Source organism: Candidatus Poribacteria bacterium, assembly GCA_026702755.1.
Taxonomy (GTDB): Bacteria; Poribacteria; WGA-4E; order WGA-4E; family WGA-3G; genus WGA-3G.
On the sequence record JAPPBX010000023.1, the window covers coordinates 1 to 57,671 of the forward strand.

At 47.0% G+C, this 57,671-nt stretch carries 58 protein-coding genes and 1 pseudogene (1 of these 59 running past the window's edge); 37 read left to right on the forward strand and 22 right to left on the reverse strand.

Annotated elements, in window-relative coordinates:
* From OXH39_04265 to OXH39_04275, 3 genes are all read left to right on the forward strand, one after another.
* Window positions 1-205: hypothetical protein (locus tag OXH39_04265; GenBank protein ID MCY3549652.1), on the forward strand; the 205-nt coding region annotated here is incomplete at its 5' end.
* Window positions 206-542: 337 nt separating this feature from the next.
* Window positions 543-962, forward strand: a complete 420-nt coding sequence (locus OXH39_04270; GenBank protein MCY3549653.1) for an integrase core domain-containing protein — start codon at window positions 543-545, stop codon at window positions 960-962.
* Window positions 963-1,023: 61 nt separating this feature from the next.
* The gene (locus OXH39_04275; protein ID MCY3549654.1) at window positions 1,024-3,525 is read left to right on the forward strand and encodes a hypothetical protein; all 2,502 of its coding nucleotides are present in this window, start codon (window positions 1,024-1,026) and stop codon (window positions 3,523-3,525) included.
* A 259-nt stretch (window positions 3,526-3,784) separates the two neighbouring features.
* On the opposite strand, the gene OXH39_04280 is transcribed toward OXH39_04275, so the two are convergent.
* Complete coding sequence (locus OXH39_04280; protein ID MCY3549655.1) at window positions 3,785-4,393, reverse strand: DUF1080 domain-containing protein; 609 nt, start codon at window positions 4,391-4,393, stop codon at window positions 3,785-3,787.
* A 33-nt stretch (window positions 4,394-4,426) separates the two neighbouring features.
* On the opposite strand from OXH39_04280, the gene OXH39_04285 reads away from it, so the two are divergent.
* Window positions 4,427-4,561, forward strand: coding sequence for a hypothetical protein (locus tag OXH39_04285; protein ID MCY3549656.1), 135 nt, complete (start codon window positions 4,427-4,429; stop codon window positions 4,559-4,561).
* An 81-nt stretch (window positions 4,562-4,642) separates the two neighbouring features.
* Here OXH39_04285 and OXH39_04290 read toward each other — a convergent pair whose 3' ends face one another.
* A complete protein-coding gene (locus OXH39_04290) occupies window positions 4,643-5,749 on the reverse strand; it encodes an alkaline phosphatase family protein (GenBank protein ID MCY3549657.1) in 1,107 nt (368 codons plus the stop codon).
* 198 nt (window positions 5,750-5,947) lie between these two features.
* Here OXH39_04290 and OXH39_04295 point away from each other — a divergent pair, with 198 nt between their 5' ends.
* The 4 genes from OXH39_04295 (at window position 5,948) to OXH39_04310 (ending at window position 10,263) form a co-directional block, all read left to right on the forward strand.
* Window positions 5,948-6,601: a tetratricopeptide repeat protein gene (locus OXH39_04295; protein ID MCY3549658.1), complete on the forward strand. Its 654-nt coding sequence runs from the start codon at window positions 5,948-5,950 to the stop codon at window positions 6,599-6,601.
* 20 nt (window positions 6,602-6,621) lie between these two features.
* The gene (locus tag OXH39_04300; GenBank protein ID MCY3549659.1) at window positions 6,622-7,395 is read left to right on the forward strand and encodes a hypothetical protein; all 774 of its coding nucleotides are present in this window, start codon (window positions 6,622-6,624) and stop codon (window positions 7,393-7,395) included.
* 10 nt (window positions 7,396-7,405) lie between these two features.
* Window positions 7,406-8,806: a phosphoglucosamine mutase gene (gene glmM / locus OXH39_04305; GenBank protein ID MCY3549660.1), complete on the forward strand. Its 1,401-nt coding sequence runs from the start codon at window positions 7,406-7,408 to the stop codon at window positions 8,804-8,806.
* Between the two features lie 212 nt (window positions 8,807-9,018).
* Window positions 9,019-10,263, forward strand: a complete 1,245-nt coding sequence (locus OXH39_04310) for a YvcK family protein (protein MCY3549661.1) — start codon at window positions 9,019-9,021, stop codon at window positions 10,261-10,263.
* Between the two features lie 21 nt (window positions 10,264-10,284).
* Here OXH39_04310 and OXH39_04315 read toward each other — a convergent pair whose 3' ends face one another.
* Window positions 10,285-10,479 (reverse strand): hypothetical protein, encoded by a 195-nt coding sequence (locus tag OXH39_04315; protein ID MCY3549662.1) that lies wholly within the window; start codon window positions 10,477-10,479, stop codon window positions 10,285-10,287.
* A 635-nt stretch (window positions 10,480-11,114) separates the two neighbouring features.
* On the opposite strand from OXH39_04315, the gene OXH39_04320 reads away from it, so the two are divergent.
* The 9 genes from OXH39_04320 to OXH39_04360 all read left to right on the forward strand — a co-directional run bounded on the left by OXH39_04320 (window position 11,115) and on the right by OXH39_04360 (window position 18,886).
* A complete protein-coding gene (locus OXH39_04320) occupies window positions 11,115-12,830 on the forward strand; it encodes a glutamine--tRNA ligase/YqeY domain fusion protein (GenBank protein ID MCY3549663.1) in 1,716 nt (571 codons plus the stop codon).
* Window positions 12,827-14,308 carry a glutamate--tRNA ligase gene (gltX, locus tag OXH39_04325; protein ID MCY3549664.1) on the forward strand — a complete coding sequence of 494 codons (1,482 nt, stop codon included), beginning with the start codon at window positions 12,827-12,829 and terminating at the stop codon, window positions 14,306-14,308. Before OXH39_04320 ends, gltX begins: the two co-directional genes overlap by 4 nt.
* Before the next feature lie 18 nt (window positions 14,309-14,326).
* Complete coding sequence (locus OXH39_04330) at window positions 14,327-14,614, forward strand: type II toxin-antitoxin system HigB family toxin (protein MCY3549665.1); 288 nt, start codon at window positions 14,327-14,329, stop codon at window positions 14,612-14,614.
* Window positions 14,615-14,617: 3 nt separating this feature from the next.
* Window positions 14,618-14,932, forward strand: a complete 315-nt coding sequence (locus tag OXH39_04335; GenBank protein ID MCY3549666.1) for a hypothetical protein — start codon at window positions 14,618-14,620, stop codon at window positions 14,930-14,932.
* 69 nt (window positions 14,933-15,001) lie between these two features.
* On the forward strand, window positions 15,002-16,291 hold the full coding sequence (locus OXH39_04340; protein ID MCY3549667.1) for a DegT/DnrJ/EryC1/StrS family aminotransferase: 1,290 nt from the start codon (window positions 15,002-15,004) through the stop codon (window positions 16,289-16,291).
* 64 nt (window positions 16,292-16,355) lie between these two features.
* Window positions 16,356-16,598 carry a hypothetical protein gene (locus tag OXH39_04345; GenBank protein MCY3549668.1) on the forward strand — a complete coding sequence of 81 codons (243 nt, stop codon included), beginning with the start codon at window positions 16,356-16,358 and terminating at the stop codon, window positions 16,596-16,598.
* 125 nt (window positions 16,599-16,723) lie between these two features.
* The gene (locus tag OXH39_04350; GenBank protein ID MCY3549669.1) at window positions 16,724-17,425 is read left to right on the forward strand and encodes a hypothetical protein; all 702 of its coding nucleotides are present in this window, start codon (window positions 16,724-16,726) and stop codon (window positions 17,423-17,425) included.
* A complete protein-coding gene (locus OXH39_04355) occupies window positions 17,413-17,670 on the forward strand; it encodes a type II toxin-antitoxin system RelE/ParE family toxin (protein MCY3549670.1) in 258 nt (85 codons plus the stop codon). Before OXH39_04350 ends, OXH39_04355 begins: the two co-directional genes overlap by 13 nt.
* Before the next feature lie 34 nt (window positions 17,671-17,704).
* Window positions 17,705-18,886, forward strand: a complete 1,182-nt coding sequence (locus OXH39_04360; protein ID MCY3549671.1) for an ABC transporter substrate-binding protein — start codon at window positions 17,705-17,707, stop codon at window positions 18,884-18,886.
* Window positions 18,887-19,006: 120 nt separating this feature from the next.
* Here OXH39_04360 and OXH39_04365 read toward each other — a convergent pair whose 3' ends face one another.
* The 4 genes from OXH39_04365 to OXH39_04380 all read right to left on the reverse strand — a co-directional run bounded on the left by OXH39_04365 (window position 19,007) and on the right by OXH39_04380 (window position 23,056).
* A complete protein-coding gene (locus tag OXH39_04365; protein MCY3549672.1) occupies window positions 19,007-20,452 on the reverse strand; it encodes a sulfatase in 1,446 nt (481 codons plus the stop codon).
* Between the two features lie 93 nt (window positions 20,453-20,545).
* Window positions 20,546-21,022 carry a hypothetical protein gene (locus tag OXH39_04370; protein ID MCY3549673.1) on the reverse strand — a complete coding sequence of 159 codons (477 nt, stop codon included), beginning with the start codon at window positions 21,020-21,022 and terminating at the stop codon, window positions 20,546-20,548.
* A gap of 6 nt (window positions 21,023-21,028) precedes the next feature.
* On the reverse strand, window positions 21,029-21,952 hold the full coding sequence (locus tag OXH39_04375; protein MCY3549674.1) for a UbiA family prenyltransferase: 924 nt from the start codon (window positions 21,950-21,952) through the stop codon (window positions 21,029-21,031).
* A gap of 15 nt (window positions 21,953-21,967) precedes the next feature.
* Window positions 21,968-23,056 (reverse strand): right-handed parallel beta-helix repeat-containing protein, encoded by a 1,089-nt coding sequence (locus OXH39_04380; GenBank protein ID MCY3549675.1) that lies wholly within the window; start codon window positions 23,054-23,056, stop codon window positions 21,968-21,970.
* A 261-nt stretch (window positions 23,057-23,317) separates the two neighbouring features.
* Between OXH39_04380 and ffh the strand changes: the two genes are divergently transcribed.
* From ffh to OXH39_04415, 7 genes and pseudogenes are all read left to right on the forward strand, one after another.
* Window positions 23,318-24,709 (forward strand): signal recognition particle protein, encoded by a 1,392-nt coding sequence (ffh, locus tag OXH39_04385; protein MCY3549676.1) that lies wholly within the window; start codon window positions 23,318-23,320, stop codon window positions 24,707-24,709.
* A gap of 75 nt (window positions 24,710-24,784) precedes the next feature.
* A pseudogene (rpsP, locus tag OXH39_04390) lies at window positions 24,785-25,033 on the forward strand (30S ribosomal protein S16).
* Between the two features lie 243 nt (window positions 25,034-25,276).
* Entirely contained in the window at window positions 25,277-25,531 is a 255-nt protein-coding gene (locus OXH39_04395; GenBank protein MCY3549677.1) for a KH domain-containing protein, read from the forward strand.
* A 59-nt stretch (window positions 25,532-25,590) separates the two neighbouring features.
* Window positions 25,591-26,319 carry a tRNA (guanosine(37)-N1)-methyltransferase TrmD gene (trmD, locus tag OXH39_04400; protein MCY3549678.1) on the forward strand — a complete coding sequence of 243 codons (729 nt, stop codon included), beginning with the start codon at window positions 25,591-25,593 and terminating at the stop codon, window positions 26,317-26,319.
* Window positions 26,320-26,607: 288 nt separating this feature from the next.
* Window positions 26,608-26,952 carry a 50S ribosomal protein L19 gene (rplS, locus tag OXH39_04405; protein ID MCY3549679.1) on the forward strand — a complete coding sequence of 115 codons (345 nt, stop codon included), beginning with the start codon at window positions 26,608-26,610 and terminating at the stop codon, window positions 26,950-26,952.
* A gap of 4 nt (window positions 26,953-26,956) precedes the next feature.
* A complete protein-coding gene (locus OXH39_04410) occupies window positions 26,957-27,556 on the forward strand; it encodes a ribonuclease HII (protein MCY3549680.1) in 600 nt (199 codons plus the stop codon).
* A gap of 35 nt (window positions 27,557-27,591) precedes the next feature.
* Window positions 27,592-27,978 carry a YraN family protein gene (locus tag OXH39_04415; GenBank protein ID MCY3549681.1) on the forward strand — a complete coding sequence of 129 codons (387 nt, stop codon included), beginning with the start codon at window positions 27,592-27,594 and terminating at the stop codon, window positions 27,976-27,978.
* A 14-nt stretch (window positions 27,979-27,992) separates the two neighbouring features.
* Here OXH39_04415 and OXH39_04420 read toward each other — a convergent pair whose 3' ends face one another.
* From OXH39_04420 to OXH39_04430, 3 genes are all read right to left on the reverse strand, one after another.
* Window positions 27,993-28,886 (reverse strand): amidohydrolase family protein, encoded by an 894-nt coding sequence (locus tag OXH39_04420; GenBank protein ID MCY3549682.1) that lies wholly within the window; start codon window positions 28,884-28,886, stop codon window positions 27,993-27,995.
* A 19-nt stretch (window positions 28,887-28,905) separates the two neighbouring features.
* Complete coding sequence (locus tag OXH39_04425; GenBank protein MCY3549683.1) at window positions 28,906-29,622, reverse strand: phytanoyl-CoA dioxygenase family protein; 717 nt, start codon at window positions 29,620-29,622, stop codon at window positions 28,906-28,908.
* Window positions 29,623-29,737: 115 nt separating this feature from the next.
* Window positions 29,738-30,781: an alanine racemase gene (locus OXH39_04430; GenBank protein ID MCY3549684.1), complete on the reverse strand. Its 1,044-nt coding sequence runs from the start codon at window positions 30,779-30,781 to the stop codon at window positions 29,738-29,740.
* A 225-nt stretch (window positions 30,782-31,006) separates the two neighbouring features.
* Here OXH39_04430 and OXH39_04435 point away from each other — a divergent pair, with 225 nt between their 5' ends.
* Window positions 31,007-33,862: a leucine-rich repeat domain-containing protein gene (locus OXH39_04435; protein ID MCY3549685.1), complete on the forward strand. Its 2,856-nt coding sequence runs from the start codon at window positions 31,007-31,009 to the stop codon at window positions 33,860-33,862.
* 7 nt (window positions 33,863-33,869) lie between these two features.
* Here OXH39_04435 and OXH39_04440 read toward each other — a convergent pair whose 3' ends face one another.
* Complete coding sequence (locus OXH39_04440; protein ID MCY3549686.1) at window positions 33,870-34,052, reverse strand: hypothetical protein; 183 nt, start codon at window positions 34,050-34,052, stop codon at window positions 33,870-33,872.
* A 110-nt stretch (window positions 34,053-34,162) separates the two neighbouring features.
* Here OXH39_04440 and OXH39_04445 point away from each other — a divergent pair, with 110 nt between their 5' ends.
* Complete coding sequence (locus tag OXH39_04445) at window positions 34,163-34,753, forward strand: UbiX family flavin prenyltransferase (GenBank protein ID MCY3549687.1); 591 nt, start codon at window positions 34,163-34,165, stop codon at window positions 34,751-34,753.
* A gap of 148 nt (window positions 34,754-34,901) precedes the next feature.
* Here OXH39_04445 and OXH39_04450 read toward each other — a convergent pair whose 3' ends face one another.
* Window positions 34,902-36,212, reverse strand: coding sequence for an MFS transporter (locus tag OXH39_04450; GenBank protein ID MCY3549688.1), 1,311 nt, complete (start codon window positions 36,210-36,212; stop codon window positions 34,902-34,904).
* Window positions 36,213-37,400 carry a Gfo/Idh/MocA family oxidoreductase gene (locus OXH39_04455; protein MCY3549689.1) on the reverse strand — a complete coding sequence of 396 codons (1,188 nt, stop codon included), beginning with the start codon at window positions 37,398-37,400 and terminating at the stop codon, window positions 36,213-36,215.
* A 254-nt stretch (window positions 37,401-37,654) separates the two neighbouring features.
* Between OXH39_04455 and corA the strand changes: the two genes are divergently transcribed.
* From corA to OXH39_04495, 8 genes are all read left to right on the forward strand, one after another.
* A complete protein-coding gene (corA, locus tag OXH39_04460; GenBank protein ID MCY3549690.1) occupies window positions 37,655-38,731 on the forward strand; it encodes a magnesium/cobalt transporter CorA in 1,077 nt (358 codons plus the stop codon).
* A 71-nt stretch (window positions 38,732-38,802) separates the two neighbouring features.
* A complete protein-coding gene (locus OXH39_04465) occupies window positions 38,803-39,516 on the forward strand; it encodes a hypothetical protein (GenBank protein MCY3549691.1) in 714 nt (237 codons plus the stop codon).
* Between the two features lie 72 nt (window positions 39,517-39,588).
* Window positions 39,589-40,098 (forward strand): hypothetical protein, encoded by a 510-nt coding sequence (locus OXH39_04470; GenBank protein MCY3549692.1) that lies wholly within the window; start codon window positions 39,589-39,591, stop codon window positions 40,096-40,098.
* 93 nt (window positions 40,099-40,191) lie between these two features.
* Window positions 40,192-40,944, forward strand: coding sequence for a hypothetical protein (locus tag OXH39_04475; GenBank protein MCY3549693.1), 753 nt, complete (start codon window positions 40,192-40,194; stop codon window positions 40,942-40,944).
* Between the two features lie 180 nt (window positions 40,945-41,124).
* Entirely contained in the window at window positions 41,125-43,398 is a 2,274-nt protein-coding gene (locus OXH39_04480) for an amino acid permease (protein MCY3549694.1), read from the forward strand.
* A 48-nt stretch (window positions 43,399-43,446) separates the two neighbouring features.
* On the forward strand, window positions 43,447-44,343 hold the full coding sequence (locus OXH39_04485) for a mechanosensitive ion channel family protein (protein ID MCY3549695.1): 897 nt from the start codon (window positions 43,447-43,449) through the stop codon (window positions 44,341-44,343).
* Window positions 44,344-44,345: 2 nt separating this feature from the next.
* Window positions 44,346-45,227, forward strand: coding sequence for a mechanosensitive ion channel family protein (locus OXH39_04490; protein MCY3549696.1), 882 nt, complete (start codon window positions 44,346-44,348; stop codon window positions 45,225-45,227).
* Window positions 45,228-45,245: 18 nt separating this feature from the next.
* Window positions 45,246-46,466, forward strand: a complete 1,221-nt coding sequence (locus OXH39_04495; GenBank protein MCY3549697.1) for a mechanosensitive ion channel — start codon at window positions 45,246-45,248, stop codon at window positions 46,464-46,466.
* 23 nt (window positions 46,467-46,489) lie between these two features.
* Here OXH39_04495 and phoU read toward each other — a convergent pair whose 3' ends face one another.
* From phoU to OXH39_04540, 9 genes are all read right to left on the reverse strand, one after another.
* The gene (phoU, locus tag OXH39_04500) at window positions 46,490-47,131 is read right to left on the reverse strand and encodes a phosphate signaling complex protein PhoU (protein ID MCY3549698.1); all 642 of its coding nucleotides are present in this window, start codon (window positions 47,129-47,131) and stop codon (window positions 46,490-46,492) included.
* 95 nt (window positions 47,132-47,226) lie between these two features.
* Window positions 47,227-47,997: a phosphate ABC transporter ATP-binding protein gene (locus tag OXH39_04505; protein MCY3549699.1), complete on the reverse strand. Its 771-nt coding sequence runs from the start codon at window positions 47,995-47,997 to the stop codon at window positions 47,227-47,229.
* 147 nt (window positions 47,998-48,144) lie between these two features.
* The gene (locus OXH39_04510) at window positions 48,145-48,969 is read right to left on the reverse strand and encodes an ABC transporter permease subunit (protein MCY3549700.1); all 825 of its coding nucleotides are present in this window, start codon (window positions 48,967-48,969) and stop codon (window positions 48,145-48,147) included.
* A gap of 150 nt (window positions 48,970-49,119) precedes the next feature.
* Window positions 49,120-49,884, reverse strand: coding sequence for a phosphate ABC transporter ATP-binding protein (locus OXH39_04515; protein MCY3549701.1), 765 nt, complete (start codon window positions 49,882-49,884; stop codon window positions 49,120-49,122).
* Window positions 49,885-50,017: 133 nt separating this feature from the next.
* Entirely contained in the window at window positions 50,018-50,815 is a 798-nt protein-coding gene (locus OXH39_04520; protein ID MCY3549702.1) for a phosphate ABC transporter ATP-binding protein, read from the reverse strand.
* Complete coding sequence (locus tag OXH39_04525) at window positions 50,790-51,542, reverse strand: ion transporter (GenBank protein ID MCY3549703.1); 753 nt, start codon at window positions 51,540-51,542, stop codon at window positions 50,790-50,792. Before OXH39_04525 ends, OXH39_04520 begins: the two co-directional genes overlap by 26 nt.
* 108 nt (window positions 51,543-51,650) lie before the next feature.
* The gene (gene pstA, locus OXH39_04530; GenBank protein ID MCY3549704.1) at window positions 51,651-52,568 is read right to left on the reverse strand and encodes a phosphate ABC transporter permease PstA; all 918 of its coding nucleotides are present in this window, start codon (window positions 52,566-52,568) and stop codon (window positions 51,651-51,653) included.
* A 26-nt stretch (window positions 52,569-52,594) separates the two neighbouring features.
* Window positions 52,595-53,503 carry a phosphate ABC transporter permease subunit PstC gene (gene pstC / locus OXH39_04535; protein ID MCY3549705.1) on the reverse strand — a complete coding sequence of 303 codons (909 nt, stop codon included), beginning with the start codon at window positions 53,501-53,503 and terminating at the stop codon, window positions 52,595-52,597.
* 8 nt (window positions 53,504-53,511) lie between these two features.
* Window positions 53,512-54,432 (reverse strand): phosphate ABC transporter substrate-binding protein, encoded by a 921-nt coding sequence (locus OXH39_04540; protein MCY3549706.1) that lies wholly within the window; start codon window positions 54,430-54,432, stop codon window positions 53,512-53,514.
* A 214-nt stretch (window positions 54,433-54,646) separates the two neighbouring features.
* Between OXH39_04540 and OXH39_04545 the strand changes: the two genes are divergently transcribed.
* The 3 genes in view from OXH39_04545 to OXH39_04555 are tightly spaced (at most 3 nt apart) and all read left to right on the forward strand, a layout consistent with a single transcriptional unit that may run on beyond the window.
* Window positions 54,647-56,152, forward strand: a complete 1,506-nt coding sequence (locus tag OXH39_04545; GenBank protein MCY3549707.1) for a carboxypeptidase M32 — start codon at window positions 54,647-54,649, stop codon at window positions 56,150-56,152.
* Window positions 56,142-56,795, forward strand: a complete 654-nt coding sequence (locus OXH39_04550) for a hypothetical protein (GenBank protein MCY3549708.1) — start codon at window positions 56,142-56,144, stop codon at window positions 56,793-56,795. Before OXH39_04545 ends, OXH39_04550 begins: the two co-directional genes overlap by 11 nt.
* 3 nt (window positions 56,796-56,798) lie before the next feature.
* Window positions 56,799-57,671: the 5' portion of a right-handed parallel beta-helix repeat-containing protein gene (locus tag OXH39_04555; GenBank protein ID MCY3549709.1), read on the forward strand. The gene runs 456 nt beyond the window's last position; only the first 873 of its 1,329 coding nucleotides appear in the window; it begins with the start codon at window positions 56,799-56,801; its stop codon lies beyond the right edge, outside the window.

The following is a 57,671-nucleotide window of genomic DNA, read 5'->3' on the forward strand; positions in this document are numbered from 1 at the left end:
CACGCTCTTAGGCAACGCCTTTAGTAATGTGACAATAACTTTGATAAATGTCAGTTTAGAATTAATTAGGCACTCTGCATCGGCGAGGTTAGGAGACCGCGAAAAAACACCCCAGCAAAAACCCCCAGCAAAAACCCTACCGTGGGAGGGAAGTGTCGCCCAAATTTGGTTTCCCATACGCTGGAGCCAATTTGACCGTTCTTAGCATATTCCAAAAGGTTTTTGGCGCGCTTACGTAGACTATGAGAAAAGTGGTAAATAACAACGCTTTTCTACGTTCCATTTTAATTTGCCGTAAGGCAACTTAACATGTTATAATTAGAAATTACTAAGGTTTCGACAATTTATAGTAAAATCCGAAACATATAGACAGGTTTTCAGGAAAGCAACGCTCACCACCGCTGGCGAGGATTTTATCCTCGCCTTTCCATATTAGATTTTAGCGTTTGCAGGAAACCCCATCTCTATAGATATGTTGTCTCGTTGCGGGTAAAGTTTCCCCGTAGGGCAGTAAGGTAAACAAAACTGATATTAAGGTCGCAGTGCTCATAGATATCTTCACCCGAATGATAAGAGGGTGGAAACTCAGTCAATATTTGAACACATCTCTGACCTTGAAACCTTTGGAAGAAGCCCTACACCGAAGCGTCCCAGAGATCCATCATTCTGATCAAGGCGTGCAGTATCTTTCAAATGCCTACATCTCAACGCTCAGATATCATGACATTGAGATTTCTGTAGCACGGAGAGAATGTCCTTGGGAAAACGGATACGCCGAAAGATTGATCCGAACGCTCAAAGAGGAAGAAGTTCATCTCAACGACTACAAGGATGTCATAGAGGCGAGAGGTCACATCGGTCATTTTATCACACAGGTATATCACCAAAAACGCTCTCACTTGGCGTTAGGGTATTTGACACCTATTGAATTTAAAGGACGATACTTGTCTTCACTTTGCTAATTTTTGGTCTGAATAAACGTTGGCACTTCACAGTATATATGAGAGGTGAGAGGTAAATTGAATGAACAACATTCGCTTTGATATCCGTCTTAGGCCGATTCGATTTGGATTTTTAGTTCGGCCCGACGATTCAGAAAAGGTACTTGAGATTTTTCGTATCAATACATGTCTATGGGGAGGTATGTTCAATCCGATTATTCCGTTTTTTGAAGATGTACCATCTTGGTTAAAGGATGAAGGTTTTCGTTTTGAAGATGCTAAGCAAATGATCAACGACTATTTGGATTTTTTTGAACCCGATTTCCTTGTTGAGGCAGAAGAGGGATTAGCGGAGGGATTCGGTTATGATCCAAAGAGAGTGCTACAACTTGAACGTATTTTGGAACTGCCGGGAGGCAGAAGTGCACATAGATATGGATTAAGTGTCCATGGACTCTACTTGGATTTGTATGAAAAAGCATTTCAGTTTGAACAACGTCATAAATATAATGTTGTTCATGTAAAGCCAACTGATGCTACTTTCACAAATTTTGCTGCAGCTAATTTTGGGAGTTTCCCTACCCAAGAACAATTTAGGTATTTCGAGCAAAACTACGAAACTATATTTAATCCGAAACATGTAATAGAATTAGATAGTGCTGTAATCAGGGAATTATACATGCATAGGCACAATTTTGATTCTGCTTTAACAATAGGTCGCGCGAAGATTCGCATACAATATAATGCGCCTCTGCTGTCTACACTATTCATTTTAGATGTGCATGAATCAAAGGATCTGATTGATTTTTGGAATTTACGAGCAATACATGAACACGTTGTAGCGGTCCCTATTCAATGGATTGAGGAACTTTCACCTTTCTGTAAACAATTTATTCGGGATAATTATCGCCGTCAACCTGACGATCCAAGCCCGAACATGGTTGGTCCTGTCCTAATGTTTTCACGATCACTGTCTGAGGGTAAAAAAGAGGAAATTGAAAAGAAGTTCTCTTTCGTTGATGAAGAAAATATTTACACGACCCAAAAGTGGACTCCGACAATTTGTTATAAATTGTCCGTTTTTGATGTGGCTAGTCCTACACGTCCAACCTTGGAATCGGACAGAAAAATCATGAACATACAAATTGATGGGACTAATCCTGAAATTCAATTTGATCCGCTCTTGCCAGATTTTGCCAATCAATATTATAATCTATATCGCGTGGCAAATGTTGTCGGATTACAAGATTGGAGTAGTGCTCCCCAACATGTTAGGTTGCGATATAGAAGTGATAATGATCAAATTGCCACAGTCTTTCCGTGTAACTATAAAAATCCTTCTGTCCCTAAATTCCAACGTGAAGTGGATCGTGAATCGGAATTTATTTTGCCTACTACCGAAGGGTTGGTTATTTTTCCTTATGATGAGCAAATGTTTGAAAGATGGAATTTGGTTGATGGAACTACCACAGTTAATCAGTGGTTTAACGACAACCAAGTAACAGCCACTCGTTCTGACGCGGGGAAAACAACTGAACAGATAATTCAGACATTGGGAGGGTTGAAAAAGGGTGTTCTCTGTCTAGCACATAAGGAAATTGTTGAATTACTTAATGGAATGTCAAGACGTCCTGTTACTAAAACAGCCCATTATAAAGAATTTTGGAACAAGATTAAAAACGCTATTCATTATGAGAAATTAAGAACGCAGACTTTTGAGACCTTAATTGAGCGTAATGCTGTTGAGATTGGATTAGAACTTAGATGTTGCAAGTGCAGTGCTTGGAGTTGGTATACATTAAAGCAACTTGATTACTTATTAACTTGTGATCTCTGCCGTAAACAGTTTGATTTTCCTGTTACTAATCCCGGATCAAGTAAATATTCCAGATGGGCATATCGCGTCCTAGGACCATTTGCCCTGCCTGATTACGCCAAAGGTGGTTATGCTGCTTCACTTGCTATGCGTTTCTTTGCTGATGTGATAGGTGGATTTGATCGCGCAGAGTTAACTTGGTCTTCTGCTCAAAAAATAGAATTATCCACAGATAAAGAAGTAGAAGCCGATTTTATATTATGGTATCGGCGCAAAGAGATTTTTGGAATGGGGCGGCAGTTTCTACGATCAGTTCGTCCCATTTTTGGAACTGCTCATCCTACCCAAACAGTGTTTGGTGAAGCTAAGAGTTTCGGCAAGGATGTTTTTAAACAAGATGATGTGAATAACATGAAACGGTTGGCGGAAGCCTTTCCGGGGTCTATATTGGTGTTTGCCACGATGAAAGAAGAACTATCTCAAGAAGAAATTGACCGTATCAAAAGTTTGGCTTATTGGGGAAGAGGATATGATAAAGAAAGAAAACAGACGCGTGCACCAGTGATCATTCTTACAGGAACGGAATTGTTTACAACCGGTTCTTTGCAGAGGACATGGGAAAAGAAAGACGGAGTTCATAAGGATTTAGCTAAAAAAACATCATGGGAAACGGAACCTAATATAAGAGTTTTAGCTGATCTTACACAGTATTTGTATTTAGGAATGCAACCGTACGGGTTGCATATGATAGGGAGCCTTCTTCGCTAACTAAAAATTGTTGGATTTTTGAAGAACTAAAGCATCTTATTCAGACGTATCTATAGATTCCAACCGATCAATAGCAGCCTGTTCGTCTTGCTCAATAGCGATTTCTACTGCGCGCTTCGCATGTTCCAAAAGGTCTTTGGAGCGATTGTGTGAGGATGGTTTGGATGATGTCGGGTTGTGTCATGGGCTCTTTTCTTTGTATTGCGTCCAATTGAGGAACCTTGGTCCCATGCATGGACGCAATAAGTATAAGCTTTATCTATAACGGTTTGACCTTAATGTTTCGGCACCAGATTTTGCCGCCGTGGTCTTGGATGCCGATATGTCCACTCCGCGGGAAGTCTTTGAGCGGAATGCCGAATTTGTTTCGACTTCCGTCCGGGTTCTGATGTGCCGTATCCCATTCGTCGAGATCCGCGCGGACAATTTCTTCACCGTTGAGCGACACAGCAACGATACTGCCATCACAGGTGATGGTCATCTGATTCCACTCACCTGCGGGTTTACAGGTGTTCCGAGTCGGTGCCAGTGCATCATAGAGTGCGCCGCAGTCGTGGCTATCCGTAGGTTCCTTGCCGTGTGTATCTAATATCTGAATTTCGAGCCCGCTCTGAACGGCATCGTCAAGGTCTGCCCATCGGATGAAAATTCCGCTGTTGACTTTCGGCTCGGTTTTGTAATCGAGTGCCAATATGAAATTATCGTAATGTCCTTCAGTGTAGAGGTATTTTCCGCCCTGAACGGTGCAGAGAATACTTCCATCGTCGATAACCCATCCTTCAGCGTTTCCGGTGGCTCCCCAACCGGTGAGTGTCTCACCGTCAAATAGGGATATCCATCCCTCATTTTTTTCTTTTTCTGTTAACATGTTTTCTCCTTTATATTTCGTCTATGGTAAAGTATGGTAAAGTTCAGAATTATTTCGACATTACGGGAAGGCGAGGATACAATCCTCGCCAGCGGCGGTGAGTGTTCCTTATTACGGGAAGGCGATGATACAATCCTCGCCAGCGATGGTGAGTGTTTCCTTTACTGAAGAACAGCCCTGTCCAAAGGCTTCAGAAATGATGGAGCATCTTGCAAACACTCTTAACTGATAACTGACAACAGACAACTACTATAAACTCTCTAAAAATAGTCTTCCAACATCAACGTTATACTCAAAATCTGTTGCTGACCAAGGGCTGTTATAGCCGATGATCGGCACATAACTTTCGTGGCGCGATCCGTGTGAACGCACTGCGGTCGGTTCTACTGCTACTTCCAATTCACCAAAAACAGTCGTTTTATCTGCTAACACAAAGATGTCGCCGATCCGCTCGCGATGGAGTCGGAACGTCTGTGCTGCCTCTTCCGCAGCATAAGCCTCTTCAATGCCGGGTGTGTTCAAAAGAATTTGGATCGCTTCGGTTATATCCGCTTGATTTTTAAGGAATACATAAGCAGCACCCCCTAAGTTGCCGTGGTGTGCAATGTACCGATCCTTGATAATTGGGATTGAACTGGCGGGGATGTCCTGTTCTGTGAGTACGCGGCCCGGGTCAAGTGCCGTAGTCTTCTCTAACATCCCGTGATCGGCTGTGATGTAAATCTCGCGTTCCGGTTCCTCATCAATAATTTTCCCGATAATCCTGTCTAACTCTACAAGATGCTGTTGGGATAGATCCTCGTCGGGCGCGTATTTGTGTTGAACCCAATCTGTTGTTGAGCAGTAGACGAGTTCAGGGTCGTCTTTACGCAGCGTTTCTCGGACAGCGCGGAGTAACCACCAGTTGATTTCAACGGAATAAATTGGCTCAACCGGTCCCGCTGTGTGGATGTATTCGGGCGGTGGGTCTTCAGCGGCGACAGCGATATCCGTCCCCGCTTCCAGCATCCGTAGCAGCTTTTTCTTCGTCACAAATAACGCTGTTTTGTCTGCGAATTTGCAGGCTTTTGCGGTCTCAAACAGCGTCGGAGCGAGAAGGAAACGGTTGTCCTCAATAAATTCGCCTTTGCCGGTTGCTCTGTCTACATGGTAATTCGTCGTGATGCCGTGCGTTTCGGGGAATGTTCCGGTGGCGATGCTCACGTTGTTCACATTCGTAACGGAGGGGATAACGGCGTTGGCGTGTACATAGAATCCGGTTTTTGCCAACTGGCGGATGGTCGGGAGATCGCTCGCTGCGAGGTAATCATGGCTACCCGCATCGATACAGAGGATGAGAACTTTTCGTTTTTTCACGCTTTGTGTGTTGCTCCGCTATCTGGTATTCTGTTGTATTACCCTTCTTGTCTGGAGAAAAAATTGTAGCAGCTATCTGTCTAAATTGCAAGTTTTTTCCGCACGCTGGAATTTTAGATTGTTATTCCGTTGTGAATCTGTTATACTTAATTTATACACCAGTTTACTATAAATTCGGTATGACAGCGAGGTTCCGCTATGTATAACACCAACGGATCTTCCGAATTAACGAAGCTGATATTCAAGAATTCGGCGAACGAGGAGAAACTCAAACAACTTCTGATTTCTAACTATTCGGAAGCCGATCTTACTGCTTATCTGCGTAGCAAAGATCCGTTGCTTGGGCGCGCTGCCGGATTTGCCCTTCGGTTAATTGGGAGTTCAGAAGTGATCCCTGCATTGATAGATGCACTCAGAGAGACTGACCGTGGGACGCGCTTCAATGCTGAATACGCGTTGTGGGAAATATGGTCGCACTCTGGTGATGACGATGTTGACGCGATGCTTGAGGATGGAAAAAACTTACTCAAAAATGAGGCGTATCAGCAAGCCGTTGAATGCTTTACCACCGTAATTGAGACAGATCCAGATTTTGCCGAAGGCTATAATCAACGCGCAATCGCTTATTTCATGCTTGAGGAATGGAGTCAATCCATCCGTGATTGCAAACGGACGGTCGCCCTTAACCCGAATCACTTCGGTGCGTTCGCCGGAATGGGGCATGTTTATGTCAGACTCGGTAAGCTTGACGAGGCACTTGAGGCATACAAGCAAGCGTTGGTTATTAACCCAAACCTTATCTCTATTGCTGAAGCGGTTTTGCGGCTCCGCGGTCAGATACAAGACAAGTAACGTTGGTTTATGATACGGCTATGAGTAACCGAGACGACTTTCTAAAGACACTTGCGATTTGGCTTATCCTCCCAAGTTTTTTACTCTTACCGGTCTATCAATTATTGACGCGGGTGAACCTCGGTTTGCCGATAGAGTGTCTTTTCATGGCGCAGGTGTTCGTTGTGCTCCTCGTAGCACCTTATCTCGCTGCCCGCGCGATTCGTTCTGACGTTATCAACACAGGTGTGACTTCTTCTATATCGTTGTTCGCTCTCAGTCCTATATCTTCTTCAGGCAGGTGGTTGTTAAGATTACTCGTGCTTAGCCAGGTACCGCTGTTATGCTGGGTGTTTTTATCAACAGGTGTCGCTTTGTTCGTTATGGATGTCCCATTCGTAAAAGCGTTACAGATGTTCGTTATATTGGGAATCTATAGTTTGTCGGCGGGTGCCGTTGGAATGTGCTGCGCGCAGGTCTTCCGAGACACATTCTTTGGCGCAGAGGTTGCCACCCTTTTGTGGTGTATTTTGATTGGTGGTGCGTTTCTGCTCACTCCTTTAGGACGTTATGTGAATAATCTCCAACCCTTTATTCCACCCGTTTTGCACCTGAACCCGCTTATTGCTGTGTGCTGTATCTTTGGGTCCGACATCTTTAGAAATCCGCTGCTCTACGAACTCACACTTGTTCCGTCGTATGATTATAGGTATCCAAACCCGTGGTATCTTGTAGGGGTATGGCAGATAGTGATTGGTGTGTGCTGTTTTTTGGGGACGTGGCAGATCGGTAGATCTCGTAAGTACGCCATATAAAGAGGATGATATGAGCAAAGCAGAAAAACCGATTATTAGTGTTTCAGGTGTTCGTGGGCAGGTTGGCGTTTCGCTTGATGTTCGTGTCATTACGCAATTCGCGATGGCTTTCGGCACCTTTGTTGGCGGTCGAACAGTAGTTGTTGGTAGAGATTCTCGCACCTCAAGTCCGACGCTCCGACACGCAGTCCTTTCCGGACTTTTCGCCACAGGGTGTCACGTTATTGATGTCGGACTCTGCCCAACCCCGACGGTACTGCTAATGGCAAAGGCACTGAACGCGCAAGGGAGTGTTACCATCACAGCCAGTCATAATCCTGTTGAATGGAACGGGGTCGAATTTGCGTCCGCTTCAGGGAACCTCCTGACACAGGCAGAACGCGATGAATTGATGCGGATTTATGAAACAGAGGATTTTGCACTTACCCCTTGGAATGAACAGGGGACACTTGAAACGCACGAAGAGGCAACGGCATATCACTTGGAACAGATTTTGTGTTCCTCTTGGCTCGCACCGGAATTGATTCAAAAGGCTGGGTTGAAGGTCGTCATTGACTGCGGAAACGGTGCTGGCAGCGTCATAAGTCCGTCGCTCTTACGGAAACTCGGTTGTCGGGTTGTTGAACTTAATTGTGTCGCGGATGGACACTTCCGCCGTCCTGCTGAACCAACACCTGAGGCGTTGGATGAACTGTGTGAAACAGTTCACGCCACTAAAGCAGATATTGGTTTTGCTCACGATGGCGATGCCGACCGGCTTGTCGTTGTTACCGAACGTGGTGTTCCGTTGAGTGGTGAATGGACCCTCGCCCTTGTTGTTGATTTTATCCTCACGCAAACGAAAGGGGACATCGTTGCGACGGTATCAACGAGTCGAATGTTGGACGATATTGCTGCAAAGCACGGTGTCGCGCTCCATCGCACGAAGGTGGGTGTCGGTTGGGTGGTTGAGAAAATGCGCGCCGTCAACGCTGTTATTGGTGGTGAAGGCACCGGTGGCGTTATCTACCCTAATGTCCATTACACAACCGATGGCATCGCCTCTATTGCTGCCATTGCACAATACCTTGTCGAATCTGGTAGCACGGTAACCCAGCTTGTAGACAGCATGCCGCACTACGAAATGTGTCGAAAGAAATTGGAAATTCCATCACAAGAACTCGCGACGCGCCTCGTAGATCTCGCGTTGAAGGGTTATGAAGCGGAAAGTGCTACGGGAACGGAACCTTTTCTTGAGTTAACAGATGGTGTTAAACGGGTGTGGGAGGACCGATGGGTGAACATCCGTCCGTCCGGTACGGAGCCGGTCATCCGGGTTTTTAGCGAGGCACCAACTTCCGCAGAGGCGGAGCAATTGTGTGATGAAACCCTTGAAACGCTGAGGATGTTAATGAAACAAATTTCGTTTTAGCTGCGTTATCTATTATGGTGCCTTGTGGGGGCGCAATGTTTATAATCCGCGGAAATCTTGAGATCCCACTTGTCCGCGATTTATAGTAAAACCAGAAAATAAGAGGACACTTTGGAAAACACAAAACACCTCACCACCGCTGGCAAGGATTGTATCCTCGCCCTTCTACAATGTCTAATTAATCGTAGGTTTTACTATAGTTTGGAGAAATTATGGCTTTGAAACTTGCCTGCATCGGAGGCGGCAGTGGTTTATCTGCTTTGCTGAGCGGAATTAAGCACCATGCCGATCTGGAGATAGGTAAAGATAATATTATTGACTTGGATAGTCTGGCGGCAATCGTTACCGTTTCTGATGATGGCGGGAGCTCGGGACGGCTCATTGAAGAATTTGACATGCTGCCGCCGGGTGATATTCGTAGGCTGCTGTTTACGCTATCCGATGCTGATGAACTCGCAGGGCTTTTTGAACACCGCTTTTCAAGCAATGGTGAACTCGGTGGGCATACGGTCGGTAATCTTCTATTAACAGCGTTGACAGAAAAATTTGAGGGGAACTTTCCGAAAGCGATTCAAGCGGCATCGCGGCTGCTCGCTGTTCGCGGACAGATCATTCCCGTTACATTGGATTATACTGTCTTATGCGCGGAACTCGCGGATGGTGAGATTGTTCGAGGAGAATCCACTATACCGGTGAGAGAGAATCGGGAACCGATCAAGCGCGTCTTCTTTGAACAGCGCGAGAATGGAAAGACGCATCATTTGTCTGATGAGACCTATGAGTGCCAAGCGCATGAAGGTGCTATAGCGGCACTGATGAACGCAGACGTAATTATTATCGGTCCCGGTAGCCTTTACACCAGCATTATGCCAAATTTGGTTATCAAAGGGATCGTCGAAACGATTCAGCGTTCAGATGCGATTAAAATCTACGTCTGTAACGTTATGACGCAACCCGGTGAAACCGACGGTTACGCTGTTACGGATCATGTCAACGCTATCTTGGATCACGCAAAGATCCCTTTACACTACGTCATTGTTAACAACCAGCCTGCCCCCACGGAGATCATGCAAGAATATGTTCGTAAGGAATTGGTTTCGCAGCTAACTCGAATTCGTTCGCTTTCCGAGGAAGGGCTTTCGATGCTCTATGAGGATACCGAACATCTTATGGACGTGCTGAACCTTGCGAAAGACATCTCTTCATTGTCCGTTGAGACAATGCAGGTCGCAGATGCATCAAAAGTGCAGGTCTCTTATAATCGGGAACAGGAGAATCTGGAAGCCAAAGGAATCTCTGTTGTTGAAGCGGACCTCATTCGGGACATGGTCGTCACTGAATTTGGGACGTGGTTGGGCGGTGTTCAAATGAACGTTATCCGCCACGACCCCGAAAAGTTAGTCCGCTCTCTCGTTAAGATCTTTAGGGACCACCCGAAACTTCAAGAATCGGTCTAAGGAAAGTTACTAACCTTCGATTTAGCGTTTTGGACCCTTAGAAGGGGTGGTACCTTTGGCAGCGATCTGGTCGGCGAATGTATCACAAATCTGAGACAAATTATCAATGAAAAGTTCCCAACGAAATTCATCTCGGCGCGCTTTCGCTATTGCGAGACATAAAGCCGTTTCATATAAGGATGGATGATTCTTCTTGCGTACATCAGTGGATTTCATAGCTTTTACCCCTTTCTGAGTTTATAATAAATAATAACGTGTATATATTTCCCAACATACGCTTAAACGGAGGCTGTAGGAAAAAGGTTACACTTGTTTTTCAAAAAATACAATTTTAACTTCGTAGCCCAATAAACACGGCATCTTAGGGACCTTTTTACAAGGTTCTTTTTTCTTTAAATCTTTAAAAAATGTGTTGCAAGAACCGTGCCACCTCTACAAATACCCGAATGGTAAGCATTATGGCGAAAAAATCTTGAATAATACGCGTCTATGCCTATTTTTTACGCGGTGTCGCGACTGAATAAAACAAACACTGGAAAAGTTGAAAACTAAAGAGCCTTGTTATCCTATAGATACAACTTAGTGGTAAAAAGGTTGCATTTTTTTCAAATAATCGTCTGAATCAGGATTTTCAGGATTATAGTGGTCAGCAAGAGTCGGGAATCGGAATTCCCTCCTACAGAGGAGCGAGATGGTTTTGGAATAGCGGAGTGGAAATCTTGACTTTATCACATTTTGAAGGTATAATTATTAACAAGATGTTCCAACCTCTATAGATGACCGCTGCCTATGAGCGGAGGTCTCTGTAACACGCCCGAAATAGGACATATATGGTTAATACGGTATAAAATATGAAGCATTCAGATCCCCCTGTAAAAGAAGATACGAATAACCCCACTGACACAAACTTTATCCGTCAAGAAATTGATAAGGATCTCGAAGTCAACAGATATGACGGTCGCGTGCATACGCGATTCCCGCCAGAACCGAGTGGATACCTTCATATAGGACACGCCAAGGCTATCTGCATTAGTTTCGGCATTTCCGAGGATTATGGTGGACTTTACAATTTGCGGTTTGACGACAGCAACCCGATCACAGAAGAGAGTGAATACGTAGAAGCGATTAAGCGGGATGTCCACTGGCTCGGATTTGATTGGAAAGAGCGGGAATATCACGCTTCGGATTATTTTGAGACGCTCTACGAGTATGCCGTCAAGCTCGTAGAGAAAGGGAAGGCGTACGTCTGTGATCTAACACCGGAGGAAACACGAACGTATCGTGGCACCTTGGTCGAACCCGGGAAAAATAGTCCTTATCGAGAGCGGTCGGTTGAAGAGAATCTGACGTTATTCCAAGGAATGCGCGACGGTGAATTTCCGGACGGTTCGCGCACACTTCGCGCAAAAATTGATATGTCAAGCCCAAATTTAAACATGCGGGATCCCGTGATGTATCGCATCTTGCGTTCACACCACCATCGTCATGGCGACAAATGGTGCATCTATCCGACCTACGATTTCACGCATGGGCAATCCGATTCAATTGAAGGGATAACGCATTCGTTATGTGATGTCCAGTTTGAGGACCACCGTCCCCTCTACGACTGGTTTTTAGAAGAACTGGAAATCTATCAACCTCGTCAAATTGAGTTTGCCCGTTTGAATCTTACTTATACCGTCCTCGGTAAGCGAAAACTTCGGATGCTGGTGCAAGGTGGACATGTCAGCGGTTGGGATGATCCGAGAATGCCGACACTCTCTGGAATGCGTCGCCGTGGGTATACACCTGAATCTATTCGAGATTTTTGTAACCGCATCGGTGTGTCAAAGGCTGATAACCTCATCGAAATGGGGCAGCTTGAGTATTCTATCCGCAACGACCTAAATAGCCGCGCACCACGTGTCATGGCAGTTCTCAATCCAGTGAAGGTTATTATCGACAACTACCGGGAGGGGCAGGTCGAAATGCTTGACGCTGAAAATAACCCGGAAGATGAAAACGCAGGGATGCGGCAAGTCCCGTTTTCACGCGAAATCTATATTGAACGTGAAGATTTCATGGAGGATCCGCCACGGAAGTTCTTCAGATTGGCACCCGGGCGAGAGGTGCGGCTTAAGCACGCCTATTATGTCCAATGCGAGCGGGTCGTCAAAGACGAAAACACCGGTGAGATCGTTGAGATTCACTGCACTTATGATCCAGAAACGCGTGGCGGTTGGTCAGAAGATGGACGTAAGGTCCGAGGCACCTTACATTGGGTATCTGCTGGACACGCTGTTGATGCTGAAGTACGTCTCTATGAGTCTCTCTTTACAGAACGTGAACCGGAAAGCGCAGCGGAAGGGGCAGATTGGATACAATTCCTCAATCCGGACTCTTTAGAGGTGCTCAATAACTGCAAGGTTGAGCCGAGTCTCGCTGACGCGCCGCCTGAAAGCCGGTATCAGTTCCTGCGAATGGGATATTTTTGTGTGGATCCAGATACAACATCAGAGAAGTTGGTATTCAATCGCACAGTGCCGCTGAGGGATAGCTGGGCGAAGATTCAGAGAGGACAGAAATGAACGACACACCAAGCAGGACATCGGTTTCCGCTGTGAAAGATCAAATCCGGGTTCGGATGGCACCCTCACCGACCGGTTACTTACACATCGGAGGCGCGCGAACGGCACTCTTCAATTGGCTGTTTGCCAAACACCACAACGGCAAATTCATCCTCCGTATTGACGATACGGACACGGCACGTTCCACTGATGAATCCATGCACGAGATTTACGATGCGCTGAAATGGTTGGGCATCAATTGGGATGAACAGTATGTCCAGTCAGAGCGGAAAAGCATCTACGAGGGGTACGTCGAGCAATTGCTTGAAAGTGGCAATGCATATCACTGTTATTGCACACCTGAAGAACTTGAAGAGATCCGCGCGCAGGCTCGTGCCGATAAGCTGACCCGTTCCTACGATGGAAGGCACCGGCACCTGACATCGGAAGACGTAGAACGCTTTGTCGCCGAGGGCAGAAAGCCGGCCGTTCGCATAAAGATGCCAGACACACCGATCCTTGTTGAGGACATCGTGCTCGGTTCACGCAGTATTGATCCCGATACCTTAGAGGACGAAGTTATTGTCCGCTCAAACGGGATGCCGAACTACAATCTTACCTCAATTATCGACGATGCGGAGATACAGATAACACACGTCATTCGGGGAACAGAGCATCTCAATAACACACCGAAGCAGATTGCAATTGCGAATGCGCTCGGTTTAGAGGTCCCACAATTTGCACATATCCCACTGGTGTTGGATAGTGGTGGCAGGAAGATGAGCAAACGTCATCACGGTGACCTCGTCGCTGTGAACCGCTACCGTGAGCAGGGATATTTACCCGAAGCCGTGCTGAACTTCGTTGTCCGACTCGGTTGGTCCTACGACGACAAGCAGGAAATCTTTTCCGTCGATGAACTCATCGAAAAATTTGATCTTGAGCGGGTTGGAAAGAGTGGTAGTGTCTTTGATATTAAGAAACTGGAGTGGCTCAACTCCCACTATATCAATCAACTTGATATAGCAGCGCGGACGGATGCGGTAATCCCGTTCTGGCAGGAAGAGGGTTTATTATTGGATTCAACCGAGAATCGCGACTGGCTGGAGAGTATCGTAGAGGCAGTCGGAGAACGCCTCACAACGCTACAGGACATCATCCCCCAGACTCGCTATTTCTTTACGGATGAATTCGAGTATGACTCGAAAGCGGTCAAGAAATGGTGGGGAAATTCAGAAGAAAAGAGAGATAATACGCGAAAGATTCTGACGAATGTTTCACAGATTTTGGAAGAGATTCCTACGTTTGACATAGAAACGATTGAAGCGGCTATTTGGAAGTATACAGATGAGAACAACATCAAACGCGTCGCGGCGATGCAGGCGTTGCGGATCGCGCTGACGGGGACATCGTTCGGACCGAGTCTCTTTGATATTGTTGTGCTGCTCGGCAGAAACGAAGTTTTAAAGCGGATCCCAAAGGCGATAGCGCATCTATAAGGTACTGCAGGATCCTCGATGGAAATTGTTAGACGAGATCGCCTTATTGAATTTGCCCAGAAACATCCAAATACGCGTCCATCACTTAACCGTTGGTATAGTCTGATGCAGGAAAGGAGTTTTGGCTCGTTTGCAGAGTTGCGTTCCCTATTTCCTCACGTCTCACGCGTAGGAAAACTGACAATTTTCAATATTGCTGGTAACAATGTCCGCCTCATCGTTTCTATGAGATATGATGAAGAGAGAGTCTACATTCGACATGTGCTAACGCATGCCGAGTATGATAAAGGAAAGTGGAAGGAGTAAATTATGGTTCCCAAAACAGAAGATACGCTGGATGTATCTACACTTGAAGCACCTATCGCCTTTCATCCGCGCAGCAAAAGCAAATTGCAACCCTCTATCAAAACGTTATGCGATTTAATTGATATTGTAAGCCAAAGCGAAACGCATATACCTATTCTATTGACAAAAACCGAGTATGAGGAGCTCGCAGCACGGTTAGACGATTTGCTTGATATAGTAGGGGAGGGAGATCATCCTTTGGCTCCCTTGCTGCATTTCGTTGGTACGCTTATTAAAAATTATGAGGACGAATGTGTTCCAAGACTCATAGAACACTAAACGTTTTTGACGATAAATTCTTAATCTTCATCACGCTCCCAGCGGAAGTCCACCGCAAGGAGGTCCCTCATGACAGCAAAACTCGCTATATCTGGTGGAAAAAAGACTGTCCCTGATGGGTTAATTCAACCGTGGCCAGAGGTTACCCAAAATGACAGGGACGCGATTGCCGAGGTTATCGCCTCCGAAAGAATTACCGAACAGCAACGGATTCAATCCGAAGGGCTCGCGAAGGAATGGGCGGAATACATGGATGTTGAGTATTGTATTCCTGTCAACAGCGGGACTGCTGCGTTGCATCTGTGTGTCGCAGGTGTCGGTATTGAACCGGGCGATGAGGTCATTGTTCCCGCCTTCACTTTCTGGGCGACGGCAGCAGCCGTCCTCCATCACAACGCTATTCCTGTCTTTGTTGATATTGACCCCGTAACCTACTGTATTGATCCGAATGAAATTGAGGCGAAAATCACCGAGCGCACTCGCGCGATTCTGCCGGTTCATATTCACGGTATGCCCGCCGATATGGATCCGATTTTAGCGATTGCGAAAAAGCATAACCTGAAAGTCATTGAGGATGTCGCGCAGGCGCACGGGGCGTACTATAAAGGCAAGCTTTGTGGTGCCTTTGGCGATGCCGCGGGGTATAGCACGCAGGCATCGAAAACGTTAAGTAGCGGTTGTCAAGGCGGTTTGTTCACGACGAATGATGCGCAAATTTACGAACGTGCAGCGTTGTTGCAGTATTTCGGGGAAATCGTCGTGCCGGGTAGGGAACGCGAGGAACAGGAATACAACGCGTATGGACTCGGATGGATGTATCGTGGCGATATGTTCAGTCAGGCATTCATCCGTAGTCAACTCAGGCGGCTTGATGTGAACAACGCGATGCGGATCCGAAACTGCCACTATCTCACGGGACATTTGGATGAAATTGATGGCATCGAAACGCCTGTTACCCCAAAAGAATGCGAACCGGTTTATTACAATTACGTCATCGGTTTTGATCCAGAGGCTTTGGGATTGGATATTTCCGCACGAACCTTGCGTGAGAAGGTGCAAGCGGCACTACGCGCTGAGGGTGTCCCGACTGGACAGTGGCAACGGCTCCCCGTTCCATCTCAAGAGATTTTCCAGAACCAGATCGGCTACGGCACAGGCTGTCCGTGGCGATGCAATAATTCGACGGTTGAATACAAGACTGAGGACTACCCTAAATCCGTTGAATTCATTGATTCTCACTGCTATATCTTTGATGTCAATCCACCCAACGACCTTGAGTTGATGTCGTATTATGTCGAAGCATTTGATAAGGTGATGGGTCAGCTTGATGCCGTGCTTGAGGTGCCAGAGACTACCTAATCGGAAAGCAGGTTTTGCACCGACAACTATCGGCATACCCTCAGAATTAATAGGGGAATTTCAGATGAAAGAGGAAGATTTTGAAAATTATACAGATCCCATCCTTGAAGAATGCTACCGAATGAAAGAGGAATTCAACGCCCAATTCAACTCTGTTGAAGAGCTCTCCGCGCATTTACGACAGGTTCAAGAAGAATGTCGAAGGAAAGGCATGAAAGTTGTTTCGTATTATGTGCTACCTGAGAAACGCGAAGAAGAAAAAGAAGTTGATGGTGATGAAACATCAAACAATACACCGTCGCAATAAACCATCAACCCAAAGTCCCCTACCATTTGAAACGGGAGGTAGCATTAGATTTCTTACCAACTATGAACCCAGCATTGGAGATCGAACGACTTTCTCTTTGCATATCCACGCTTAAGGTGAACCTAATGACACCCAATATTACAAAAATAACCTCTCAACAGTTCCAAGACTGGGTCGCGTCTATTGTCAATGGCGGTATATTCGCATCGCGTGAACGACTCACCGCACTCCTTGCAAAGGATGCTCCTCACGACGAACTTGAAGAAGAGTTCCGTGAATTCTTTAACGGTTACTACGGGCTTGCTTTGGACTTGGAGGCGTACGAGGACTTTGTACTTAAGGATATAAGTGGAAACCACGCATTTTCACACTTGAAACACCGTATATCAACAGTTGAAACCCAGCGTAAAAGCTCACCACTTGGACGTGAGGCGCGGCGGATGGGATTATCCGTACAGGGCGATCCTGTACCACAGATTAAGGTAACAGAATTATCCGCTGATGAATTTCAAAGGTTGATGCATAGCCTCGGAAATTGGCAAATTTTTGTATCGCGAGAACGCCTTGTTAAGTTGATGGAAACAAAAAAGTCTATTGAAATAGCGGAACGTCTACGTGCTGAATTCTATGAGTTTTTCGTCTGTTATTTAGAGTTGGAATTGTTCCTTGAGAATTATGATTACGACCCAGACGAAGGACTGGAAGTACGTCCGGAATTCATTGAAGAACTCAAACGTGAAGACGAGTATATCAAGTCTGGGGGCAAAATGTTTACGCTTGAGGAGGTTGCCAATGAGTTAGGGATTAAGTTGAAATGTATGAGTTGATTTTGACTCGAAACGCTGAACGGGATTTACAACGTTTGGATGCCAGAATTCAAAGGCAAGTTCTCAGTAAACTTGAGCGGCTATGTGAAAATTGTGATAAATACTCCCACCAAGCACTGAAGGGGCCATACAAAGGGAAATTCAAATTACCTTGCGGAAACTATCGAGTTATCTATACTTACGATAAACGGACGCGGACAGTTGAAGTCTCCCGAATTCGGCATCGCTCATCCGTCTATGAATAAATCTAATGTCTTTCTAACGCTAAAAGGAAAAAAAATGCATCTACCCTCAACGAATACGAAGATAGTATTTACATTTGTGTTAGCTTTTGTTGTGCTAATTGCGAGTTTTATCGGCTGCGAACGGGTCCAGCAGGTTGTCCAACCGACTGTCTCTCAGATAGAAGGCGATAGGGAGGAGATTTTAATTGGTGCTGTCTACCCTATCACAGGGCCATCCAGTTTGGCAGGGCCTTCGGTGGAATACGGTATTGACCTCGCTGTTACGGAAATTAACACCTCACAACACAGCAGTGTGAAGATCAGACTCATTACGGAGGACGGTCGGAGTACCATAGAGGGCGCGGTTGAAGCTTTCAACAAACTGATTCATCAAGACAAGGTTCCTATCATCCTCGGTCCGGGATCCTCAACTCAGGCACAGGAGGCTTTTCCGATCGCGCACCAGAATCAAGTTGTGGCGATGAGTCCCTCCTCATCTGCCTCTGGCTTGAGTGCAATTAGTGATTTTGTTTTCCGCACCAATCTCACCACAGACGTGCTTATTCCGAACGGCATCAGGGTGACCAAAGAGAAACTCGGATACCAAAAAGTGGCTACGCTGTTTGATAATATTGATCTTTTTTCTCAGACGAGTGACAAAGAATTGAGGAAAGTGCTCACGAATAGTGGTGTTGAGATTCTCACAGCTGAAAGTTTCCAAACCGGGGAGACTGACTTGTCTGCCCAATTTACTCACATCAAAGCATCAAATCCGGATGTTATCTTTATCTCATCTACAGTAGGGGATATTTCCAATATTCTGATTCAAGGACGTGCCCTCGGTGTTCCTTCTGATATTCCGTTCATTGTCAATCTCACGCTGTCCAGAGATTTAGTAGATGCTGCGGGAGACGCTGCCGACGGAACAATCACTTTCACGAGTTGGGATAGCACAGCAGATACACCGGGAAATCAAGCCTTTGTTCAGAACTACAGCACTAAGTACGGAATTGAACCGAATGTTTGGGCGGCACAATTTTACGCCGCTGTTCATATTCTCGCTAAGGGGATAGCAGATGCCCAATCAACGGATTCAGTGGCGATTGCTGCTGCGCTCGCGGAGATTCAAGATTTTGACACGATCCTCGGTAAATTCTCTTTTAATGATGTTGGGGATGCAGTCTATGATCCAATTGTTTTGATTGTCAAGGATGGCGAATTTGAGGTTTTCGAGTAGCGTGCGCTTCAGTTAAGTTAATCCTGACTATATGCAAAGAGGCTTTAGGTTGCCTTTACCTAAAGCCTCTTTTTTGTTTTATAGTGGAAGTCGAGCGGTGTTCACTGACTAACTACTTTCCTATTCATCTTCCTCAGGATAATCAATCGACCATTTACCGCGTCCGGCACCGGAGGGTTCTTCCTTCCAGAGATCAAGGAAATTCTCAGGCGCGTTATGCTCCGTGAGATGCACCATAAACATTTCATGCAATTCCTTGACGAGTTCCATGTTATCTGCAGCAATGTTGTTCTCAGCGATGGGGTCTGCGGGTAGGTCAAAGAGTTCTGGTCTGCCGTATTCACCGACAGGCGCGTATCCCCAACGTTCCGTGACGAGGAAGGGTGTTGTCGCCCGACGTGGAACGGTCCCATCCGGTGCCCCGATATGGCAACCGGTTACGGCATATTCCCTGTGCTGTGCATCGCCATTGTGGACAGCCTGTGCGAAGGAACGTCCCTCGAAAGGTTTCGGTGGATCTAAGGTAACGCCAGCCAATTCACAGAGGGTTGGCATAATATCCATCGGTTGCGCGATGAGATTGAGGCGTTGCCCGCACGGGACATCCCCACCAGCGATCAGGAACATCTCGTGGTTGATTTCCGGATAGGTGGGCCAATAGCGTTCATCTTTTGGATCAATGTTGGATTTACCCGTCCTGCTATGTTCACCGATAGACATTCCGTGGTCGGACATCACAACGACAAGGGTATCGTCCCATAACTCTAAATCTTCCACCTTCTGCAGCACGTTTCCGATGTGTCGGTCAATGAGTTCAGATTCACCTGCGTAGTGTGCCCAGAGGTTGTGCAGTTCCGCATCCGTAAAGAGGGACGACAGACCGTAGTTCGGATGTAGCATCGGCGGACCCGTGTAATCCGGATCGTAGCGTTTGACGAGATATTCAGGTGGATCCCACGGTTCATGTGGATCAAAGAAGTCAACCCAGAGGAAGAAAGGACCTGCGCGATGGTTCTCCTCCAACCATCGAATTGTGGTTTCAGAGGTCCTACTGGAGAACGTTTCTGTCTCATATTGGTAGTAACGGTTCGTCCAGCGGTGCGTGTTCGGCAGGGTGTGTCCTCTATAGGACGGATGTGGTCGTGTCTTCTCATTCGGCATAACGATTTTCATCTCGTCGTTGTGATGAAGAAGCGGTTTGTCGCCCTCTTGCCCGCGATGTTGGAAAGCCGCATCGAAAGCGTCTTGGAACCGTGTGTTAAACAGGTGTGGGGTGTCACAGATAAGCTGCGTTGCGTATCCTTGCTCGCTCAGGAGTCTCGCGGTGATGTTCCGTCCACTCTGATTGATTGGTTGCCACGGGTAGTGGGGCCACCCGACTGTCGCTGTCATAATATCTGTGCGGTGCGGCACCGTCGGGAAGCTGCTCATATAGAATTTGTCGATAGCAGTCGCCCGCTCTGTCTCGAATTTGTCGAGTCTTGGTGTGCGAATCGGGCGTCTCGCCCGTTCGCCTAAATTGTCATACCGGAAGGTATCGGTAATCAGTAAAACGATATTTTTCATGTTTTTAACTATTAACCTCCCTATGATCGTCCTGTTGGGGCGACCATCGGTTTTCTGTTCACGCATCAGCTTCGCTGGGATGAAGGGTTTTGACTATTCAAGAATTTCCGTCCGAACCGTCCAAGAATTGGGTGCCATGTTTGGATCAATAGCTTTTATACGTACTTTAAAAAGGTAGGACTTTAGGTAGGGCTGTGAATCGTCGGATCCTCCCTCTGGGTGAAAAAATTTATCCGGACGAAAAGATTCATTTCCTACCGAAAACCGGTAATATACCCAAAACGATATGAAACGACTACCTACGAGACCATCACCTCTAAGCTGAGCTGAGGAATCCTCTAATAATTGCGTTCTTAAACGCTCGACAATCCCAACCTTAGCCCTGATATTTACGACCCTACCTACATAGGTGTTTATTGATTTCTCCGGGTCTGCCTCTATGTCCTTAGCAATCTTAGCAAAGGTCTGAACCTCTCTACTATGAGTGGCGCACGATGTTAGCATGGATACCATGAAAACTGCGATTATCACTAAAGCATTGGGCAGGTTAATGTGTTCCAATATAATCATTTCCTCTTACACCTCCTGGCGCGTCGTTCTCAACAGAAACAGTGTAATCAATAGCAACGGCACAATGACTGCAGCGGAAATAGCGATGGACACCTGCGCACCGATGAGGCACGGAAAAAAGAGAATAGACCCCACCATTGAACCCTTTAGTGCGAAGTAGCCGTTTTTCTCGTTCGGTTGAAGATAGAGTGAAATACGGCTACCCACAGTCGCAATGATGCCAAGGATTACCCAGACGATATAAGATTTTTGGAGATCCGGTTCCATCCAATACGGTAAAAAGGCAATGACGAAAGCGAGAACAGTGGCAACCGCTGAGAGTAGGAGTGCCGGACGGATGCCAATCTGGAGTGGTGTCGTTACGATTCCAAGTTGTTCGTCCCGTGAAATGTCTTTGAACGTCGTCGTAATGTGTGTGCCTAAATCATAAAGCGTGGTCGCGGCGAAGGCATACCACACCAACCGTGGAACGCTACCGCTCACCGCTAATGCTCCGAAAACACTCAGCAGTCCAATTCCTAAAGGCAGTGTGAGGCTTCCTAAGATACCCTTCGCTTTGAAAATTGCGTTGTAGAGATGCGAAATCGCGACCAAGCCCATCACCAGCAGACCTGCTTTGATATTGAGCCAGAAACCGCCGATGACACATAGCCCGTAGATAATACTCGCGGGGATAATTGCTTGCCGCGGCGTTAAACGTTGTGATGGAAGCGGACGCTCCGGGTTCGTATGCTTGTCTGTTTCGTGGTGAAAGTAGTCGTTCTTTATCATTCCAGCGAAGTAACCGCAGAGCGCGATTAACAGTACCGCCGCGACCCGCCATGTCAGATGTCCCTCACTCGCAATGAGTACACCGGGGAGTGTCGCAACAATCGGAATCGCAAAGAGTGGGTAACGGATGAGTTCGAGATAGGCTTTGAAGCGATCCATTATGTCAATTTCCTGTTAGAAATTTTCTCGTGGTACACCTGCTTCTGTTACTGGAGAGTTTCTCGGCTCGTACGCTTCCTCTACACCGTAAAATTGATCGCTTTGTGTTCCGACACCGAGTTCTGTGATATTGGGTCCAACCTGTTTATTCCCCTGAATAAAGTTGTCTCGGAGTCTACCGCCATCATAGACTGCCCAACCGACGTTCATCGTTATATTGTTGGAAATTATTTCCGGTGAGGAGGTGGAATAGCAGGCAATAGCATTCTCGTAATTGGCGCGGAGAACGTTATACTGAATGCGCGGTCGGGAATCGTCTTCGCAGATAATGCCGTAATTGTTAGCCGTGAATTCGTTGTATTCTACATCTGGCGACGCGCTTCCTTGGAACCGGGAGCCTGTGCCGTTCCTGTTGAACTCGTTGCTGGTGATAGTGGGATTCGTACTCTCGGAAAGGACTCCCGTTTTGTTTTCGCTGAGTAGACACCTCTCGATTTGGACCGCGTCTGTTCGTGTTATGATACCAACATTCGCATGTTGGATGCGGCAATATGTTAGGCGACTGTTTGGGCTTCCGGCTTCGATCTGAATTCCTGCCCAATCGCCAGCTTTTGGAGGATCCGCTGCGACGGTCTTCTGCGGTTCGGGGTTGGTATATCCATCTACTCCTGTTGTAAAACCGGTTGTTATTGGATCGGGCGTTGTATTTACTTCGGGTGCTTGTTGGCGTTCACGCATTCTCCCTAAGGAACCGAAGACAATCATTCTATCTGGTGATCCTTCAGCATAGAGTTCGCCATGCACGATGATCTGGCTCGGTGTATCTGTCGGTTCAAAACCGACAATTGTTCCTGATCGGATCGTCAGCGTGATGCCTTCTGGCACAACGAGCGTGTCAGTGATATAGATGCGTCCGTCCCAGACCTCGTTCTCTGTGAGTTCACCGGATTTCTCTATGATTTCTGAACCGGTGTCGCCGATATCGACGTTGAAGGTCTCGCCTTGGCAGCCACAATAGAATGCTGTTAGGGCACAGATCAGAAAAATTAAGGTGTTATAGGGTGTAAATTTCTGGTGCTGCTGTTTGATGGTTGTTGTTTTCATGTTATATTTTTACCATAGATAGGGATTCCTGTCAAGTATCAAAGAAAACAAAACTATTCAGTTCTTCCGTAATTTGGGTTTTCAATCATGTGTTCTTTCTTGTAGAAACGAATTCCTGATGGTGAGGTTTACTAACCACTAACGACTTCTCAAAAAAAGTTTGACATCAGCGGTTAAATTTGCTATAATTGTATAGTTAGGGACTAATCTATCGTTGCGCGATTTTAGCGGTCAAGATTTATAAAAAAGGACGCAAGAACAATGTTTGAAAGTTTGGGCGATCGCTTACAAAACACCCTGAAAAAAATCAAGGGGCAGGGAAAACTCACGGAGAGCAATATCTCTGATACGCTGCGTGAGGTGCGGCGCGCTTTTCTGGAAGCGGACGTTAACTATAAAGTTACGCGTGAGTTTATAGATCGAATTAAGGGACGTGCCCTTGGTCAAGAGGTGCTGGGTAGCCTTACGCCTGAGCTGCAGATCGCCCGGATCATCGGTGAAGAACTCACCCAATTGATGGGTAGCAAGGCGGAAAAGATTAACATTGCGCCGAGTGGTCCGACAGTAGTGATGCTTGCTGGGTTGCAAGGTGCTGGTAAAACGACGGTCGCGGCGAAACTGGCACTGAGGTTCCGTAAAGAGGGACGCAAACCGCTTCTCGTTGCTGCTGATGTATATCGACCCGCTGCCATTAAGCAGCTCCAAATTCTCGGTGAACAGACCGACACACCGGTGTTTTCGATGGGAACAGATGTTTCTCCGGTTGACATCGCGGAGGCATCTGTCGATGAGGCTTTGACGCACGGACATAACTGCGTTATTATTGACACTGCCGGACGTTTGCACATTGACGACACATTGATGGGTGAACTACGGCAAATCAAGGAGCGTGTTGAACCTACTGAAATCCTGCTGATTGTTGACGCAATGACAGGGCAGGATGCCGTAAATGTCGCCGAAAATTTCAACAGTGATTTGGAGATTGACGGTGTTATCCTCACTAAGATGGATGGGGATGCACGCGGTGGGGCAGCACTTTCGATTCGGCACATCACGCAGAAACCGATTAAGTTCATCGGGGTCGGTGAGAAAATTGAGGCAGCGGCATTAGAGGAGTTCCACCCGGAGCGAATGTCTTCGCGCATCCTCGGACAGGGTGATTTCCAAACGTTGCTTGAAAAAGCGGAAGAAGTTTTCAGCGAAGATCAGGCAAAAGAACTTGAACGTAAACTTACAGAGCAAAAAGGGTTAGATTTTGACGATTTCCTCACGCAACTGGAGCAGCTGAAAAATATGGGGCCCTTAGATCAATTGATGGATCTGATGCCCTTTAAGAATCAGTTGCCGGTTAAAAACCTTACACCGGATGAGAGCCATTTGCAAACGGCGAAGGCGATCATTCATTCAATGACACTTGAGGAACGAAAGAACCCTCGGTTATTAGATAGGAGTCGGAAGCTCCGCATTTCCAAAGGTAGCGGGACGACGGTGAATCAGATAAATATGCTGGTTTCACAACTCCAGATGATGAATCGTATGTTGAACCAGCAGGCGGCGATGGCAATGCCGCAGATGGGGCAGAAAATGGGCGCGCTTCCTCGTCCGAAGCGGAAGGCAGCGAGAAAACCCCGAAAACGGAAACGCCGCAGATAGCGATAGGTGAGTCCTTAGGGACTCGCTTTTCTTATAAACATAAACGCGGTCTGAATGCCATTAGGAGGTATTTTTTTGGCAGTTAGAATTAGATTACAACGACACGGTAGAAAAAAACGTCCGTTTTATCGACTCGTCGCGGCTGATGCACGTGCCCAGAGGGATGGCGTGTTTTTAGAACGCCTCGGTCATTACAATCCTATGACGGATCCGGCAGATGTTTTTATTGATGAAGAGAAAACCTTAAAATGGTTGAGAGAGGGCGCGCAACCCTCTGATACCGCAAAGCGTCTACTCAGTCAAAATGGAATTTTGATGAAATTCGAGTACGAAAGATTGGGAAAACCGATGCCAGGTCAGGAAGCCGCAGAAGAGATCGTGGAAGCGGACGAGTCCGAACCTACCGAGGCAAAAGAGGCAGAATCTGAAACGGAAATAGGTGATTCTGAAGAGACCGAGACACAGGTGGAAGCATCTGAATCCGCTGAAGAGGAAGAATAGCATCTGCTTTGATAGATTCCGAAACCGCAAGCAGCAGATATATCTACTGAAACCCGAAAGTCAACTATGTTCAAAGAATTGATTGAATACATCGTAAAATCTCTCGTTGATCATCCGGACCAGGTGGTGGTTAAAGAAGTCACCGGCGAAACGGTCGTTATTGTTGAGTTGACTGTCACGGAGGAGGATCTCGGGAAGATCATCGGTAGATATGGGCGGACGCTTAAAGCGATAAGAAGCGTCCTCTATACCGCGGGCTTGCAAGCGAATAAAAAGGTTATTCTTGAACTAATTGAACACCCCAGGTCAGAAGATGTGTAGCAGGGACAGGGTGGCTGCAGCGACTGAAATATAGAGCGTTGCTTCCAGCCTACATTAAGATGAAAATTGATGTTCTTGCCCTGTTTCCGGAGATAATCGCACCGGCGTTAGAGACGGGCATCCTCAAGCGCGTTCAGGAGACTGATAAACTCATCGTCAATCTCCATAACCTACGAGATTGGGCAACCGACAAACATAAGTCCGTTGATGATTATCCTTATGGCGGTGGGGCAGGGATGATTCTGAAACCGGAGCCTATTTTCGCAGCGATTGCGGCGTTGAACCCGGAGGTAGATGCACACGTTATCTACCTGACCCCGCAGGGTACCCCTTTGACACAGCGATTGGCGGAATCGCTCTCCTTGGAAACGCATCTCATTCTTTTGTGTGGACGTTACAAAGGCATTGATGAGCGAGTGCGTCACCAATTGGTAAAAACTGAAATCTCTATCGGAGACTATGTGTTGAGCGGTGGAGAGATCGCTGCACTCGTTTTAATTGATGCGATCGGTCGTGTACTCCCCGGTGCCCTCGGTGATTACGAATCCGCACACGTCGATTCGTTCAGTCATGAATTGTTGGACCACCCACACTATACGCGACCCGCTGAATTCGCAGGGATGGGTGTCCCTGAAGTGCTTTTGAGTGGACATCATGAGAATATTGAGAAGTGGCGGTATGCGGAGGCACTCAAACGTACCGCAAAGCACCGTCCAGATCTACTGCGGAAAATGGAACTGAACGAGGAAGATATCGAAATTCTCAAAACGGCAGGGTTGGTGGAGTAAACTAAAAATTTGATTCTTAGGTCTTTACGGGCTTGTAAATCTATATCAAGTAGATAACAGAATTTATATTATATTAACGCAAGTTGCTACTAATAGGTTTTGCACATTTCAGAAAGGGTTACGTCTCTTTTCCCACCCCGTAGGAGCGATGAACTTCGGAAAGCGGACGAGTCTGTTGAGAAGGTTTTCGTCTCTTTCTTCACCCCGTAGGGGTAATATGTCTATAGAAACTTCGTAGTGAGAATGAATAGGTGGCAGCTTGCGTTATATTTAAGGAGGAATAATAAGATGAACTTAATTGAATCTGTTGAAAATCAATATATGAAAAGCGACATTCCTGAGTTTGGACCTGGAGATATTGTCAAGGTGAACACCCGTATCCGAGAAGGACAGAAGGAACGAATTCAGGCTTACGAGGGAACCGTGATTCGTCGCCACCATGGTGGATTGAAAGAAACGTTTACGGTTCGCCGCGTTGCGTTCGGTGCTGGAAGTGAAAGGACGTTCCCGCTCCATTCGCCCAATATTGAGAGCATTGAGGTTGTTCGATACGGTGCTGTCCGACGCGCGAAATTGTATTACTTGCGTGAACGCACTGGAAGATCCGCACGCGTTAAAGAACGTAGAAGATGATCTGATGGAGATGAATGCTTTTGAGCTCGCTTGCCAACGAAGCGGCTACAAACGGATTGCAGGCATTGACGAGGCGGGCAGAGGTGCTCTGGCAGGTCCCGTCATTGCCGCTGCAGTCATCTTACCGATTCGTTGCGACATTAAAGGCTTGAAAGATTCAAAGCAATTGTCTCCGAAGCAACGTGCCCGCCTATTTGACGAAATCCACGATGTCGCTATGTCTGTAGGTGTCGGTGCCGCGGATCATCAGATGATTGATCGTTCAAATATCCTTAAGGCGACGCTGTTAGCGATGCAGGAAGCGGTTGAAAAACTAACCCCACAACCCGATTATCTGCTCGTTGATGGTTTGAATTTACCCGCAACGGGTATTGTGGGCGAGGCGATTCCGAAAGGCGATCGTCGAAGTTATTCTATCGCAGCAGCCTCCATTATCGCCAAAACCACCCGTGACCGACTCATGGTTGAAGCTGATTGTACCTATCCGAACTACGGGTTCCCGAAGCACAAAGGCTATCCTACCTCACAACATCGACAAGCGATTGCCCAATTTGGTGCGTCCGAGATTCATCGTCTCACCTTTAAACTCCTCCCTGATGATTAAACCTGTATACACTTAGGAGAGAACGAAAGACTTAAATGGATCGTTCACGCTTGAACATCGCAAAGATTGGTGAGTCGTTAGCAGCGAAGCATCTCAAGGCGCGTGGGTGTAAAATCCTTGCGCAGAACTATCGCGCGGGACGCGGCGAGATAGATATCATCGTACGAGATGGCGAATTTATCGTTTTTGTGGAAGTGAAAACGCGGCGGAGCCTCAGATTCGGCTTGCCGCAAGAGGCTGTAACCATCCAAAAACAGCGGCAGATCTCAAAGGTTGCTTTAGCATATCTGCAAGCTCAGAATCTCTTAGACGCGCCCTGCCGTTTTGATGTTATTGCCATTCACCTGTCCCCTCAACTTGAGTTGTTAAAACTTGAGCAGATCGAGAGTGCCTTCGCTTTTCAAGCCAAAACTGGATTTTGAAATGTTCTCATAACTTACAGGTCAGGAAACCGTAAAATCCGTTTCGCATTTCTGCCCATAATGTCTGCCAGTTCCGCTTCGGATATATCTGGTAGTAATTCTTCTATAACGGTAGTCAATTTACCATAACCCGGTTCTTCCAATATCCATGGAAAATCGGTTGCCCACATCAATCGTTTTGCCCCAAATCCAGTCAGAAGTCCCCGGTGCCATCCCGCCAAATCTTTATAGGGGAATTCTTCACTGCTAAAGGCGTACTGGCCGGAGAGATGCACGTTAACATTCTCAAAGCGGGCAAGTCGATAGGTGGTGTGCATAGTGAGATTGTACCCTGTCACCTGTATCTGAGGTCTCCCGAATTCGTCCCAGCTAAATTTGCCTTTTCCGGGGCACACAGCGAGATGGTTTAGCACAACACGAACCTGTGGGAATTCTTGTATCAGGTATGGCAGGAGGTGTGCATTGATAGCGTTCGGATAGAGCCATAGGACATAATCGCGTTCGGCAGCACACTTCCAGATCGGATACGCCGCGAACTCACGAACATCCATCTTCGCAAAAATATCACGCGGTCCCCCAAATGTAGAAAATCGGAATCCGATAATCCCGGTGTTATCTGTGAGTTCCGCCATGTGGTCAACAGGGTTCGGATGTCCCTCTGGGACCAATCCAATCCCTAAAAACCGATTCGGATATGCTTTGAGACAACGTAGCAGATAACGATGGTTCTCTATACTCGCGCCAGCCATCTGGACAAGGACTGCCTGATCGATCTGGTGTTTCTCCATTTCGCCTAACAACTTTTCGACAGGTTCTTCCCGTTCTGCGGGCCAAACGTCTGATATCTCCCGCGGAAACTCGGAGGAGGCTTTTGTGAAGACGTGCAGATGTGCATCGATTCGTGGCATTATGATAACCCTCCTTTGATTAGCCGTCCAAACTAAACAGTTTGCGGCGTTCCGGGGTCTGGCAGTATTCCGAGATAGATGCATACTGTTGCGGTCCAATACGTCCGGGTGTTCGTTTTTCGTAAATCAGGATAATGGATTTACGCGGCACATCGGAATGGTTGTCCATCGAAACGTGCCAGCCACACGAATTGAACATAATCGCTGTGCCTGCTTTACCGGGGAAAGTTTTGTGCCCGGTCATACTTTCTTGCCGCATCGGGCGCGTGTAGGGACCCGAACCCGGTTTATGACTGCCCGGCACAAATCCGAATTCCCCACCTCCCTGTTCGACATCGTTGACGTAGATTTGTACTTTGATGTGGAGTGGATTGTCATATCCCACATCGGGATGCCATCCGGTATAACTCACGGGCCACGGTGCCACCGTACGAACCTGAGGACCCAATAGAATCAGGTCGTTATCTGTGAACTCCATCAACGCGCCGTAGTAGCTTGGATAGTCGATAATATCAATGAAGATAGGGTCCTTTTCAAGCGGATTCGGGATGTCATAGAAGGTTGCGACGGATTCCCCTGCCTCAACTCTGTCCAGCCATTCTTCCTTGCATGCGTCTGCCCAATGGTCGAAAGCGGTTTGGAGTCGTTTGAGGTCTTCCCCTTGAATTGCGTTTTCAAAGACGAGATACCCTTCTTCTTCCCACTGTTTCTTTTCTGCTGGTGTTGGTAGAATCATGATCTCCCTCTCTTGACGTATTAGGATGATGTGAGCAGGCGACAACGGCAGCCTGCGGCTCTTAAAAGAAAAACGTTATAGGCCCAAAAACTATCTTTGTACGCTTTGCGCCAAATTAAGAAACGCGGCCCCTGCCCGCGATTTTCCAGATTGTCTCAACTTTATTATCTCTCACACCTACCAGTTCATCGTGGAGATTACTCGTCATCCCTTGGTGTAGTGGGATAACAGAGAGTTGTTCCCCAACCTTAAATCGGTGTGAGCATTCACTGACATTGACATGCCCATGTTCGACCGACATGCCGTAAATCTTAGCGTCGGGATGTTCAATGGTATGTCCATAAGGCGTTGGTGGATAACTGGCAAAGGTCTTCATCCCGCCATCAATAATAATCCGCTCAGGTGTCGGCGTGCTGACAACGGTTGTAATAACACGCAACACACACCTTTCGGGCGTTAGCATTTCTGAACTCCCGATTCGCGTCAAGCCTTCGTAGACATAAGAACCGCTACGGGTCTCTGTACAGCCGATCTCTTTTGATGCCGCTTCCGAACCTGTGCCGCCACCACTGATGATATTTACAGGAATCCCGTCGTTTGAGAGCAGGTCAAGCGTTTCTTCGATAAACGGCTTCGCTCGGATGTTGCTCGGATACGTCATCACACCTTGGAAGTCGATGCCTCGCATTTTCATAATCTGCTGTGCGAGGTGTTGTGCTGCTTGCGGTGATTGTACACCGCAACGTCCACTGCCGGTGTCGAGTTCCACGATAACAGGCACAACACAACTGTCAGCAATCGCTTGTTCAGAGATACCGGTTGCTGTCTCTTCCGAATCGAGTGCGACGATAACCTTGGCGCGTTTGGTGAGTGCTGTCAATCGCTTCAGTTTCGGTTTTCCGACAATGTTATAGGGGATAAGGATGTTGTCAACGCCGTCATCCACCATCGCCTCTGCTTCGCCTAACTTCTGGCAGGTGATACCTTGGGAACCGGCGGCGACCTGTAATTTAGCGATTTCCGGCACCTTATGCGTTTTGGTATGAACCCGCAGTGGAATACCGACCTGCTCGCAGTGCTGTGCCATTCCGTTGATGTTCCGCTCAAGCACATCCAGATCGGCAACAAGGGTCGGCGTGTCTAAGTCAGTTATGTTCATAGTTTCCTCGTGGTGTAGACTATGGATTTCTACGCTTAATTTACCTTTTGTGCATTTTTCTGTCAAGCATTCAGGTTACGATGGTTTGTCCTTGAACTTTTCTCAGAAATGGATATAATAGGTATGCTTCCCAAGCGGATACCATTTGGAGGAATGGTTGTCAGTTTGTCTCGCAGTGAAAGTTATTGATTTTAACCATCAACTCGTGTTTTCATAGAGGTCAGAATGTCAAAAGTTATTTTTCTTACGATTTTCGTTTTTAGTGTTGCGAATGTATCCAGTGCCCAAGAAAATATAGCACAACAGGTATATGCTATTTTTCAACAAAACTGTCTTGGCTGTCACGGAAAGGGCGGTGCATTTACTGAAGAATTGATTATGGAGTATCCGGAGTTGATCAATTCCGGTGCAGTTATACAGGGAGATCCAGAGGCCTCAGAACTCTATAAAAGGCTACTTGGCAATACCGATCGGGGACAGCAGATGCCACTTGGACAACCCCCGCTCACACCTGCTGCTATCAATACAATTCACCGCTGGATTGCAGAAGGCGCACCTGATTGGGAAACCCAACACGATATAAATTTCATCTCACCCACAGCGATGCTAAATAGCATCAAAACCCATCTCGAAGCGTTGAACCCTTTTGACAGGGTTTTCGCACGCTACTTTACCCTAACACATCTCCATAACGCAGGCGAAACACCAGAAACACTACACGCATACCAAACCGCATTCTCCAAACTTGCTAACAGTCTATCATGGGAGGCAGAGATTCACAACCCGCAGCCGATTGGAAACCACCACATTTTCTATATTGACCTGCGAGATTATGGTTGGGATGTTACCGAGGCGTGGACACACATTGAGGCTGTCTATCCATACCCCTACGGATTCGGATTACCTGTCTACGAAACATTGCAACAACTCACAGACAGCAATGTCCCCTATGTTTATATGGACTGGTTTATCGCAAACGCCGCCCGTCCACCACTCTACCACGATATTCTCGATTTACCCGATACCGATAGCCAACTCGAACGCAGACTGGAAGTAGACGTTGTTGAAAACCTATTCAACGCACCCGGCGAACGCGTTTGGCGCGCCGGTTTCAACAAGTCCGGTGTCTCTAATCACAATCGTGTCGTAGAACGACATCTGTCGAAATACGGCGCATACTGGAAAAGTTATGATTTCGCAGGCAGTGCAAGCATACAGAACATCTTCACACACCCGCTCAATTTTAGGCATGACGGCGGCGAGATTGTTTTTAATTTACCCAACGGGCTACAAGGCTATTACCTCGCGGACGCAAACGGCGAGCGACTCGATGCCGCACCCATTGACATCGTTTCAGACCCCAAAGCCGATGACCCAACCGTCCGTAACGGGATTTCCTGTATCGGCTGCCATACCGAAGGCATGAAAACCTTTGAAGATACTGTCCGAGCGGCTATTGAGCAGAACCCCAACCCGCTTTTTGACAAAGGGCATGCCTTAAGTCTTTACATTGAACAGGCAGTTATGGACACCTTCGTACAAGAGGATACGGACCGCTACCGAACAGCTCTCGAAAAAACAGGGGCGGGCTTTGGTGGGGTTGAGCCTGTACATCGCTTTCACGAGGCTTTCTTTTCACCCCTGACCGCTCACCATGCTGCCGCCGCGGTCGGCTTGGAGACGCAAACATTTTTGGAGTATATACAAGAGAAACCGAGGCTACAGAATTTAGGGTTATCTTCGCTTGCAACCCCCAACGGCACAATCAAACGCGATGCATGGACACAACATTTTGCTGAAATCGTGTTTACTATCAACGACACGGAAACAATATTAACAACGGGAATTTACTCTTATATACAAGATTCACACCTACGCGCCGCAATTAAAAAAGAATTAGGAAAAGACAATCTATCCACACTCACGCCAGAGGATATGCAACAACTGAAATTCTTATACCTACAAGATTTGGGGATACGCAGCCTGTCAGGGCTTGAGGCTGCAATAAACCTTGTAGAATTGAACATAGACAGAAATCCCATATCCAGTATAGGGCCCCTCGCAAACCTAACAAATTTGCGTCTCTTTTCTGCTACCGGAGCGGGCATATTCGACCTCACCCCCTTAGCCAACCTAACGAAACTGGAAACCTTAGATCTCAAGGAAAATAAAATATCGGATATATCGCCAGTAGCTGCCCTAATACAGCTGAAACGCCTATTTTTAGGAGGTAATAAAATATCAGATGTATCGCCTATCGCAAATTTAACCCAACTAAAATGGGGCGATCTTAGACGTAATGATATTTCTGACTTTTCACCTTTAGACACATTACTTCAAAGCACATCTATAATCCTGTTCAAAAATCCTGGCTTCCCCAGCGGAGGCCCTAAAATAGAGAAACCGTTGTTATGGGTGACCGTCCCTGCTGAAAAAGACCTCTGGGGATTTCCAAAGCTTGCTGTATCACAAAAAGACCTACTCTCCGCTGCAAGCAGCAATCTCGTGACAGAAATTGAAATATCTACGAATGGTGCAACAGAGGGGGAAAGTGTTGGAAACAATGTTTGGAGAGTTGGTGAACTGGATGGAGACGCTATTGGCAACATTAACACAATGCTACGTGACAACGGAATAAATCCACCCGATATTCCTGACTACGCTATCTATTTATGCTATACTTTCTATTCTACCAGCGAACAAAATACAAAGTTGTTTCTCGGAAGCGACTTTGAATCAAAAACGTGGCTTAACGGAACACTTATTAACAAAAACGCAGGATACTACGGACATCCGGATTACCAAACTTTTTTGCCAATCACACTCAAACAAGGGAAAAATGTTTTGCTTATTGCTGTTGCTAATAATGAAGGAGATGCGTGGGGCATTTACTTTGGATTTGCACCTGACACAGAATATACAACGATTCCACCCTACGATGTGAACCGAGACGGACAGATAAACATTTTAGACCTGGTACTGGTAGCAGATGCGTTCGGTAAAAACACGACACAAACGGATATTAACGGCGACGGCGTTGTCAACATCCTGGATTTAGTTATGATTGCAAATGAGATGTAAAACAATTCTAAGCATTCCGCCACCCACTACTACGGCCATAAACGACGCTATAAACAACTTGTGTTGAGAATTGTCTGTTGCGGGACTGTGGCAATTCCCTACGCTGGATGCGCAGCACAATGCCGCTCCGAATAAGCGCATAGACCCGCATAATTTTATTTTTCTGGGGTTGCTGCTTTCCAAAGGTCATCTGAAAACCCTCTTGAAAAATGCACGAGGTCTTCCCCATGCACACCGATAACAAAACAATTCTTATTTTTCTGCAGCCGAGAAAACTATTAAAAGGGAGAATTTAATAAATTGAAACGATTGATTGTAGGAATAACCGGCGCGAGTGCGGGGGTATATGGCGTTCGCCTGCTTGAGGTGCTCACAAAGCACGAGGATATCGAGGTCCATCTAACGATTTCTTCATCTGGAGCGCGCGCCTTGTCGGAGGAACTTCAGATTGAAGTTGACCTCGACGATTTCAAATTGGAGTCACTCATCGGTATCTCTTCACCGCGCGTTGTTTACCACCACGAATCAGACATCGCCGCGCCGATTGCCAGTGGTTCTTTCCGAACTGAGGGGATGATTGTAGCACCTTGTAGTATGGGTAGCGTTGCTTCCATTGCCGGGGGTATGTCTCGCAACCTTATCCAACGTGCTGCGGATGTGTGTATCAAGGAGAATCGTAAACTCGTGCTTGTCCCGCGCGAAACGCCCTTAAGTTCAATTCATTTGGAGAACATGCTCAAATTGTCACGTATGGGGGTTTGTGTGTTGCCAGCGATGCCGGGGTTCTATCACTACCCAAAAAATGTGGACGATCTACTCAACTTCATTGTCACAAAAATCTTGGATCAGTTCGGCATAGATACGAAGCTTATTCAGAGGTGGAAAGAATAGATTTTTTAATGAGGACTTACGCAGAGAGCGAATATTTGGAGGAAAGGATGGAAGACCGGAAGAATGGAAGGATGGGACCCCAATCTTCCGATTCTATAAAGAAAGGAAAGAATTTTGCGTAAGCCCTATTCCTTTTAGGTATAGCTATCTATTTCTGTTCTACCCGACTGTGATGTCTCTGCCACAGCCACCATAGCAGTGCCGGAATAACGTTGAGTGCTGCCATTCCCCATAGGATATCCTGTAGTTGAAACCGATCTAACAACGCACCCGTGATCAGTGCGCTGGCACCACCCATGAGTGTGAAAAGGGCAAACTCGGTGCCGAAGATGCGCCCTCGAATCTCGTTCGGGGCGCGTTGGAGCAGCAATTGCGTTGAAAATACCCATGCAATTCCACCGCCGATGCTCCTGACAAGACCACCGAAAAGCACAACGCCAAAGTTAAAAAGGGTAGCGGTAATCGCTATTCCGATTGAGGCGATCACGTAGCCCCAACTAATGCTTATCCTGAGCGGTTTGTCTCGGTCCCCGGTCCAACGCCGAGCAAAAATCGGTCCGATGCCACTGCCGATGCCGTTCATACAGTACATTGCTCCTAAACTGAGCGCGCCACCGACCCCGATAACGAAATAATTTTTGGCGATTTCAACCAGTATGATCTGAACGCCGGTAGACATGAGAAGGGATATCGCTGCCTTGTGCAGTGCTATGAAGAGGATGTCAGGATGCTGCAGCATATAACGCAACGCGGTTAACTTCGCACGTCCGGGCGTTCCTGACGTTTCCGACGATGTTCGCGGCAGTCTAATCTTAAGCAGGAGTGCCCCTGAAATAGCAAAAGTGAATCCGTCAATAACGAAGGCTGTCTGACTCCCAAAAAGTCCCGTTGTTAAGCCACCGATGGCGGCACCGACAGCGAGCATGACCGACCACGTCGCGGCACCGAGTGTGTTAGCCGTGCCGAGTTCTTGTGGCGAGGTAATATCTGGGAGGATCGCGCTCCGGGCGGGACTGAAGAAACCGCTTACGCCGAACAGAAGCACCGTGAGAGCATAAAGTAACCAGATGTCGCTCGCGTCTCGGACATAGAGAAACCCGAGAACGACAACGGCACGCACGAGGTCGGTGATGATTAACAGATGTTTTCGGTTGTAGCGGTCGGCACATATCCCCGCGAGTGGCGCGACGGCAAATGGAGCCAGCATTCGGATTGTAAACAGAATGCCTAACGCGAGACCAGAACCCGTCAACTCAGCAATCAATATCGCAGAAGCGATAAGGTTAAACCAATCCCCAAGCAGGCTGACCACCTGTCCACCCCAGAGCCAGCGGAAGTTGGGATTCTGTCGCATGAGTTGAAGATAGCCGACCGATTCTCCAGTATAACCGGTCGGTTCATTGGTTTTTCGCTGACGATCTATCGCAGACTTTATTGGGGTGCGTTCCTGTTTAGACAATTACAGACCCCATCGTTCGTTGATCGGTTTCTGGTAAACTTCGATGTTGCCTGCTACGACCTCCTCGTAATCTACCGCCTGCCCACAAGCATTAGATTCATATATCGCTTCACAAATCGATTTCGCACGTAGTCCGACCTCAGCATCGAGTTCGGGTGGACGGTCGTTCCCTATGGCATCCACGAAATCGTAGCATTCGAGCACCACACCGTCGGTAAAGTTGTGTGGGAAAAGCCTCGCTGCCTGTTCGTCTGAGAGACTCGCCATATATTCCTGAATAAGGCTTTCCATGCTATGGTGGGTTCCATCTTTGAGGATGACTTCCGCGCCATCAAAGGGACCGTGGAAGATGTCGCCATCATCGAGCAGGCAGCCCTCGCTACCGTGGTAAACGACATGATGGAAGCCGTGTCCAACTGCTGCCCATGTACAAGTCCAGAGTCCGATAACACCGTTTTTGAAGTTGATGGTTGCTACCCAAGTATCCTCTTGTTCGTTCTTGACGAGCTCCCCTGCCTTGGTAACTTGCAAATCCTCAAATTGGCAGACGCGTCCGTACACGGTGCTTGGATCACCAAAGAGATAGCGGATGGTATCACAATAGTGCGCGCCGGAATCCATCACCATACCACCACCACCGAGCGTTAAGTCGAGTCGCCAATGCCATTGGCTTTGCGGATCTGGTGCCCGATAGCTGGCGTGTTGTGCAGCAAACATCCGTAAATCTCCGAGCATCTGTTTTTCGTTCATCAACCATTCCGCTGTCCGTCGACTCGGCATCCGACGAATATTTTCAGCGGTTGCAGCGATTTTGTTATTCGCTTTCGCTGCAGCGATAATCGCGTGGCTCGCTTTGACGGTAACGCCCATCGGTTTTTCTACCATGACGTTGACACCGTTGTTGAGGCACTTTATCGCGTTGATATGATGGTGCGCGTGCGAGGTGCAGATGTCTGCCCCGTCTAAGTCCGCTGTTGCGAGCATTACGTCGGTATCATCGAACACCGCTGGCTTTTTACCTGTCACATCTTTAACTCGGTTTGCGAAGTCGTCTGCGCGTTCTTTGACTTCGTCGCACATCGCGACGAGTTCCACTTTTCCGGGTTCTGTTTGATGTATTGTGAGATAAGCGTTGAGATGTCCGTTTGCCATCCCACCGCATCCGATAATTGCAATTTGAACCGCCATGATTTTCCCCTCTTTGGTAAAAATGTGTGATGTGGTATATTAGCATAGATGTGTTTTTTTAGCAAATTAAGGCACTTTTTTAGGAGCTCTGGGGGCGGCTTCTATATACCGCTAATGGCTGGAAAGTGTGTCGCAGCGTCTCTAATTTAATTTGACAAAGCGGTTTCTGTTGTATAATATATATCCGTTGTTTACTTGGGTGATTTCATTTCTTGGATCACGATGTCAACTTAACTTATTTTCAAGGTGCTGAGTTGAGAATTCCATTATTAAACCTATTTAAAAAATATGATCAAAAGGTGGGGCAGCCCCCCGGAACCCTTGTTTATCTTGGCGAAGAGCCAACGGAACCTGTTCGGATTACTATCATTGATTACGATGAAACACGCCTTCACGAAGAGGAAGTCCAAACAGTTGAGGCGTGCATACCTTTCATAGATACTGAGACTGTAACATGGATTCAGATTGAGGGGATTCATGAGATACCTATCATTGAAGAGATTGGGGAGTGTTTTGGTGTTGATCCTCTTTTGCTTGAGGATTTGATGAATCCAACCCAACTTCCCAAGATAGAGGTTCGTGAAGACTATGTCTTCATTCTTCTTAAAAATCTCGACTATAACACTGCATCCGCAACGGTCTCCAGAAAACAGATTAGTTTTATCATCGGTCCTAATTTTGTCTTGTCCCTCCAAGAAAACTATAGCGAAATCTTCACATCTATCCAAAATAGACTCCGAAATGCGCAAGGCAGGATTCGACGAATGCGGTCCGACTACCTTGCCTATACATTAATAGATGTTATTGTTGACAATTACTTCATAGTCTTAGATAAGATTGGCGAGCGGGTTGAATCGCTGGAAGAAGAAGCTATCACGAACGCTACACCGGAAGTTCTCACGAAAATCAATATTTTAAGAAAGGAACTTCTGCTTCTGCGTAGACCGATTCTCCCGCTGCGGGACGTTATTGACGAGATTTTACATGAGGAAATCCCCCTACTTGATGAAAACACACATCTGTACTTTCGCGACGTTCATGACAATCTAATTCAGGTGATCCAAATGTTAGAGATGATCCGATCAGCTGTTTCAGGGTTGTTTGATGTCTATACTTCGGCAGTTAGCCATAGGATGAATGAAGTGATGAAGGTATTGACTATCGTCGCTACGTTCTTTATTCCTTTGACCTTCATCGCCGGTATTTATGGGATGAATTTCAAATTCATGCCTGAGCTTGAAACACCGTGGGGATATCCTATTGTTCTGTTAGTTATGTTAGGTATTGGCATCGGCATGTTTGTCTTCTTCAAATTCAGAAAGTGGCTCTGAATTTTTAGATAGGGTGCTACAGCGGTGTTGTGTCAGTATCTGTTTGTTGATTGTTAAAAAGGAGTTGTGTTGTGAAAATTTTAAATCCTATACTTTACGCACTTCGGCTCGGAGTGTTTCTTTTGGTAACCTCTTCGCTCCTGATATTCAGTAGTTGTGACGAGTATGAAAGTTGGACAAACGATCCACCCGAAATCAATACGTTCACTGTTCCAAAAGAGGTGCGCTATGGGGAAAGCGTTGAACTTAAAGTCGGTGTTTCCGATCCTGAGAACGACGAATTAACTTATACATGGGAAGTATCTGCCGGAACATTGATTGGAGAAGACGGAGCAGAAGTTCAGTGGATAGCTCCTGAACTCCGGGATTCAGAAATCGCACCGGACCAAGCGGTTACGGTTCATGTATCTGTCAGAGATAAGGGGGAGGAGACTGTTTCAAAGTCTGCCGCAATTATCGTCTTTTCAAAATCATACAGAGTCGCTGAGGCACTCAGCGGCGTTTATGAACTCGTCCGGACCCAATTAGCCGGTGAAACAACTGAAGCCTTCGGATCAATGCGGCTAACAACAGCAACATTTACCAGAGAATACCAGAGTAACAATGCGTTTTTCTTCGGTTCGTATAAATTGATTGAACCCTTTGACGAGAGAAAAGGGACGATCTATTGGTTCTCTGATGGGAGTACCCAACCGATTGTGAGTACTTATACGTGGGACGGTGAATTATTAGTCCTTTTTTGGACTGCCACCTCCACCGGACATATCTACCAAAAACTGAATTAACACTTATGCGTTTTTTGCGCGCTGAGGTTAATAAAATCTATGGAGAGCGCGTACATTAAAAGGGAGCAGATAGTGAAAATAAATTTACGTTTCAATCTATTGGGACTTTTGATTATTACTTTCATCTATGGATCGTATATGTCAGGTTTTTGCGCAGAAAATGAGCGGATCACCGCCGAAGTCAATGGTCGTCCGAAAAAGTACGACGTTATTGAAACAAAACGCTACGAGATTGTTGAAGTCGAGGATTCACCCATTACACCGGATGCCCTGAAGTCTGTCGCAGAGCAAGCCGTAGTTGATGCTGAAAAAGACGCAGCGGCGCATCTTAATAGAACTTTGTGGTTTAGTACGGGATGTTTTTTTCCATTGGTCGGTCCTATTTTCTCGCAGCGCTACCAACCTTTTATGCCGACTGCCCGCGTTCTCGGTAAATCCCCTCAATATGTCGCTTTCTACTATGATGCCTATAAGATTAAAACGAAAAAACTTCAGTATAATTGGGCATTAGCGGGTTGTCTCATTGGTGCCCCTATAGAGATATATTTAATCACACTTTTGTACAGGCACACTCGGGATTAAGCAGGATGATAGCGCACAAGAGACGAAAAGAACTGATAAGAATTAAATACCTAAAGCTCTATTTACCGTGACCGTTCTGGGTTGAGGGGGAAAATGAAAAACATAATAGAGGTACTGTTAATTTACTTTAACAGGACCGGAGTGAAAAGGTTGTCTCTGATTTTCATCGGAATCGTTGGCTTAATTCTGCTGGCAATACCCGCGTATTCACAGTTTGCAGATTTACCACACGATGCAAAAACATTGGATATCGGTGTAAATGGCGACGGGGCTTCGCAGACGCTTAGCTTAACGGTTGTCGTACCGCTTCGTAGCATTAACGGCTGGGCAGGTGTCTTTGGTTCGCGCGCTTCGGGTGAAGGAGAAGTGCTTTCTGAAATCGCCAAGGCACGCGTACAGGGCGGTTTTCGCATAGGCACATTCGGTATTGAGGCGTTTACGGATTTAGAGCGTAACATTACCAAAGGCAGTGCCCTGACATCCCAAATTGGCAGTTATATCCGTCCTGCGATTTATGAAAGAGGAACGCTCCGCGTATCTGGTGGTATTGGTGCTTTCCTTGAAAATATCCAACCCCACAAAGACCTTGTGCTAACGAGATTCGATCCCACGACATTTCGGTGGTTGGCGTTTTCATCGATCGGATGGCGGAGACTCAATACAGTGTTAAAATTTACGCCACAAATCGGCTTCAAAAACTTCAAGTTTTCAGCGGAACCTGCTATCACGTTTAGCCTGTCCACGCGATTAAGCTTGCGCTTAAGTGGCTCTATGACCTATAATAGTGAACCATTGACAGAGAATTGGCATTACAAATATTTATCCATATTACGTGTTACGTTGTAAGAATTAGGACTTACGCAATTTGCTGATGAGTACCTCCGGCCCGCACGCCGCTGGCGAGGTTTCAAACCTCGCCAGCAAGGGTGCTGCGTAAATCCTGAGAATGTAATGCCTTGCTTGAAATTTCAACACCGTTCGGCTATCTGTTTTATTTAAATTGTTTAAACGAAAGGAAAACCGACGATGCTCTCAAGTTCAGGAGAACGATCTGAATCCAGATTTGGCAGCGGTGTTCCGGGACCTCAATACGGACACGGCTTCGGCACCGCACCTGTGTTTCTTGCCTCAATTAGTACGATTCTCGGGGCAATTCTCTTCTTACGATTCGGCTACGCTGTGGCACACGTTGGTCTGTGGGGTAGCCTCATGGTTATCGCACTCGGTCATCTCGTGACTGTTCCCACCGTTCTGGCAGTTTCCGAGATTGCGACGAACCGTCGTGTCGCGGGCGGTGGTGCCTACTATATTGTCAGCCGTTCCTTCGGCGAGAGTATCGGTGGCAGCATCGGAATTGCCCTGTACATCTCGCAAGCGATCTCGGTTGCCTTCTATATCGTCGCGTTTGCGCAATCTTTTCAACCTATCTATGACTGGGTTGCAACGACGTATGTGTTGACCCCTGACCCTCGTTGGGTAAGTCTACCTTTCACTGTTTTGCTTCTTGTGCTTATGCTCACGAAGGGGGCTGGTCTCGGTGTTCGCGTCTTGTGGGTTGTCTGTGGAATCTTAGCGGTCTCAATCACCTCATTTCTTTTCGGAACGGGCCCCGAATCGATCCAACCTGAAGGATTAAACCTTACGGCGCGTATTGAGGTCTCCGATAGTTTTGGCACGGTTTTCGCGACATGTTTTCCCGCTTTCACCGGTATGATTGCCGGCTTGGGATTGTCCGGTGATCTAAGGAATCCTCAAAGGAGTATACCCCTCGGTACGATCGGTGCAACGTTCGCCGGTATGGTCATATATGTACTTGTTGCGATCAAATTGGGGCAGAGTGCCACCCCTGAAGCACTTGCTGCCGACGAGTTTATCATGGCGAAGATCTCTCTCTGGAGTTCAGCAATCTACGTCGGATTGGGTGCAGCGGCATTCTCTTCTGCGCTCGGCTCAATTATGGTGGCTCCCAGAACGCTCCAGATGCTCGCTCGCGACAATGTGCTGCCTATCCCTAAGCTAAACCGTCTCATGGAGAAGGGTATAGGCGAGACGCAGGAACCGGTGTATGCGACCTCTGTATCTGGGATAATTGCGATTGTATTCGTGGCGATCGGTGAGTTAGACTTTATCGCCCAGATTTTGACGATGTTCTTCATGGTAACCTATGGTGCGTTGTGTGCGGTATCGTTCCTTGAGCATTTTGCGAGTAATCCGTCCTATCGTCCTACTTTCCATTCTCGTTGGTACTTGTCCCTGTTAGGCACTGTGATGTGCGGCTTGATGATGTTCCAAATCAGCGCGCTGTATGCCTTCATTTCAATTGGGCTTATGGCGGTAACGTACCTCGGTCTCCGTCGAAGTCATAGGGGACAACGTGACTTGACTGCGATCTTCCAAGGGACGATGTTTCAGTTGACCCGATGGCTCCAGATTACCTTACAGAAGAGCCGTGTTATCTCGTCTGAGGGTGGGTGGCGTCCATCGATTGTCGCAGTGACCCGATTCGGTGAGCGGCGACTCGGGCATTTCGATTTGCTCCGCTGGATATGCCACAGGCACGGATTCGGACACTTCATTCGCCTGTTCCACGGTGACTACTCGTTTTCCAGCGAACTCCAAGCGCGTATCCATGTTGATGAGTTGATTAAAAGGACGGAGGTTAGCAGAGCCGGTATCTTTGTCGATTCCGTAATTTGCCCGACGTTTAAACTTGCGCTGTCGCAAATACTACAAATGCCGGGAATTTCTGGTTTACCAAATAATTGTGTTCTCCTTGAGTTCGATCGAGATAACCCTGACGAAATCGAAGAGGTCCAGGAAGGAATACGCCTCGTTGCGAATTCGTTGTTCAATGTCCTCGTTCTGCGCTCAACGGGTTACCGCTTTGGATATCGTTCTACGATTGATGTTTGGGTGACAGAGGACAATCTGAAGAACGCTCCGATGATGCTACTGCTCGCGTATATTATTGTCGGACACCCGGATTGGAGACGCGCTGAAATCCGACTTTTTGCTTGTTCCGAGGCTACGGATGCTGAGCGTGAAGCGGATAGACTCTCGACGCTAATGAAAGAGGGACGACTGCCGATTTCGATGCATAACGTGACTTCTGTGTCATACGGCAGCCAAAAGGCTTTAGAACAGGAAGTAGAGCACCGATCCTCTCAGACGGATTTGGTCATCGCAGGCTTGACAGGCGAAGACCTCGGTTCTGAAAAATTAAGTCAAACGCTGCGCTCCTATGCAGACGCGAACGATGTCCTGTTTGTTCATGCAATCGAGCAAATATCCATTGATTAGTGGGATATCTTGATTTTTCCAAACAGACACTAAGAAAAAGGGAATGAAATGTTTTTAGAATTCATAGAGCGTTTAGGGACTTTCATAGATGCTATTATCAATTCACCGTTTAAAGGTATTCTCTTAAGCGTTATTACAATTGCAACTTTGCTCATTCTCAAAGCGATTTTAGGATATTTCGTTAGGAGGTATGTTTACCAGCACGCCCAATTGGAAACAAATGCCCAAAATTTCATGGCGGTGTGGGGTTATATCTGGACGGCTATTATTGCGATCTTCGGTATTATTAGTTTGGGTGGCTCTCTCAAAACGCTCGGTATCTCCGCGGGGTTTCTGGGTATGGTTTTGGGATGGTCCTTGCAAGCACCTGTCACAGGGATTGCAGCGTGGTTAATGCTAATCCTGAAACGTCCTTTCAAGATTGGCGATCGTGTTATTATCGCTGGCATCACAGGCGATGTCGTGGATATTACTTTAACGCACGTTATTCTCAATCAAGTTGGTGGGACGGTGTCCAGTGAAGAACGTTCTGGTCGCGGTATCCTCATCCCCAATGCGATTCTGTTTGGACAGACAATTACGAACTATACCTTGGAGGAGGAGTATATTTTGGTTGAAGTACCTGTTCGGATTACCTTTGAATCGAATTGGGAAGAAGCAGAGCGGATTCTGGTTGATGCAGCAAAGGTGGTTACAGCGGATGTCATCAACGAGGTTGGCGAAGAACCGTTTATCCGTGCGGAGTTGTTTGATGCAGGTGTAATGATGCGGTTACGCTACAAGACGCGTCCGGTGGACCGCGCGAAGAGCCTCAGTGACATCGTCAAGATTATTTTCCATGGCTTTTCCGAGAGTAAGGCGGTTGAGTTCTGCTATGCACATTCGGAAATCATTTACTCATGGAAAGACCAATCCGTATTACCAGCACGTCTTCCAGAGGAGTAGCTATGTCTTTAGAAATCTGGCGTGCGATACTCAATTTCAAATACATATCTGCGATATGGATGGTCTTGGCAGTGATAGGGGCGGTCATTGTCTATTTTCGTCTGACCTCGCGACTCCGAAAGTTTACCGATGCGCGCGCCTATAAGCCTGAGAATGCTGACCGCTTCTTTTTTACATGGCGTTACGTCTTCATGTTTTCGATCGGTGGGCTTATCATTTTTATGTTTTCCGATGTCTTTGGAATCATAGGACTGTCATTAGCCTTTATTATGACCCTGATGGGGTGGGGCATCCGAAACCCGATCATGAACTTAGCCGCATGGTTATTGATTATTCTGAAGAAACCTTACCAGATTGGAGACCGGGTTATTTTAGGTGTTACTATCGGTGATGTGCGAAACATCTCGATCATGTATACACAATTGGATCAAGTCGGAGGAACGATTGGCGGAGAAGAGAAATCTGGACGCAGCGTCATGATTCCGAACCAACATCTTTTTCGATGGAATGTAATTAACTACACACGAGACGAAAAATACATCCTTGATGAAGTGATCATTCGTTTGACGTACCGTTCAGATATAACGCGTGCCGAGCAAATTATGTGTCAGCAGGCATCAGAAGTGACAGCCGAAATATGTGAGGAAACAGGTGAATCGCCTTATGTGCGGTTTGAGTTGATACCATCCGGAGTCGTTGGTAAACTCAGGTATCGGGTCCGTGCTGTGAATCGGCAAAGTACTTCAACGTTAATCGTCGAACGAATTTCCAAGGCGTTTATGCGTGACGGGCAGATTGAGTTCGCCTACGTGAAAAGGGAGGCACTGCTAACACCGAAAGACGGACAGTTACTCCCGCCACAATACCTTTATACCGCGCGTTAGCGAGTAGGATAGCGTCAGATGGATGAGTTGGTTCAACAATTTCTTGATTTACTTCAAACGCGTGTCATCACTTTGGGTGAAGAACCTGTACAGGTTATCCAAATTGTTTTATTAATTGGGACTTTGGCGGCAGCATTGGTAATCGGAGGCTTTCTACGCCGGTGGTTTCGTCGTCTTTTCAATAGATTCAGGATGCCAGAAGACCTCAGGAATCGATTACTCGCAATCCTGTTCCTTATTGTTCTGGTTTTTGGAATTGCTTTGGCATTCCAGTTTGCTGGAATTAGCACAGGGTTCCTCGGCAAACTTTTTGACTACCCCCTCACAGATCTGTTTCAGCCTTCCCAGAGTGCCACTGAAACTGAGGTTGATGCGGAAGGATCACCTACTGAAGCCCGTGAAGATGTGCGTAAATTGACCTTGGCGAGGCTTTTTTATGGGTTCGTAATTGTCTTTGGAATGTTTATCCTGTCTAAATATGTGCAGTGGGTGCTACGGCGACAGGTGCTACAAGCGTTTCAAATTGCGGAACATACCCAATTTATCTTACTCCGTTTTCTTCACTTCAGCCTAATCATTATCGGTGTTATTATCAGTCTCAGCACTATCGGCGTGAGTTTCACAAGTTTAGCTATAATTTTTGGTGGTTTGAGTATCGGTATCGGTTTTGGCTTACAGAATATCGCCTCAAACGTGATTTCAGGGTTTATTCTGATTTTTGAACGCCCTATCAAAATTGGGGATCTCGTTGAGGTTATGGATGTTAATATATTTGGCAGAGTCAGTAGCATTAATCTCCGCTCGACAGTTATCGTTTCGCTTGATGAGAAGGAGCTTATCGTTCCGAATTCTCAATTAATTACGGAAGCGGTTCATAACCTCACGCACGCGAACAATCTGTACCGGCTTCGTATTCCCGTGGGAGTGTCGTACGGTTCAGATGTGGATCTTGTCAAGCAAGTACTACTTGATGCCGCAGATGAGCATTTCGGCGTGATCAAAGAACCAATTCCGAACATCAGCAACGTTACTTCTCCTTTCGTTCGCTTTATTGCTTTTGGGAATTCATCCTTAGATTTTGAGTTATTGGCATGGATTCCAGACTCTTTTCAGCGTTTCGATGTCGCCAGTGATCTCCATTTCATAATCTGGCATAAATTTAAAGAACATGATATTACAATCGCATTCCCACAACTGGATGTCCATTTTGATCCGCCGGAGATTGAACAGGAATCTTGACAGGGGAGTGTCCTATTGGTGGTTTAGGAGTGTCGGATGACATCGCCCTTGACGAGGTAATAGACCTCTTCGCCGATATGTGCAGCGAGGTCCCCTATCCGCTCCAAATGGCGGAAAAGCAGTAGGAGACTGATACCGGGTTGGATGAGTTTGGGGTGTTCGCTCAAAATGGTCAGCAATTCATTCAGCATTTTTTCATAGATTTCATCAACTTCGCTGTCCCGTTCTCGAATTTTTAGCGCATATTCGGCATCTCGATTGACGAACGCATCCAGCACGCCCTTTACCATCGACTGAATCACTTGTGCTGCATACGGTAAATCTACGAAGGGTTTGACCGGTGGATGTTCTGATAACTCAATGCTCCGTTTGGCGATAGCAACACTTTTATCTGCTATCCTTTCGATGTTGTGGTTAATCTTCATCGCTGTTGTTAGAAATCGGAGTTCTGTCGCTACTGGCTGATGGAGCGCGATCAGTTGGATACACGAGGATTCGATCTCGTTTTCAAGCAGATCAATCTTATCATCTGTATCAACAACGAGTTGCGCTAACGCTTTATCTCGCGTTAAGACAGATTCAACGGCTTGGCGTAGCATCTGTTCCACAAGCCCCGCCATTTCTAAAAGTTTATGCTGAAGTCCCGTGATTTCGTGTTCTAACATAGGAGGAGTCATCAGTTATCGGTTAAAGAGGGGTCCGTGGAAGCCACAGAAACCTCTTCCTACTGAAAACTGAAAACCGAAGACTGACAACTATTTTAACCTAATCTTCCTGTCACATACTGTTCTGTTTTGGTGTCCTGTGGGTTTGTAAAAATCCTTTCCGTCATTCCAAATTCAATTAATTCGCCGAAATAGAGAAACCCTGCGGTGTCAGAGACGCGAGCGGCTTGTCTTCTTTTATTCGTAACAAAGATAGGCGTGCAGTCTTCTGTCAGATTCCGTACGAGTGTCTCAACTTTGACGGTCTCAATCGGATCGAGTTCACCACACGGTTCGTCAAGTATTAGAATTTCTGGTTCAACCGCTAATGCACGTGCGATACAGAGAAGTTGCTGCTGCCCTGTAGAGAGTTGTTCTGGTGTTCCGTCTAAAATAGGTTCAACATCGTCCCAGAGTCCTGTTTTTTGGAGATTTTTCTGAACAATCGTATCTAACTCTGCGGGTCGATTTATGCCTGAAATCCGAGCACCATACGCTACATTCTCATAGATAGAGCACTGAAACGGTCTCGGTTTTCGGAACACCATCCCAATCTGTTTCCGAATAGCAGCGACATCCGTTTTTGTTGCGTACATGTCACTGCCCTTAAAAAGTATTTCGCCGGTGAACTTGAAATCCGATGTAAAGTCGTTTAAGCGGTTGATACATCGGACAAGCGTACTCTTACCACAGTTAGCGGGTCCGATAAGCGCAGTCACCTGTCCCTGCTGAACCTCAAAGGAGAGAGAATTCAGAATCTGCTTATCGCCGAACCACACATTTAGGTCACGGATGCTCAAGATAGGTTGCTTGCCTTCGGTTTGCATCGCTGGCACCGTGGGAGGTTGGGATTGCCTCTCCGTTTATCTCAGGACTTACGCAGCTTCCTCGCTGGCGAGGTTTGAAACCTCGCCAGCGGCGTGTGGTAGTCGCTGTTCGTAAAAAAATTGCGTAAGTCCTATATCTTTTAAGTATCAATTGTGTTGTGTTGAAGCCGGAACGTATATTTCAATAAGGAAACTGGAGGCGTTACTCAATAGTAGTGCACCTCCTAAAAGTAGAATGAATCTGTCGGGAAACCCTCTGAGTTCCGTTGTATAACTCCATGCCTGAATAGCGACGAGCAATGCAGCAGCGGCGAACGCACGAGCCATCGCTCTACATCCGCCTGCAAACATCCGTGGAAAAGCACGTGGCACGACCTGTTTCGTTAAAACTTGCCATTGGGTGGCACCTAATGCGTAAGCGGATTCACGGATTGGTGTTTCCACCGATCGGAGTGCTCTCTGCGTCGTCTTGATTGCGACTGGCATTACGGTCAAAATGAAGATTAACGTCTCCGTGTAAAATAGTGTGGTGTTACGCTGAAAGGATGTTCCTGCTAAAGCGGATCCCTCCGCATTCTGAAGAGTCGCTTTAAAAACACCAGCGTAGCCGAAGAGAACAGCGACCGCCAAAAGTCCATACAAAAGTGAAGGGATGCCAGTCAAAAAGGCGACCTGACTTTCGATGAAACGCCGGACCCAATTTGTCGCTGAAAGCCATTCTTCTACGTAAAAGGCACACGCTATTCCAAGCAAAATAGCCAAAAAACTGATCGGTAGAATCAAATTGAGATCGCCGAGCAGAGGCGGTAATCCGTCTGAAATGCCCGATGCTGGCGATGTTTGTATAGTCGTTACATCTGCTTTTTTCAGGACATTCCAAAAGAAAATAAGCGCGACAATCTCTATTACAACAGTAATGCTCAGCAAAACAATTTTTTTTCTGAGTCCTGGACGCATCATCAAGGAATTCATGATAGGTCGATCTTATTCGCGCGCAGTGTATTGGCTGCCAGTTATCAAGGCATTGTGCTTTCAGTTGTCAGAAATCCGTTGTGGCGGTTGCAGGCGTTTTTAACTGACACAACGATCTCTTGGCTGATTGCTGACGGCTGATTGCTATTCTTATCCGTATCGCATCTGCACATAATCCTCGGTTTTCTCGTGTTGTGGGTCTTCAAACAGTGCTTGGGTTTCTCTGTGTTCAATTAGTTCACCGAGGAACATGAAGAGACACTCTTTGCTGACGCGTCGTGCTTGTGCCATGTTATGTGTCACGATTAGAAATGTATACGTCCCTGCGAGGATTTCCATTAACTCTTCAACGGCACCTGTGCCTTTTGCATCTAACGCTGAGCAGGGTTCATCCATCAGAATGATTTTTGGCTTCAGCGGTAACAGGCGGGCGATACAGAGTTTCTGCTGCTGTTCAAGTTGAAGTGATGTCGCCCGCACCTTCAGATTATCTTTCAAGTCCTCCCAGAGGAAAACGGATGTTAGTGCCTCCTCAACAATCTGATCCGATTCTGCTCGTGTCATACTCCGCAGTGGCGAATGAATCCGCAATCCGAATAGGACATTTTCGTAAACCGAAATCGGCAACGGGTTTGGTCTCTGAAATACCATACCGACGGCTTTCCGAAGCTCCGGCAAAGAAACATCTGCATCGTAGATATTTTTTCCCAGAATCTCGATTTTTCCCTTTGTCGTAACGTTACCGTAGCGTTCGTTCACGCGATTAAAGCAGCGAAGTAACGTTGTTTTCCCACATCCAGAGGGACCGATAAGCGACGTTATCTGACCATCTGGTATTTTCGCGTTGACATCAATGAGTGCCTGAAAATCACCATACCAGAGGCTGAGATTTTCAGTTTCAATACTATAATTCATTTTTTTTCAAGTAGGGGTTGGGTTTCCCAACCCGTGAGCCGTTGGATCTCCCAACCCGTGAGCCGTTGGGTTCCCAACCCCTGTGGACAAGGGGACTATTCTGATTGCCGACGGCTGACTGCTGATAGCCAATTTACCCAAACGTCCCATTTACGTAGTTGTATGTAGCTTGATTCGCAGGATTTTCGGAAAAAATTACATCCGTTGTGTCAATCTCAATGAGATCGCCGTTGAGAAAAAAGGCGGTGCGGTTCGCCAACCGTTTCGCCTGTTGCACTAAGTTCGTGACGAGCAAAATCGTCATTTCTGACTGTAACGTTTTTAGGACCTCTTCGATACGCATCGTTGTAACAGGATCAACAGCAATTGAGAATTCGTCGAGACAGAGAATCTCCGGTTGGTGCGACAAGGCACGAGCGATTGTCAAACGTTGTTGTTGTCCACCTGATAGTTTGGTGCCAAGTGTATTTAACCGGTCTTTTACTTCGTCCCAGAGTGCCGCCTGCTGCAGACATCGCTCGACGATTTCATCGAGTTCCGATTTCGCGCGGATTCCTGCTGTCCGAGGCGCGAAGGCAACATTGTCGTATATGGAGAGCGGCAACCCAACTGGCAAAGGGAGCACCATGCCGATACGCCGACGTAAACCATAGACATCGCCAATTGTATTGATGTCCACGCCATCCAGTTTTACGGAACCTTCCACGGTTGTATCAGGTGTAAATTCAAGGGTCCTGTTGATAACCTTCAGGAGTGTCGTCTTACCGGACTGCGCGGGACCGATGATACCGAGAATCTCGTTTTGGTAGACATCAAATGAGATACCGTTCAGGGCGGGGCTGTCGCCATATCGCACCTTCAAGTCGGTAACCTCAATTACAGGCGTGTTTTGCGAACCGTTGTGGCTATTCGTTTGCATGCGTGTCGTCATTGCCTTCCATGGATTGATTTTCTGCGTCTTTTTCTCTTTCCTCTATTTGTTCGCGTTCCACCCGTGCTTCTGTCAACGCTGAGGCTAACAGTCCAGATGGGATTGCAATCAGTCCGACACCCACAAGGGTGACAAGTGCTGTGAAGGTCTTCCCACCTGGCGTTTTCGGGAAGACATCTCCGTAACCGACTGTTGTTAGTGTCACGATAGCCCACCACATGGAATCGAAAATGGAGCCGAAATCTTCAGGTTGCGCATCTTTTTCAAAATAGTGGATACCACATGCAGCGAGATAGACTAACATCAAGGACAAAATAACCAGTGCCAAGAGTTCTCGCCGGATTTCATTCAGTGCCTCGGTGAGCCGATCTACTGCTAAGATAAATCGGGTCGCCTTGAAGATTCTGAAAACTCGCAGAAACCGTAGTATCCGAAGGACACGGAACCCCGGCAGCAGAAACAGTGACGGTAAAATAGCGAGTAAGTCTATTATGCCGTAAAAACTGAAGATGAAATCCCGTTTTCTCGGCTCAATGTAGACGCGCAGGATATATTCTATCGAAAATAGGAAAAAAAACATCCCATCCACAATAATGAAGTGAAGTGCATGTGGGTCTTCACTATCAGATTCCACCACAAAAACGACAGCGGAAGCAAGAATCAGAAACTGGATGAGAGCGCTGCAGATATTCCCTTCAATGATCTCTCTTAATTTTTCTTTGTTCATTTTTATTTCTAACGGTTCTCAATAGATCGTTGTAGGGCTTAGAGTCGTTTTCTGTGCCACAACGTTCACCGGTTTCTGACTGCCGACTGCTGACGGCTGACAGCCATCCTACCATTTCTTCCGAGTTCTGAGATACACCCTTAGCACAATCGATGCTGCATTGACGAGTAAGACGCTGCCTACAAGGACAATTGCGGTCCCGTACGGAATGCCTTCTGTGACATCGGGAACCTGTGTTGAGATTGTAAAGAGGTGCAGCGATAGTGCCATACACTGTTCTGTTATATTATAGGCAAAAAGGTTTCCTTCTGCAATAGTTTTATAAAAGACGGCACCCGTGAACATAATAGGTGCTGTTTCGCCTGCTGCGCGCGATACTTGTAATATAACACCCGTCAGAATGCCGCTAATGGAGTTTGGAATAACGATGCGACGGATCGTTTGCCATCGAGTCGCTCCAAGGTTCCAACACGCCTCACGGAAAGACATAGGTACGGCTTTGAGGGCTTCCGTTGTGCTCGCAATAATTACCGGAAGCGTCATGATTGCCAATGTGAGCGAAGCTGCTAAGATGGATTCGCCTAAACCCGCAAAGAGCACGAATGCCCCGACACCGAATAAGGCGTGGACGATGCTCGGCACGCCTGCCAGGTTTACAACGGCTAAATTTGTAATACGCGTGAACCAATTCTCACGGGCGTACTCATTGAGATATACTGCTGCGAACACACCGATGGGTGCCGACACTAATAGAGAAACCACCACTAAATAGATTGTGCCAAGGAAGGGTGCCCAGAGTCCACCCGCTCGCATATTGTCCTTCGGATTCGTAAATAGAAAATCGAGGGAAAGGACCGGCAGTGCCTTATAGAAAAGATAGCCAATAATAAGGAGCAATGGAAGAATCATCAGGCTCGTCATCACGAGGAAGAAGATTCGCATTACATTCTCTATCCGCCGCTTCTGTTTATCAATTGCTGTCTCGGTGAACATTGTTTGTGGTGATGCCTGCATATCGGTGTTCATGTTTCCGTGTTATCCTTAAATTAATATTACTGCTCTTGACGGATACCTTTAATGACTAAATCGGCAATCAGATTCACCACAAACGTGATGGTGAAAAGCAGAATACCGATGATAAAGAGGACTTGATAGTGTTCGTCGCCCCTCGCGACTTCGCCTAATTCGGCGGCGATTGTTGCTGTAAGCGTGCGAATCCAAGAGAGGGGTCCTGACGGAATGTTCACGGAGTGTCCGGTTGCCATAAGCACCGCCATCGTTTCACCGATAGAGCGTGCAGCACCGAGCAGTACCGCTGCGAGTAATCCGTTTTTCGCTGCGGGTAGGAGCACACGGTAAACCACCTGCCATCGGGTCGCGCCGAGTGCTTCCGCCGCTTCACGATAGGAATCTGGTACGGCTTTTAGCGCGTCTTCCGCTATAGAGACGATGATAGGCACACTCATTAATGCCAACATGATGCCACCATTGAGCATTGTTAAACCAATCGGAGCGTTGAACACTGTGATAATCAATTGATTCATCAAGGTCAGTCCGATGAATCCCCATACAACAGAAGGGATGGCGGCGAGCAATTCGATGACGATCTTAAAAGTTTCTCTCAGTTTTGGGCTACAGAACTCCGATACAAAGATTGCCGCCCCAAGTCCAAATGGAACAGCGATACACATCGCTAAGACAGTGACGCTAAAGGTTCCGACAATCAAAGCGAAGGCACCATATCGTTTATTGTTCAGTGAGGTTGGCTGCCACTCTACGCTTGTTAGAAACTGTCCGAGATCTAAACCCTTGAAAAGGAAACCGGCTCCCTCCCGGAACACGAAGAAGAAGATACCGAATACAAAAATGATTGAGCTAATGCCACATAGGCGGATAAACAATTCAATCGCGGTCTCGGAAAACGGCAGATTCGCCCTGCTTTTTTTGCGTAGGATGTTCATATTTGTTGTTACTTATTTTCTAACGGTACAAAGCCGAGTTTCTCAACGATCTTTTGCCCTTCTGCTGACAAAATCCAGTCGAGATACATTTTTATTTCTCCTGCCGGTTCACCGAGGGAATACATGTACAGTGGACGCGCGATAGGGTAGGTTTTGGCAAGGACATTTTCAAGAGTCGGGGGATAGTAAGGCGAATCCGAATCGGCGGCAACCTCTAACATTTTTACGTGGGAGGTTGCATACCCCATCCCGCTGTAGCCGATCGCACATGGTGTCCTTCCAACAACTTCTACGACATCTTTAGAGCCGTGTAGATCCAAGGAACCGATGCCAAAATCACGGCTTTTGCCGAGAAGTGCCTCTCGGAAATAGAAATAGGTGCCCGAATTAGATTGGCGACTGATACGGATAATTTTGTCGCTTGGACATCTGCTATGCGAGATACCGAGATCGCTCCACTTGGTTATTGTACCGTTCTCGCCATAAATTTCGGCGAGTTGCGTAATCGTAATTTTGTCAATGGGGGTATCTTGATGAACATAGACTGCAAGGGCATCGTAGCCGACAATGAATTCCTGCGGGACTTTACCGGTGTTTTGCGTTGCGAGTTCTAACTCTTTCGGTTTGATTTGGCGACTGCAGTTCGCAATGTCTACCGTGCCATTGATGAGTGCAGCAACACCTGTCCCGGAACCACCACCTGACACCTCTACGGATGCTGTACTACTGACACCCGTGTACTTTTCTGCCCATGCTTGTGCCAAATTCACCATCGTATCCGAGCCTTTGTTTTTAATGGTGAATTGTGCCCCTTCTGCCTTTGCAACGCTTGCATCATCCTTAGGTGAACAACCCTTCATGACGAAGCCGCATACTAATACGACAAAAAGGCACAGCGTCATATAACCGATCTGACCGTTTATTCGCATCAATCTACCTCTCCTACCGAATTCTAACCTAAATTATAACACCCAATTGTTACGAAAATAAGACAAAATTCGGAATTTTATCAATTCACTATCAAATGTTCGCGAGATTTCACCGTTGATTTTTGGAGTCGGCTGTGTTAGAATTGTGGAACGGATTTTATCGGAACATACACGCATCAAATATACTGTAACGCAACAGAATAGGGGAGATATTGTGCAATCCAAATTTCAAGAACTCAAAGCTCGCCTGCTTGAGGCGAATGATATATCGTCCGCCGCTGGACTGCTCTATTGGGATCAATCTACCTACATGCCACCCGGCGGAGCCACTGCCCGTGCCCGTCAAAGTGCTACGCTGCGTCGGTTATCGCACGAAAAATTAACAGACCCAGCCATCGGAAAATTGCTTGACGCTTTAGAACCTTACGAAAAAAGTCTCGCCTACGATTCGGACGATGCGAGTTTCCTCCGTGTTACGCGTAGAGATTACGAACTTTCAACGAAAATTCCCGCTGAATTCATGGCGGAGGTAACGAACCATACATCGGAATCCTATCAGGTGTGGACTGAAGCACGTCCGGCAAACGACTTTGCGCGGGTGCGTCCCTATCTGGAGAAAACACTGGCGTATAGCCGACAAGCTGCTGACTTCTTTCCGGGATATGACCACATCGCAGACCCGCTCATTGAATCCAGCGATTACGGCATGAAGGCGGCGGATGTTCGGAAAGTCTTTGCCGAGCTGCGCCAAGAACTTGTTCCGATTGTTTCTGCTATCACGTCGCAGGCTCTTGCCGACGATTCGTGTTTGCACCAATACTTTCCTGAAGAGAAACAGTTGGCGTTCGGTTTGGACGTTGCCCAGAAGTTCGGCTACGATCTGAATCGGGGTCGGCAGGACAAAACGCACCACCCCTTTATGACGAAGTTCTCGCTCGGTGACGTGAGAATCACGACCCGTACAAAAGAAGATTTTCTCGGCGATGCGTTGTTCAGCACACTGCACGAAACCGGACACGCCTTGTATGAACAGGGGATCCGCATGGACTTAGAAGGCACGCCGCTTGCTGGTGGTACCTCATCGGGGGTGCATGAGAGTCAATCGAGACTTTGGGAGAATATCGTCGGACGCAGCCGAGGATTTTGGCAACACTTCTATCCGCAACTTCAAGGTGTTTTTCCTGAGCAGCTCGGTTCTGTTTCCTTAGATACATTTCACCGAGCGATTAATAAAGTAGAGCGTTCCCTCATTAGGACGAATGCGGACGAGGTTACCTACAACCTGCATGTTATGTTGCGTTTCGATTTCGAGTTGGACCTCTTAGAAGGCAACTTAGAGATTCGAGATTTACCGGATGCGTGGCGTGAACGATTTGAAGCCGATTTCGGTATCGTGCCACCGGACGACAAAGACGGTGTTTTACAGGATGTACATTGGTATTTTGGGTTGATTGGTGGTTCATTTCAAGGCTATACGCTGGGTAATATCTTGGGTGCGCAGTTCTTCTCGGCTGCACGCGAAGCGCATCCTGAAATTCCGTCTGAAATTGAGAATGGTGAGTTCAGTACACTCCACGATTGGTTAAAGGCAAACCTTTATCAACACGGGTCGAAGTATACGGCACCGGAAATTGTTGAACGTGCGACCGGAAGTTCGCTGTCGATTGAACCCTATATGGCATACCTCCGAACGAAATATGGTGAATTGTATGACTTGTAGGACTTACACAGGATTCCTTCGTTTATTTGCGGGATTGGAGGGGTTTGACTGGGGGGTTGGAAGAGTCTCGCGTGGAAAGTTGGAAGAGGCGGGGGTGCTTCCTCCTTCCATCCTTCCATTCTTCCATTCTTCCATCCCGTTCCTCATTTTACTCCTCTGTGGCTTTTTGCAAGCCTGTGGTGGACTCAAGTTAATTGACGTTTCCAAAAGTTCCGCCGCGTTGCAACTCACGACGGAACAGCAGCAGGTGGTTCATCCGAAACTGAAGCTGATCCGCGACATTGTTGAGGATTACGATTTTGAGAAAAAGCAGTTGGAAGTGGATTATCAGGTGTTTCGTGCGGGCATGACGGAACGGCGATACAGCCGATACGAGGGCGGATTTACGGATTCGCGAACACGGCGCGAACTGAATGAATTTAGGGACGAGGCACGAAAATTTCTGAAGCAGCGTGAAATATTTATTGACGAGATTAAAGACTTGATTGAGGAAATCGCTGCGGAACTTACGCCTGAGCAACGCCTTAAATTCGCTGAGTTGAAACTCCCTAAATTGGAGGTGCCGATGATGCTCCAGCGCGACCCCTACAACGACCTCCGCTATATTCCGAACCATCCGCTTGGTGGCGTGAATGTATTTTAAAAGATGGATTATTACGTGAGTTTGCTCGGTGATGATTCTAATGTCGGTACGTCTAAAGCGTCCCCGTGGCGAAGTATTGAACGGGTAAACGGCGCGCAGTTGTTGTCCGGTGATTCGGTCCGGTTTCACGCCAATCAGACCTTCGTTGGAAATCTCTGTCTGACAGGTGAAGACGAAAATTTAGGGGATCCACCGATAACCGTCGGTTCCTACGAATCGGGTAGAGCAACTATTGACGCAAGGGACGGCACCGGTTTCCTCGTGAGGAATATGGGAGGTGTCCATCTTATAGGACTCAATTTTGTCGGTGCTGGCGCGTCAAACAATGCCGGTTCCGGCATTTTGTTTGTCAATACGCTGCTCAAAGCGGTTAAGTTGGCAGATATTCGGATCCATTGTATAGATGTCAGCGGTTTCAAGGACTCCGGGATCTGTCTCAAAGCGGAGCCAAAAGATCGGAGTTGGAGCGGGTTTCGCGATGTCAGGATTACGCATACCACGAGTCATGACAATGGCGATACAGGGATCAGTTGTATCGGGGCTTGGAATCCGGGGCACGAAGGTTACGCGCATGCTGATTTTTATATCGGCAAGTGTAGTACTTACAGAAACGTCGGCATCCCTGGAAAAGAGAGTCATTCAGGGAACGGCATTGTCTTGGCACAAGTCGAGGATGCGCTGATTGAACACTGCCGTGCTTACGAGAACGGCGGATTAAACGATTATGAGGGCGGTGGACCTGTGGGTATCTGGGCATGGGATGCAAATCGTGTTGTCTTTCAGTTCAACGAATCCCATCACAATCGTACCGGTAGCAGCAAAGATGGGGGTGGGTTTGATCTGGATGGCGGTGTGCGGAATTCGATTGTTCGGTAT

Coding starts and splice junctions, on each gene's coding strand:
- rplS (MCY3549679.1), top strand. CDS start 26,608: ATGAACTTAATTGAATCTGTTGAAAATCAATATATGAAAAGCGACATT.
- OXH39_04375 (MCY3549674.1), bottom strand. CDS start 21,952: ATGGATCGCTTCAAAGCCTATCTCGAACTCATCCGTTACCCACTCTTT.
- OXH39_04495 (MCY3549697.1), top strand. CDS start 45,246: ATGGATGAGTTGGTTCAACAATTTCTTGATTTACTTCAAACGCGTGTC.
- OXH39_04280 (MCY3549655.1), bottom strand. CDS start 4,393: ATGTTAACAGAAAAAGAAAAAAATGAGGGATGGATATCCCTATTTGAC.
- OXH39_04455 (MCY3549689.1), bottom strand. CDS start 37,400: ATGGCGGTTCAAATTGCAATTATCGGATGCGGTGGGATGGCAAACGGA.
- OXH39_04490 (MCY3549696.1), top strand. CDS start 44,346: ATGTCTTTAGAAATCTGGCGTGCGATACTCAATTTCAAATACATATCT.
- OXH39_04410 (MCY3549680.1), top strand. CDS start 26,957: ATGGAGATGAATGCTTTTGAGCTCGCTTGCCAACGAAGCGGCTACAAA.
- OXH39_04475 (MCY3549693.1), top strand. CDS start 40,192: ATGAAAAACATAATAGAGGTACTGTTAATTTACTTTAACAGGACCGGA.
- OXH39_04355 (MCY3549670.1), top strand. CDS start 17,413: ATGTATGAGTTGATTTTGACTCGAAACGCTGAACGGGATTTACAACGT.
- gltX (MCY3549664.1), top strand. CDS start 12,827: ATGAACGACACACCAAGCAGGACATCGGTTTCCGCTGTGAAAGATCAA.
- OXH39_04550 (MCY3549708.1), top strand. CDS start 56,142: ATGACTTGTAGGACTTACACAGGATTCCTTCGTTTATTTGCGGGATTG.
- OXH39_04435 (MCY3549685.1), top strand. CDS start 31,007: ATGTCAAAAGTTATTTTTCTTACGATTTTCGTTTTTAGTGTTGCGAAT.
- OXH39_04320 (MCY3549663.1), top strand. CDS start 11,115: ATGAAGCATTCAGATCCCCCTGTAAAAGAAGATACGAATAACCCCACT.
- OXH39_04370 (MCY3549673.1), bottom strand. CDS start 21,022: ATGATTATATTGGAACACATTAACCTGCCCAATGCTTTAGTGATAATC.
- pstC (MCY3549705.1), bottom strand. CDS start 53,503: ATGAACATCCTACGCAAAAAAAGCAGGGCGAATCTGCCGTTTTCCGAG.
- OXH39_04485 (MCY3549695.1), top strand. CDS start 43,447: ATGTTTTTAGAATTCATAGAGCGTTTAGGGACTTTCATAGATGCTATT.
- phoU (MCY3549698.1), bottom strand. CDS start 47,131: ATGTTAGAACACGAAATCACGGGACTTCAGCATAAACTTTTAGAAATG.
- OXH39_04330 (MCY3549665.1), top strand. CDS start 14,327: ATGGAAATTGTTAGACGAGATCGCCTTATTGAATTTGCCCAGAAACAT.
- OXH39_04415 (MCY3549681.1), top strand. CDS start 27,592: ATGGATCGTTCACGCTTGAACATCGCAAAGATTGGTGAGTCGTTAGCA.
- OXH39_04440 (MCY3549686.1), bottom strand. CDS start 34,052: ATGACCTTTGGAAAGCAGCAACCCCAGAAAAATAAAATTATGCGGGTC.
- OXH39_04295 (MCY3549658.1), top strand. CDS start 5,948: ATGTATAACACCAACGGATCTTCCGAATTAACGAAGCTGATATTCAAG.
- OXH39_04430 (MCY3549684.1), bottom strand. CDS start 30,781: ATGAACATAACTGACTTAGACACGCCGACCCTTGTTGCCGATCTGGAT.
- OXH39_04505 (MCY3549699.1), bottom strand. CDS start 47,997: ATGCAAACCGAAGGCAAGCAACCTATCTTGAGCATCCGTGACCTAAAT.
- OXH39_04345 (MCY3549668.1), top strand. CDS start 16,356: ATGAAAGAGGAAGATTTTGAAAATTATACAGATCCCATCCTTGAAGAA.
- OXH39_04380 (MCY3549675.1), bottom strand. CDS start 23,056: ATGAAAACAACAACCATCAAACAGCAGCACCAGAAATTTACACCCTAT.
- OXH39_04510 (MCY3549700.1), bottom strand. CDS start 48,969: ATGAATTCCTTGATGATGCGTCCAGGACTCAGAAAAAAAATTGTTTTG.
- OXH39_04340 (MCY3549667.1), top strand. CDS start 15,002: ATGACAGCAAAACTCGCTATATCTGGTGGAAAAAAGACTGTCCCTGAT.
- OXH39_04365 (MCY3549672.1), bottom strand. CDS start 20,452: ATGAAAAATATCGTTTTACTGATTACCGATACCTTCCGGTATGACAAT.
- OXH39_04350 (MCY3549669.1), top strand. CDS start 16,724: ATGACACCCAATATTACAAAAATAACCTCTCAACAGTTCCAAGACTGG.
- ffh (MCY3549676.1), top strand. CDS start 23,318: ATGTTTGAAAGTTTGGGCGATCGCTTACAAAACACCCTGAAAAAAATC.
- OXH39_04420 (MCY3549682.1), bottom strand. CDS start 28,886: ATGCCACGAATCGATGCACATCTGCACGTCTTCACAAAAGCCTCCTCC.
- OXH39_04395 (MCY3549677.1), top strand. CDS start 25,277: ATGTTCAAAGAATTGATTGAATACATCGTAAAATCTCTCGTTGATCAT.
- OXH39_04315 (MCY3549662.1), bottom strand. CDS start 10,479: ATGAAATCCACTGATGTACGCAAGAAGAATCATCCATCCTTATATGAA.
- OXH39_04525 (MCY3549703.1), bottom strand. CDS start 51,542: ATGAACAAAGAAAAATTAAGAGAGATCATTGAAGGGAATATCTGCAGC.
- trmD (MCY3549678.1), top strand. CDS start 25,591: ATGAAAATTGATGTTCTTGCCCTGTTTCCGGAGATAATCGCACCGGCG.
- pstA (MCY3549704.1), bottom strand. CDS start 52,568: ATGAACACCGATATGCAGGCATCACCACAAACAATGTTCACCGAGACA.
- OXH39_04515 (MCY3549701.1), bottom strand. CDS start 49,884: ATGAATTATAGTATTGAAACTGAAAATCTCAGCCTCTGGTATGGTGAT.
- glmM (MCY3549660.1), top strand. CDS start 7,406: ATGAGCAAAGCAGAAAAACCGATTATTAGTGTTTCAGGTGTTCGTGGG.
- OXH39_04480 (MCY3549694.1), top strand. CDS start 41,125: ATGCTCTCAAGTTCAGGAGAACGATCTGAATCCAGATTTGGCAGCGGT.
- OXH39_04310 (MCY3549661.1), top strand. CDS start 9,019: ATGGCTTTGAAACTTGCCTGCATCGGAGGCGGCAGTGGTTTATCTGCT.
- OXH39_04275 (MCY3549654.1), top strand. CDS start 1,024: ATGAACAACATTCGCTTTGATATCCGTCTTAGGCCGATTCGATTTGGA.
- OXH39_04425 (MCY3549683.1), bottom strand. CDS start 29,622: ATGATTCTACCAACACCAGCAGAAAAGAAACAGTGGGAAGAAGAAGGG.
- OXH39_04360 (MCY3549671.1), top strand. CDS start 17,705: ATGCATCTACCCTCAACGAATACGAAGATAGTATTTACATTTGTGTTA.
- OXH39_04285 (MCY3549656.1), top strand. CDS start 4,427: ATGGTAAAGTTCAGAATTATTTCGACATTACGGGAAGGCGAGGATACA.
- OXH39_04520 (MCY3549702.1), bottom strand. CDS start 50,815: ATGACGACACGCATGCAAACGAATAGCCACAACGGTTCGCAAAACACG.
- OXH39_04335 (MCY3549666.1), top strand. CDS start 14,618: ATGGTTCCCAAAACAGAAGATACGCTGGATGTATCTACACTTGAAGCA.
- OXH39_04540 (MCY3549706.1), bottom strand. CDS start 54,432: ATGCGAATAAACGGTCAGATCGGTTATATGACGCTGTGCCTTTTTGTC.
- OXH39_04300 (MCY3549659.1), top strand. CDS start 6,622: ATGAGTAACCGAGACGACTTTCTAAAGACACTTGCGATTTGGCTTATC.